Annotated in this window: 43 protein-coding genes (1 of these 43 running past the window's edge); 20 read left to right on the plus strand and 23 right to left on the minus strand. The window is 60.3% G+C overall.

Annotated features, from left to right (window positions below; translation table 11 throughout):
- Window positions 1-455: 455 nt before the first annotated feature.
- Window positions 456-2,108 (minus strand): AMP-binding protein, encoded by a 1,653-nt coding sequence (locus tag QVG21_RS03130; RefSeq protein WP_287922163.1) that lies wholly within the window; start codon window positions 2,106-2,108, stop codon window positions 456-458.
- A 97-nt stretch (window positions 2,109-2,205) separates the two neighbouring features.
- Between QVG21_RS03130 and queG the strand changes: the two genes are divergently transcribed.
- Window positions 2,206-3,126 carry a tRNA epoxyqueuosine(34) reductase QueG gene (queG, locus tag QVG21_RS03135; RefSeq protein ID WP_287922405.1) on the plus strand — a complete coding sequence of 307 codons (921 nt, stop codon included), beginning with the start codon at window positions 2,206-2,208 and terminating at the stop codon, window positions 3,124-3,126.
- 95 nt (window positions 3,127-3,221) lie between these two features.
- Here the strand turns inward: queG and QVG21_RS03140 are convergent, their stop codons facing one another.
- Window positions 3,222-4,163: a tetratricopeptide repeat protein gene (locus QVG21_RS03140; protein ID WP_287922164.1), complete on the minus strand. Its 942-nt coding sequence runs from the start codon at window positions 4,161-4,163 to the stop codon at window positions 3,222-3,224.
- 103 nt (window positions 4,164-4,266) lie between these two features.
- Window positions 4,267-4,716: a nucleoside deaminase gene (locus tag QVG21_RS03145; RefSeq protein ID WP_251214158.1), complete on the minus strand. Its 450-nt coding sequence runs from the start codon at window positions 4,714-4,716 to the stop codon at window positions 4,267-4,269.
- Between the two features lie 150 nt (window positions 4,717-4,866).
- On the opposite strand from QVG21_RS03145, the gene aspS reads away from it, so the two are divergent.
- The 5 genes from aspS (at window position 4,867) to QVG21_RS03170 (ending at window position 10,040) form a co-directional block, all read left to right on the plus strand.
- Window positions 4,867-6,627 (plus strand): aspartate--tRNA ligase, encoded by a 1,761-nt coding sequence (gene aspS, locus QVG21_RS03150; protein ID WP_287922165.1) that lies wholly within the window; start codon window positions 4,867-4,869, stop codon window positions 6,625-6,627.
- 90 nt (window positions 6,628-6,717) lie between these two features.
- Entirely contained in the window at window positions 6,718-7,599 is an 882-nt protein-coding gene (gene fabD, locus QVG21_RS03155; protein WP_251214160.1) for an ACP S-malonyltransferase, read from the plus strand.
- 160 nt (window positions 7,600-7,759) lie between these two features.
- The gene (locus QVG21_RS03160) at window positions 7,760-8,992 is read left to right on the plus strand and encodes an ROK family transcriptional regulator (RefSeq protein ID WP_251214161.1); all 1,233 of its coding nucleotides are present in this window, start codon (window positions 7,760-7,762) and stop codon (window positions 8,990-8,992) included.
- Window positions 8,993-9,020: 28 nt separating this feature from the next.
- Window positions 9,021-9,551 carry a GNAT family N-acetyltransferase gene (locus QVG21_RS03165; RefSeq protein ID WP_251214162.1) on the plus strand — a complete coding sequence of 177 codons (531 nt, stop codon included), beginning with the start codon at window positions 9,021-9,023 and terminating at the stop codon, window positions 9,549-9,551.
- A gap of 45 nt (window positions 9,552-9,596) precedes the next feature.
- Complete coding sequence (locus tag QVG21_RS03170) at window positions 9,597-10,040, plus strand: PepSY-like domain-containing protein (RefSeq protein WP_251214163.1); 444 nt, start codon at window positions 9,597-9,599, stop codon at window positions 10,038-10,040.
- Between the two features lie 7 nt (window positions 10,041-10,047).
- Here the strand turns inward: QVG21_RS03170 and QVG21_RS03175 are convergent, their stop codons facing one another.
- From QVG21_RS03175 to rpe, 5 genes are read right to left on the minus strand one after another with little or no spacing between them, the layout of a single operon-like run.
- Window positions 10,048-10,623 (minus strand): M48 family metallopeptidase, encoded by a 576-nt coding sequence (locus QVG21_RS03175; RefSeq protein ID WP_287922183.1) that lies wholly within the window; start codon window positions 10,621-10,623, stop codon window positions 10,048-10,050.
- The gene (locus QVG21_RS03180) at window positions 10,620-12,359 is read right to left on the minus strand and encodes a DUF4153 domain-containing protein (protein WP_287922185.1); all 1,740 of its coding nucleotides are present in this window, start codon (window positions 12,357-12,359) and stop codon (window positions 10,620-10,622) included. The genes QVG21_RS03175 and QVG21_RS03180 overlap by 4 nt, the downstream gene beginning before the upstream one ends.
- A 55-nt stretch (window positions 12,360-12,414) precedes the next feature.
- Window positions 12,415-13,152, minus strand: coding sequence for a 23S rRNA (guanosine(2251)-2'-O)-methyltransferase RlmB (gene rlmB / locus QVG21_RS03185; RefSeq protein ID WP_287922188.1), 738 nt, complete (start codon window positions 13,150-13,152; stop codon window positions 12,415-12,417).
- A gap of 1 nt (window position 13,153) precedes the next feature.
- On the minus strand, window positions 13,154-15,094 hold the full coding sequence (abc-f, locus tag QVG21_RS03190) for a ribosomal protection-like ABC-F family protein (protein ID WP_287922191.1): 1,941 nt from the start codon (window positions 15,092-15,094) through the stop codon (window positions 13,154-13,156).
- Between the two features lie 53 nt (window positions 15,095-15,147).
- Window positions 15,148-15,798, minus strand: a complete 651-nt coding sequence (rpe, locus tag QVG21_RS03195) for a ribulose-phosphate 3-epimerase (protein WP_287922194.1) — start codon at window positions 15,796-15,798, stop codon at window positions 15,148-15,150.
- Between the two features lie 112 nt (window positions 15,799-15,910).
- Between rpe and QVG21_RS03200 the strand changes: the two genes are divergently transcribed.
- Window positions 15,911-17,197 carry a DNA recombination protein RmuC gene (locus QVG21_RS03200; RefSeq protein ID WP_287922197.1) on the plus strand — a complete coding sequence of 429 codons (1,287 nt, stop codon included), beginning with the start codon at window positions 15,911-15,913 and terminating at the stop codon, window positions 17,195-17,197.
- Here QVG21_RS03200 and tsaB read toward each other — a convergent pair.
- The 5 genes from tsaB to QVG21_RS03225 all read right to left on the minus strand — a co-directional run bounded on the left by tsaB (window position 17,194) and on the right by QVG21_RS03225 (window position 23,950).
- The gene (tsaB, locus tag QVG21_RS03205) at window positions 17,194-17,901 is read right to left on the minus strand and encodes a tRNA (adenosine(37)-N6)-threonylcarbamoyltransferase complex dimerization subunit type 1 TsaB (protein ID WP_287922200.1); all 708 of its coding nucleotides are present in this window, start codon (window positions 17,899-17,901) and stop codon (window positions 17,194-17,196) included. The two genes, QVG21_RS03200 and tsaB, sit on opposite strands and share 4 nt — an antisense overlap.
- Window positions 17,902-18,161: 260 nt before the next feature.
- Window positions 18,162-18,950, minus strand: a complete 789-nt coding sequence (locus tag QVG21_RS03210; RefSeq protein ID WP_287922203.1) for a Cof-type HAD-IIB family hydrolase — start codon at window positions 18,948-18,950, stop codon at window positions 18,162-18,164.
- Window positions 18,947-19,411 (minus strand): SsrA-binding protein SmpB, encoded by a 465-nt coding sequence (smpB, locus tag QVG21_RS03215; protein WP_251214173.1) that lies wholly within the window; start codon window positions 19,409-19,411, stop codon window positions 18,947-18,949. Before smpB ends, QVG21_RS03210 begins: the two co-directional genes overlap by 4 nt.
- Before the next feature lie 230 nt (window positions 19,412-19,641).
- Complete coding sequence (gene dnaG, locus QVG21_RS03220; protein ID WP_251214174.1) at window positions 19,642-21,612, minus strand: DNA primase; 1,971 nt, start codon at window positions 21,610-21,612, stop codon at window positions 19,642-19,644.
- Window positions 21,613-21,772: 160 nt separating this feature from the next.
- On the minus strand, window positions 21,773-23,950 hold the full coding sequence (locus QVG21_RS03225; RefSeq protein WP_287922208.1) for a glutamine synthetase III family protein: 2,178 nt from the start codon (window positions 23,948-23,950) through the stop codon (window positions 21,773-21,775).
- A 455-nt stretch (window positions 23,951-24,405) separates the two neighbouring features.
- Between QVG21_RS03225 and QVG21_RS03230 the strand changes: the two genes are divergently transcribed.
- Entirely contained in the window at window positions 24,406-26,256 is a 1,851-nt protein-coding gene (locus QVG21_RS03230; RefSeq protein ID WP_287922211.1) for a methylmalonyl-CoA mutase family protein, read from the plus strand.
- A 2-nt stretch (window positions 26,257-26,258) separates the two neighbouring features.
- Entirely contained in the window at window positions 26,259-28,397 is a 2,139-nt protein-coding gene (scpA, locus tag QVG21_RS03235) for a methylmalonyl-CoA mutase (RefSeq protein ID WP_287922214.1), read from the plus strand.
- A gap of 286 nt (window positions 28,398-28,683) precedes the next feature.
- On the opposite strand, the gene QVG21_RS03240 is transcribed toward scpA, so the two are convergent.
- The 9 genes from QVG21_RS03240 to QVG21_RS03280 all read right to left on the minus strand — a co-directional run bounded on the left by QVG21_RS03240 (window position 28,684) and on the right by QVG21_RS03280 (window position 42,000).
- Window positions 28,684-30,717, minus strand: a complete 2,034-nt coding sequence (locus QVG21_RS03240; RefSeq protein ID WP_287922217.1) for a peptidylprolyl isomerase — start codon at window positions 30,715-30,717, stop codon at window positions 28,684-28,686.
- 75 nt (window positions 30,718-30,792) lie between these two features.
- Entirely contained in the window at window positions 30,793-32,058 is a 1,266-nt protein-coding gene (locus QVG21_RS03245; RefSeq protein ID WP_287922220.1) for a hemolysin family protein, read from the minus strand.
- A gap of 10 nt (window positions 32,059-32,068) precedes the next feature.
- Window positions 32,069-32,833 (minus strand): LPS export ABC transporter periplasmic protein LptC, encoded by a 765-nt coding sequence (locus tag QVG21_RS03250; RefSeq protein WP_287922222.1) that lies wholly within the window; start codon window positions 32,831-32,833, stop codon window positions 32,069-32,071.
- Between the two features lie 66 nt (window positions 32,834-32,899).
- Entirely contained in the window at window positions 32,900-34,231 is a 1,332-nt protein-coding gene (locus tag QVG21_RS03255) for a tetratricopeptide repeat protein (protein WP_287922225.1), read from the minus strand.
- A 26-nt stretch (window positions 34,232-34,257) separates the two neighbouring features.
- Window positions 34,258-35,628: a BamG family beta-barrel-assembly machinery protein gene (gene bamG, locus QVG21_RS03260; RefSeq protein ID WP_288894084.1), complete on the minus strand. Its 1,371-nt coding sequence runs from the start codon at window positions 35,626-35,628 to the stop codon at window positions 34,258-34,260.
- Window positions 35,603-36,343 carry a type III pantothenate kinase gene (locus tag QVG21_RS03265; RefSeq protein WP_287922228.1) on the minus strand — a complete coding sequence of 247 codons (741 nt, stop codon included), beginning with the start codon at window positions 36,341-36,343 and terminating at the stop codon, window positions 35,603-35,605. Before QVG21_RS03265 ends, bamG begins: the two co-directional genes overlap by 26 nt.
- Complete coding sequence (mfd, locus tag QVG21_RS03270; protein WP_287922231.1) at window positions 36,340-39,669, minus strand: transcription-repair coupling factor; 3,330 nt, start codon at window positions 39,667-39,669, stop codon at window positions 36,340-36,342. Before mfd ends, QVG21_RS03265 begins: the two co-directional genes overlap by 4 nt.
- A gap of 162 nt (window positions 39,670-39,831) precedes the next feature.
- On the minus strand, window positions 39,832-41,382 hold the full coding sequence (locus QVG21_RS03275; RefSeq protein ID WP_287922234.1) for an Rne/Rng family ribonuclease: 1,551 nt from the start codon (window positions 41,380-41,382) through the stop codon (window positions 39,832-39,834).
- A gap of 345 nt (window positions 41,383-41,727) precedes the next feature.
- Entirely contained in the window at window positions 41,728-42,000 is a 273-nt protein-coding gene (locus QVG21_RS03280) for an HU family DNA-binding protein (protein ID WP_251214185.1), read from the minus strand.
- A 573-nt stretch (window positions 42,001-42,573) separates the two neighbouring features.
- Between QVG21_RS03280 and porX the strand changes: the two genes are divergently transcribed.
- From porX to QVG21_RS03295, 3 genes are all read left to right on the plus strand, one after another.
- Window positions 42,574-44,124 (plus strand): T9SS response regulator signal transducer PorX, encoded by a 1,551-nt coding sequence (gene porX / locus QVG21_RS03285; RefSeq protein ID WP_287922240.1) that lies wholly within the window; start codon window positions 42,574-42,576, stop codon window positions 44,122-44,124.
- Window positions 44,121-44,537 carry a tRNA (adenosine(37)-N6)-threonylcarbamoyltransferase complex ATPase subunit type 1 TsaE gene (gene tsaE, locus QVG21_RS03290; RefSeq protein ID WP_251214187.1) on the plus strand — a complete coding sequence of 139 codons (417 nt, stop codon included), beginning with the start codon at window positions 44,121-44,123 and terminating at the stop codon, window positions 44,535-44,537. The genes porX and tsaE overlap by 4 nt, the downstream gene beginning before the upstream one ends.
- 87 nt (window positions 44,538-44,624) lie before the next feature.
- The gene (locus QVG21_RS03295) at window positions 44,625-45,035 is read left to right on the plus strand and encodes an SRPBCC domain-containing protein (protein ID WP_251214188.1); all 411 of its coding nucleotides are present in this window, start codon (window positions 44,625-44,627) and stop codon (window positions 45,033-45,035) included.
- Between the two features lie 118 nt (window positions 45,036-45,153).
- Here QVG21_RS03295 and QVG21_RS03300 read toward each other — a convergent pair whose 3' ends face one another.
- Window positions 45,154-45,765 (minus strand): NUDIX hydrolase, encoded by a 612-nt coding sequence (locus QVG21_RS03300; protein ID WP_287922244.1) that lies wholly within the window; start codon window positions 45,763-45,765, stop codon window positions 45,154-45,156.
- A gap of 251 nt (window positions 45,766-46,016) precedes the next feature.
- Between QVG21_RS03300 and dpp5 the strand changes: the two genes are divergently transcribed.
- The 8 genes from dpp5 to QVG21_RS03340 form a co-directional block, all read left to right on the plus strand.
- Window positions 46,017-48,188 (plus strand): dipeptidyl-peptidase Dpp5, encoded by a 2,172-nt coding sequence (gene dpp5 / locus QVG21_RS03305; protein ID WP_287922247.1) that lies wholly within the window; start codon window positions 46,017-46,019, stop codon window positions 48,186-48,188.
- Between the two features lie 152 nt (window positions 48,189-48,340).
- The gene (locus QVG21_RS03310) at window positions 48,341-50,071 is read left to right on the plus strand and encodes a fimbrillin family protein (protein ID WP_287922250.1); all 1,731 of its coding nucleotides are present in this window, start codon (window positions 48,341-48,343) and stop codon (window positions 50,069-50,071) included.
- 14 nt (window positions 50,072-50,085) lie between these two features.
- Window positions 50,086-50,952, plus strand: coding sequence for a DUF4493 domain-containing protein (locus tag QVG21_RS03315; protein ID WP_287922253.1), 867 nt, complete (start codon window positions 50,086-50,088; stop codon window positions 50,950-50,952).
- Between the two features lie 22 nt (window positions 50,953-50,974).
- A complete protein-coding gene (locus QVG21_RS03320) occupies window positions 50,975-52,702 on the plus strand; it encodes a DUF4493 domain-containing protein (protein ID WP_287922255.1) in 1,728 nt (575 codons plus the stop codon).
- 6 nt (window positions 52,703-52,708) lie between these two features.
- Window positions 52,709-54,877, plus strand: a complete 2,169-nt coding sequence (locus tag QVG21_RS03325) for a PCMD domain-containing protein (protein WP_287922258.1) — start codon at window positions 52,709-52,711, stop codon at window positions 54,875-54,877.
- Between the two features lie 18 nt (window positions 54,878-54,895).
- Window positions 54,896-55,693, plus strand: a complete 798-nt coding sequence (locus QVG21_RS03330; protein ID WP_287922261.1) for a hypothetical protein — start codon at window positions 54,896-54,898, stop codon at window positions 55,691-55,693.
- Window positions 55,694-55,705: 12 nt separating this feature from the next.
- A complete protein-coding gene (locus tag QVG21_RS03335) occupies window positions 55,706-56,626 on the plus strand; it encodes a hypothetical protein (RefSeq protein ID WP_287922264.1) in 921 nt (306 codons plus the stop codon).
- 81 nt (window positions 56,627-56,707) lie between these two features.
- Window positions 56,708-57,671 carry the 5' portion of a PCMD domain-containing protein gene (locus QVG21_RS03340; protein ID WP_287922267.1) on the plus strand. 683 nt of this gene lie beyond the right edge of the window, so 964 of the gene's 1,647 nt are visible here — the first part of the coding sequence; the start codon lies at window positions 56,708-56,710; the stop codon falls past the right edge of the window.

Below are 57,671 nucleotides of genomic sequence, written 5' to 3' on the forward strand. Positions count from 1 at the left end.
CGACGCCGATGCCGCCCAAGGCTCCCGTCTCACGGTTGCGGAAGCCCGCAGCAGGCGGTCGAAGCAGTCGCTGGAATGAATGACAGAAAAATGAATAATGAATAGTTAATAAGGAATAATTGGGAAAGACAGGCGAAAATTATTCACTATTCATTGTTAATTATTCATTAACCCAAGTTTTCTGTCAGACTGGGATGTACAACTGGCAGCGCATCCGGAACGTTTTCGATGAGCCGAGGGCAAAGCCAAGTTTACCTGAGCTATGCCGAAGCGAGAAAACCTGCCTGAAAAGGAACGTTTCAACTGTTTGCTAAAACGTTTTAACATCCGGTAGTCGCCGCCAGCGGACTGCTGAATCTACGGGCCGCGCTGACGAAAACCGTGGCCTTCGTCATTCCGGGCCGAAGCTGCCCCCTTTATTGAGGTGAAAATCCGGCTTTTTTTTCAGAAACGCCCTATTCGGTTTTGGGCGTTTCGTCGCCTTTCTTGCGGTTGTAGAGGAAGCGGCGGATTTTCTGCGTGGGGGTCTTGACAAACTCTTCTTTCTCCTCGACGACCTCGGAAATGCGCGAAAAACGGCTGACCTTGGCGTTCACGAAGTCCATGATTTCCTTCTTGAGCTGTTCGGTCTTGGCTTCCCAGGCTTCTTTCTTGGTGTTCCATTCCTCGCGCCAGTCGTCGATCATCGCTTCGATTTCGTCGCGGTTGAAGTGGACGAGGGCCACCAAGCGCCCTTCCTGTTCGGTGACAATCGAATCGGCGATGCAGACGTGCGAATTCAGCACGCTTTCGATGTCCTCGGGATAGATGTTTTCGCCGCCCGGGCCGACAATCATGTTCTTCAGACGGCCTTTGATATAGAGCCAGCCGTCCTTGTCGAATTCGCCCAGGTCGCCCGTGCGGAACCAGCCGTCGGGGGTGAACACCTCGGCCGTGGCTTCGGGATTCTTGTAGTAACCCAACATGATGCTCGGGGTCTTGGCCACGATTTCGCCCTGCCGGGTTTCGGGGTTGACGTTTTCCAGCCGCAGCGTCACGCCCGGCGCCTGCGGACCCGTCGAACCGAGCCGCACCTGCGAAGGGGCGGCACCCGCCAACAGCGGCGCCGTCTCGGTCAGCCCGTAGCCGATGGCGTAGGGCACGCCCGATTCGAGCAGGAACTTCTCGGCCTCGCCGTCCAGCTTCGAGCCGCCGATGCCCAGGAACCGGAGCCGACGCCCGAAGAGCTTCATCAGCTTCTTGCCGGCGACCCGATGCAGGTAGCGGCGCGTGAAGCCGATGCGGTAGAGCATCCGCCAGAAGCGCGTGGAGTTGAATTTGGCCAGCACCTGGTGGCGGTAGATTTTCTCGATGATAAGCGGCACTATCAACATGACGGTCGGCCGCACCGCGCGCAGGGCGGGCATCAGGGCCGAAGCCGTGGGCGGACGGTCCATGTAGACGACCCGCGCCCCCATCGAAAAGGGATAAATCAGGCCGATAGAACATTCGTAGGTATGCGACAGCGGCAGCACCGAGAGGAAGACATCGTCGGCCTGCACCGGGAAAATCGACGAAGACAAGGTAACCTGCGCGCAGAGCGCCGCGTGGGTGAGCATGACGCCCTTGGGCTTCGAGGTGGTGCCCGAAGTGTAGATGATAGCGGCCAGGTCCTCGGGCTTGGGCTCGCCGACCGACCCGGCGCCGCAGACGCGCTGGGCGATGATGCCCAGATTCTTCGTGCGCACGACGACGTTGAGCCGCCCGATGGTCTCCTTGGAGAGCTTGGTGAAAAGTTTGTCCGACACGAGCAGCGCCTTGGCTTCGGAGTGCTCGATAATCATGTCGAGCTCCTCGCCCGAGAAGTCGGGCAGGATGGGCACGACGACCATGCCGGCGGCCGTGACGGCAAAATAACAGACGCCCCAGTTGGGCATGCTGCTGCTCAGCAGCGCCACCTTGTCGCCGGCCGAAAGGCCCGCTTCGGTGAGTATCCGCTGGACTTTTTCGATGCGGCGGCCCGCCTCGGCGTAGGTCACGTCGTCGCCCTCGAACATCGAAAAGGCCACGCGCGAAGCGAAACGGTCGACGCTGTGGCGCACCAGCTCGCAAAGTGTATTGAATGCCATATAAAATTCGGTTTAACAGCCTTTCGGTCAGGCAGAATTCGGTACAAACTTACGAATTTCCGGCCGAAAATCCCTATTTTTGGGGCAAAATATCGCCATGCTCGACCGTTCGACCATCAAAAAACTTGCCGCCGAAGCGGGGTTCGACCTCTGCGGAGTGGCCCCGTGCCGCCATCTGGACGACGGCGAACGGCGTTTCCGCGAGTGGCTGGCCCAAGGCCGGCAGGCTTCGCTGAGCTACCTGGAACGCAACGCCGAGAAGCGGTTCGACCCGCGGCTGCTGGTCGAGGGGGCCCGCACAGCGGTGGTCTGTGCCGTGAGCTACAAGAACCTCACGAGCGAGGGCTACCCCGCCGACCACCGCGCCAAAATTGCGTCGTACGCCTGCACCCGCGACTACCACGCCACCATCAAGGAGATGCTGGCCCGGCTGTTCGGGGCACTGAAAGCCGACCGCCCCACCCTCGGCGGACGCATGTTCGTCGACACGGCGCCGCTGGCCGAGAAGCAGCTGGCCGTCGATGCGGGGCTCGGCTGGCTCGGGCGGCAGTCGCTGCTGGTCACGCCCCGGCACGGCACCTATATATTATTGGGCGAACTGATTCTGTGCGACGAGACGGAGAGCTACGACACGCCGTTCGGCGGCCCGCGCTGCGGCGAGTGCCGCAACTGCATCGACGCCTGCCCCACGGGCGCCGTAGCGGAGAACCGCACCATCGACGCCCGCCGCTGCATCTCGTGCCGCACCATCGAACGCGAAACGTCCGGAACCCTGGACCTCGACGGCTGGATTTTCGGCTGCGACGGCTGCCAGAGCTGCTGCCCCTACAACCGCCGGGCACCCCTGCACGCCAATCCGGCTTTCGGACCGCTGTTCGACCCGGCCGCCATGACGCCCGCCGACTGGCTCGCGATGACCGAAGAACAATTCACCGCCCGATTCGGCCATACGCCCCTCACTCGCAGCGGGCTGCAGCGCATACAGCGGAACATCGGGCAAAACGGACGACTAAAATAAAAAGCAGCTTCGGCTGCTTTTTATTTCAACGACGGCACGAAAAAAGCCGTTCCGGGTTTGTCCGGAACGGCAAGGAACAGCGAACGGAACCGCCCCTACTTGGAGAGCTCGGCCAATGCGGCGGCGGCGTTCTGAGCGGCGGGACCTGCGGTCACCTGCTTGAACGCCTCGATAGCCTGGGGCTTCATGTCGCGGGCATTGTAAGCGGCACCCAACAGGTAGTACATCAGCGACTTGTCGGCTTCGTCGGTCTGAGCGGCCGCAGCGGCTTCGCCCAGCTCGATCACTTTGGCGTAGTCCTTCTTGTTGGCGTAAGCCTGCAAACGCACGTTCTGGAACAGCGCGCTTTCGGGATTCTTCTCCAACTGCGCGTCGGCCATGGCGATGATACCGTCGAAATCACCGGCCTGCTGCATCGCGGCCACCTTGTTGTTGGTATAGAGGGCCATCATTTCCTTGGCCTTGGCGACGTCCTCGGCATACTTGGGATGGGTCTTGGCGGCGATGGCCTCGTAAATCTCCATGCCCTCGGCGTAGTTGCCCATCTCGCAGTAGCTCATGGCAAGGTTGAGCGCCATGCCCGTGTTGTCGGGGTCGGCCTTGTAGCCCTTGGCGAAGATCTCGGCCGCCGTAGCGTAGTCCTTGTTGTTGAAGGCTTCGCCGCCCTGGATATGGTACATCTTGGCCACCCAGCCGTTGGCCCTGGCCAAATACTGCATGTCACCGTAGAGCTCGGCCAACTCGGCCGCCTTGATGAAATGGGTCAGCGCCGTAGCGTAGTCCTTGTTGCGCATGGCAGCGGCACCGCCCAGCTGGAAGTAGCACTTGGGAAGCGCCGACTTGGCCGTGGCGACCATCGAAGCGGCTTCGTCGAGGTCCATGCCCTGGTCGATGACCTGCTCGAACTTGGCGGCGGCCGTGGCGAAATCCTTGGCGCTGTAGGCGGCCGCAGCTTCGTTGTAGATGGGAGTTACATCCTGCGCCGAGAGCGATACCGTCGCCAGCAGCGCGATTGCCGAAACAAACAACTTTTTCATCTTATACGTAATTTTTTAGAATTGCGGTTTTTCGTGCCTTTCGCAGCAACGATGGAGACAAAAGTATAAAATAATTTCCTTTTTTTCAAAACGCGGCGCCCGCTTATTGGCGCAGCGACGCAAAAAACGCGCCCATCAACTCCTCGCACTCCTCGCGCAGGACACCCCGGGCGACGGTGGTCTTGGGGTGGAAGACCTGGTCGGAATAACACCGATACCCCTTTTTGGGGTCGTCGGCGCCCCACACCACGCGCCCGACCTGCGCCCAACCGATGGCCCCGGCGCACATGATGCACGGCTCGACCGTCACGTACAACGTACACTGCTGCAAGTATTTGCCGCCCAAAGTCGACGCCGCGGCCGTGAGGGCCTGCATCTCGGCATGGGCCGTCGGGTCGGCCAGCGTCTCGACGAGGTTGTGGCCCCGCCCGATGACACGCCCCTCGCCGACGACCACCGCCCCGACAGGCACCTCCTGCTGGTCGAACGCTTTGCGGGCCTCGCTTAGTGCCTGCCGCATGAATTTTTCGTCGGTCTGCTGCTGGTTCTCCATCGTCAATGAATCGTAATGTGCGCCCAAAATTAACGAAAATCGCCCGACCGGCCTATGCCTGCGCGAAAAAATTGCGAATTGTGAATTATGAATTATGAATTTTATCTACCTTTGTAAATTGCAAGAAGCAAACAAAAACACCTTTTATATATGTACAGAACCCATACGTGCGGCGCCCTCAGGGCCGACAACGTCAACCAGACCGTCACCCTGGCGGGATGGGTGCAGAAAGTAAGAAACCTCGGAGCCATGACCTTCATCGACCTGCGCGACCGCTACGGTCTGACGCAGATTGTCGTCGAAGAACACAGCCCCGCCGAGGCGCGCGAGACGGCGGCCCGCGTGGGACGCGAATGGGTGCTGCAAGTCACGGGCCGTGTCATCGAACGCGAATCGAAGAACCCCAAGATGCCGACGGGCGACATCGAAGTGACGGCCGAGCGCATCGAAGTGCTCAACGAAGCGCAGACCCCGCCTTTCACCATCGAGGAGAATTCCGACGGCGGCGACGACCTGCGCATGAAATACCGCTACCTCGACCTGCGGCGCGCGCCGCTTCAGCGCAACATGATTCTGCGGCACAAGATGGCGCAGGAAATCCGCCGTTTTCTGGACAGCGAGGGATTCCTCGAAATCGAAACGCCCTACCTGGTAGGTTCCACACCCGAGGGGGCGCGCGACTTCGTGGTGCCCAGCCGCATGAACCCCAACCAGTTCTACGCCCTGCCCCAGTCGCCGCAGACGCTCAAGCAACTTCTGATGGTGGCCGGCTACGACCGCTATTTCCAGATCGTGCGCTGCTTCCGCGACGAGGACCTGCGCGCCGACCGCCAGCCCGAGTTCACGCAGATCGACTGCGAAATGGCGTTCGTCGAACAGGAAGACATCCTCGAAGTATTCGAGCGCTGGGCCAAGCACATGTTCCGCACGGTCATGAACGTCGAATTCACAGAACCGCTGCGCCGCATGCCGTGGATCGAGGCGATGGAGAAATACGGTTCGGACAAGCCCGACCTGCGCTTCGGCATGGAATTCACCGACCTGACCGACCTGGCCCAAGGCCACGGTTTCAGCGTCTTCGACGATGCGGAGTACGTCACCGGATTCGCCGCCCCGGGCTGCGCGGCCTACACCCGCAAACAAATCGACGCCCTCACCGAATTCGTCAAGCGCCCGCAGGTCGGCGCCAAGGGCCTTGTCTGGATCCGCATGGAGGAGGGCGGTGTGAAGTCCTCCGTCGACAAATTCTACTCGCCCGACGAGGTGCGCGCGATGGCCGAACGCTGCGGCGCCAAGGCGGGCGACATGGTTTTCATCCTCTGCGGCAAGAAATTCAAGGCGCTGACGCAGCTCTGCGCCCTGCGTCTGGAGGTGGCCCAGCAGCTGGGCTTGCGCGACCCCAAGAAATTCGCGCCGCTGTGGGTCGTCGACTTCCCGATGTTCGAGTGGGACGACGAGACGCAGCGCTTCTACGCCATGCACCACCCGTTCACCTCGCCCAAACCCGAAGACATCCAGTATCTTGAGAGCGACCCCGGCCGCGTGCGCGCCAACGCCTACGACTTCGTGTGCAACGGCACCGAAATCGGCGGCGGCTCCATCCGAATCCACGACGCCAAGCTCCAGGCCACGATTTTCAAATGCCTGGGCTTCACGCCAGAGAAAGCGCAGGAACAGTTCGGCTTCCTGATGAACGCCTTCAAATTCGGCGCCCCGCCCCACGGCGGACTGGCGTTCGGCTTCGACCGCCTGTGCTCGCTCTTCGGCGGCAGCGAGTCGATCCGCGACTACATCGCTTTCCCGAAGAACAACGCGGGCCGCGACGTCATGCTCGACGCTCCGTCGCAGATAGACCCGGCGCAGCTGGACGAACTTTTCCTGGAACTGCGCCCCGTCAAGGAGAATGAATAGGGCGAACAAGCACCTTTGACCTTTCACTTTTCAAATTTCACCTTATTTTCCGTATCTTTGCCTCCGCAAACGAATAAAAACCGCAAACTTATGAAACACGCATACGTATTTCCGGGTCAGGGCGCCCAGGCCGTCGGCATGGGCAAGGACCTCTACGACAACGTACCCGCAGCCAAGGAGCTGTTCGAGAAAGCCAACGAAATCCTCGGCTTCCGCATCACCGACATCATGTTCGCCGGGACGGACGAGGAACTGAAACAGACCAAGGTCACGCAGCCTGCCGTCTTCCTCCACTCGGTCATCATGGCCAAGGCACTGGGCGTGAAGCCCGACGCCGTAGCCGGACACTCGCTGGGCGAATTCTCGGCCCTGGTAGTCAGCGGCGCCCTCTCGTTCGAGGACGGTCTGCGGCTTGTGTCGAAGCGTGCGCAGGCCATGCAGGCCGCATGCGAGGCACAGCCCGGCACGATGGCCGCCGTACTGGGTCTGGACGACAAGACGGTCGAGGAAATCTGCGCGTCGGTCGACGGCGTCGTGGTGGCGGCCAACTACAACTGCCCGGGCCAGCTTGTCATCTCGGGTGCCGTGGAAGCTGTGGACGCCGCCTGCGAGAAAGCCAAGGCCGCCGGAGCACGCCGCGCCCTGCGTCTGCCTGTGGGCGGAGCGTTCCACTCGCCGCTCATGGAACCCGCCAAGCAGGAACTCGAAAAGGCCATTGCCGAAGCACCGTTCCAGACCCCGACGTGCCCCATCTACCAGAACGTGGACGCCAAACCCTACACCGACCCTGCACAAATCAAGGCCAATCTGATTGCGCAGCTGACAGCTCCGGTCCGCTGGACCTACATCGTCAAGGAGATGCTTTCCGACGGAGTGACCGAATTCACCGAACTGGGCCCCGGCACCGTACTGCAAGGACTCATCCGCAAAGTCGACGCCGAAGCGGCCGTCGAATCGAAATCGACGCTGTAGGCAACCGCCTCACACACACCGAAAGGAAGACTTCGCAACCGAAGTCTTCCTTTTTATATGCGGTCGGGTCGGGCGAAGATTATTAAAATTGATTAAAAACAATCGCCGTTTCTAAAATAATTCGTTATATTTGCACCGTTCGCAACAAAACATACAGAGAATGACATCGCTGACCGAATTTTTCAACAAGCACGAAGACGAAACCCTCAAAGGCATCTCCCACAAGAACAGCCTTATCAAGCGCAACATCATCGCGCACATGGCCATCAACGGCGAGTGCACGCTCTCGGAGCTGACCAAGGAACTGCACATCAGCGTCCCGACCATCACCAAACTGGTGCAGGAACTGGTCGACGAAAACATCGTTTCCGACCTGGGCAAGGTCGAAACCCCGGGCGGACGCCGCCCCAACGTCTTCGGACTGGCCAATTCGGCCATCTACTTCGCAGGCGTCAACGTGGGCCGCGACAACATGCGGTTTCTGATTACCGACCTGCAGAACAACATCATCAAAGAGGAAAACGACTTCACGTTCGAGCTGCAGGACCGCCCGCAGTGCATGGAACGCATCTGCACCAGCATCGAAGAATTCATAGCCAACTGCGGCATCGACCGCGGCAAGATTCTGGGCCTGGGCGTCTGCATGACGGGCCGCGTCAACCCCGAAACGGGCCGCAGCTACAAATACTTCACCTCGTCGGAACAGTCGCTGCGCGACCTGCTCGAAGAACGCGTCGGCATCCGGGTGCTGCTTGAAAACGACACCCGCGCGCGCTGCTATGCGGAATACACCTGCGGCAAATCCAAGGACGACCGCAACGTACTCTACCTCCACATGGGCCGCGGCGTAGCCATCGGCATCGTGGTCGACGGCCAACTCTACCGCGGCAAGAGCGGCTTTGCGGGCGAATTCGGCCATATCCCGTTCTTCGACAACGAAATTATCTGCTCGTGCGGCAAGAAAGGCTGCCTGGAAACCGAAGTGTCGGGCATAGCCATCGAAGACAAGATGTGCCGGATGATCGAAAAAGGGGTCAACACCATCCTGCGGGAACAATACGACCAACAGAAAACCATCCACATCGACGACATCATCGCCGCGGCGAAGAACGACGACAATCTCTCCATCGAACTTATCGAGGAAGCGGGCGAAAAAGTGGGCAAGGCCGTGGCGTTCCTGATCAACACGTTCAACCCCGAGACGGTCATCGTGGGCGGCAACCTGGCGGCCGCGGGCGACTACATCATGCTGCCGCTCAAGTCGGCGACCAACAAATATTCGCTCAATCTTGTATATAAGGACACCAAGTTCCGCGTCTCGAAGATGAGCGAAAACGCCAACGCCTGGGGCGTGGCGATGCTTATCCGCAACAAGGTAATCGGCCTGGTGTAACCCTCCGGAACGGAAAATCGCAGAACGGATGGCTCGGACGGCATTGCAGGGCCCCACGGTGCGGCTGCGGGCCGTGGAACCGGACGACGTGGAAATCATGTACCTTTGGGAAAACGACCCGGAGGTATGGCGCGTGAGCGGGACTTTGGCACCATTTTCGCGGCATGCGCTCATGAAATTCGTCGAGGAGCAGCACTCCGACGTCTATCTGACGCGGCAGCTGCGACTGATTATCGAGAACCCCGAGGGAAAGGCCGCGGGCACGCTCGACCTCTTCGAGCTCGACCCCCTCAACCGCCGGGCGGGCGTGGGCATACTGGTCTACGACAAGTCCGAACGGTGCCGGGGCTACGCTTCCGAAGCGCTCGGCCTGCTCGAAGGCTATGCCCGCCGCACGCTTGGGCTTCATCAGCTCTGGTGCGAGGTGGACGCCGCCAACGCAGCGAGCCTGCGCCTGTTCGGCCGGGCCGGATACGTCCGCACCGGCTGCAAACGCGACTGGACCCTCACCCCGGAAGGCTTCCGCGACCTGCTGACCCTGCAACTGATAATGGATTGAGAAACCTCGCAAGGAGTATTTCACCAATTTATTATCTTTTTCGCTATGAAAAAAACATTCGCCACACTGGCAGTCGCTCTGTTCGCTACGGCAGGCGTCTTCGCAGGCAACATCAAGGAATCGTCGGTTCCGGCCGTCGTGAAAAGCTACGTGTTGAAGAGCTACCCGCGCGTTTCGCCCGTGGAGTGGAACTACGAGGAGAAAGGCAACTACTACAACGCCGAGTTCAAGATCGACGGCGCCAACTACAGCCTTGACATCTCGCCCGAAGGCACACTCATCAACTCGACCAACGAAATCGCCGCCGTGCAGCTGCCCGCAGCCGCCAACGCCTACATCGCCAAGCAGTTCCCCGGTTTCCAGGTCAAGGAAGCCCGCAAGCTCGTGCGCCGCGGTTCGACCTACTACGAAGCCGACATCCACGGACAGAACAGCAACCAGATGCTGACTTTCTCCGAGAGCGGCAAACTGCTCGACAAGAAGTTGTAATCGCTTTTCAGCGAATCGAAAAAGCCCTCAGCTCACGCGAGAGGGCTTTTTCATGCCCGCCCGTGAGCCGGTCGACCAGCGCGTGGAACCGCGGCGAATGGTCGTGGTGGACGGTATGGCAGAGCTCGTGGATGATGACGAAATCGCGCAGGTGCTCGGGCAGGGTCATCAGAAAGAGGCTCAGCGAGATGCTGCCCTTTGCCGAGCAACTCCCCCACTTGGTGCGGGCCGCACGGACGGTGAGCTTTTCGTACCTCAGTCCCGTCTGCCGCGAGAGCCGGGCCGCGCGTTCCGGCAGGTCGGCCTTGGCCGCCCGGCGCAGCTCCTCGATACGGGCCTTTTCTTCCTCGGGCGGAAGCGCAGGAGCCAGCGCTGCCCGGCGGGCCGCAAGGCGCTGACGGGCCGTTTCGACCCAACCGGCCTTTTCGTCCAGGAAAGCCAGGGCCCGGCGCTGCGACACCCCGCGCGGATACGAGACCCGCACGGCACCCGACGGCCGCACCCGAATCGAGACGCGCCGGGCCCGCGGCGACTGCGACAGCACGACCTCGCCCAGCCGCGGATGGTCGAAGACGGAAATCATCGGGTCAGCACGACGTCGACCGAGACCTTATCGACCCGCAGCGCCGAATCGCTCCGCTCGAACCACACTTCGGAAAAGACGACGGCCAGTTCCTTGCTTCTGTAAACCAGCAGCTCGTCGTTTTTCTCCCGAATCGCCGCTTCGTCCGGCACGCTCCCCGGAGCGAGGCCCGCCTGCCGCAGCAGATTGCCGAGAAGCTCCTCCGCCGGAACGGCGACATCGGGATGCAACCCGGCAAAATGGAGGTTCAACGTGCTGTCGGTCAATTCATAATAAGGATATTGCCCCGAATTCCAACTCCGCCACTCCGTATAAAGCGCCGAATAGCCGCCGATTCCGTCCACACGGAATCCCCGTTGCGTCTCCGCACTCCAGAACGTCTCGACCACCTCCACTGTGTCGGCCGCCGAATTCCAGCCGTAGAGCACATAATTGGAATATTCTGCCGGAACCGCGTTCCGGATTTCGCGCATCGGCACGCCGAAGCGACGGAAAGCCACCGTATCGCGGTCGGCCACGTAGTCCGCCGCTTCGTAAAAATTGCGGAACCGGGGTTTGCTCGCGCTGTCGATCTGCCGGAAAGCATCCAGCTGCAAAGCTCCCTCCCCGTCGAGCAGCTCCAGCTCCCCGGCAATCCTCACGGCACGATGCAACTGCGAACGCACGGCCACGCGCTCGGGTTCGAGCGCAGGCACATAGGCCAGCGCCGCAAAGAGCACGAAACCAGCGGCGCAGACCCAGTGGTAACGAGCCGTCCGCCGCATAAGGAACAACAGCACGCAAAGGGTCATCAACCCTCCGCAGGCCACCAACCACACGCGCGGCTCGGTCAGTCCGTATTCGCCCACGCGGCGCCCCACGCCGACCCAGAAAAGCACCAGCAGCGGTAGCGACACCAGGCTGAAACGGTCGAAAAACCAGTCGTAACGGCGCTCCGCCAACACTAACTGCAACGCCTTGACGACCAACGCCGTGATAGTGAATCCGAAAACCAGGTAGGCCACGCCGCCCGCGGGCAGCGACCACGCGACCACGATTTTGACCGCATAGAGGTAGAGGATGGCCGTATAGACCAGCAGCGCCGGGGTCACGATGTAGTCGAGCAGAACCGCCAGAATCCGGTTGGCCTTGACCTGAGCGTCGCGCCACCGCTCGGCCATCATCAGAAACAGGCACGGCGCAGCCAACGATTCGGAGAGAATCGCCGCATAGGTCCAAACGTGGTCGATCCACCTGCCGTGCAGGCCGAAGATGTAGGTCGTCGAAAAGAGAATAGCGGCGAAAAGCCCCAGCGCCACATTGGCGAACAATTCAGCCAGCAGCAGTGACCGCAGCCACACGATGGCGTCGCTCACGAAACATTCGTTGCGGGCTTCGCGGCGACACATCAGCAGGGCCAGCGGCGCAAGAATCAGCAGGCTGACAAGATACTGCGTCTCGCCGACCCAGTCGTTCAGCCCGCTCCACAGCGACAGCGGAACCAAGGGCATCCACACCACCCAATAAACCTTGCGCCACGGCCCGCGGCCCGCTAACCGGCTGACGGCCAACGCCAACACGAAGAAGAGCGGCACGACCGCCGCCCGACAGAAGCCCTGCGACCAATCGGCCTCGTAGGCCACCAGCCACACCACGCACGCATACACGGCCAACAGCAACTCGACCGGATAATTCCGCGCCACCTGCACCATCCCCTCGCGGAAGATGCGCCAATAATGTTTCGGATTGAATTTCATAGGATTTTATCGAATAGAGGCGAGCACCCGGCCAAAACTATTCATTATTAATTATTCACGATTCATTGATTCGTTGCCGCACGACCTCGAACAGCATCACCGCAGCCGCGGCCGAGACGTTCAGCGATTCGATATGGCCGATAAGCGGAATGGCCAGCTGCTCGTCGCACATCTTCAGCACTTCTTTCGAGATGCCCGTATCCTCGGCTCCCATGACAAGGACCGTCGGTTTGCGGAAATCGGCGTCGTAGAGTAGCTTGCGGCTCTTTTCGGTCGCGGCGACCACTTGGAATCCTTCGGCTTGCAGCGCCTTGAGTGTGTTGCGCACCGAACCCACGCGGCACACCGGAATCGTCGTCAGCGCCCCGGCCGACGAGCGGATCGCTTCGGCGTTGACCGGAGCGGAGTTCTTGAGCGGCGCAATCAAACCGTGGGCCCCGGCGCATTCGGCCGAACGGGCGATGGCGCCGAAGTTACGGACGTCGGTCACCCCGTCGAAAAGCACCACGAGGGGCGTTTCGTCTTCGGGCACCCGTTCCAGAATGTCGGCCAACTCCACGTACTCGATAGCGGCAATCTGCGCCACAGCACCCTGGTGGTTGCCGCGCGTCAGGCGGTTCAGCTTCTCGACAGGCACCTCCTGATAACGCAGGCGGTGCCGCGCGCAGAGGTCCTTCAACTCCTGCATCAATTGCCCCTCGGCCCCCTTGCGCAGGTAGAGACGTTCGATTTGCTTGCCCGCCTCGATGGCTTCGGCCACGGGGCGGATACCGAAAATAAGATTATTGTTCATATTATTGTTCTTCCGTTATTTCCAATTCGTAGGAAGCCTTCTCCCACTCGTGCATCTGGTGGTCGTAACGGGCCTTGAGCTCGTTGTAAGCCTTGTAATCGGCTTCGTTGTACTCGGTCGCCGCGGCGAATTTCGTGTCGTAATCGGCAATCTGCCGCTCGATGTCGGCCAGCCCGGCTTCGATGGTCTCGACCGCCTTGCGGAGCTTGCGCACCAACTTCTCCTGCTCCTTTTTCTGCTCGTAGGAGAGTTTGCCGGAAGCGGCGCCGGATTTCTCGGGGACGCCTTTGGACCTCTCGGGAGCGTCGTGCCGCTCGATTTCCTGCAACGATTCGAGTTTGCGCTTTTCCAGGAAATAGTAGATGCCGCCCAAATACTCCTTGACCGCGCCGTCGCGGAACTCGTAGACCTTGTCGACCATGCCGTCGAGGAATTCGCGGTCGTGCGACACGACCACCACCGTGCCGTCGTACTTCATGATGGCGCTCTTGAGAATGTCTTTCGAGCGCATGTCCATATGGTTGGTGGGCTCGTCGAGCACCAGCAGGTTGCGCGGTTCGAGCATCATGCGGGCCATCGCCAGCCGGGCCCGTTCACCGCCCGAGAGCACCTTCACCTTCTTGTCGATCTCCTCGCCGCGGAACAGGAACGCCCCCAGGATGTCGCGCAGGCGCGTGCGGATGTCGCCCACAGCCACGCGGTCGAGCGTATCGTAGACCGTGAATTCGCCGTCCATCAGGTCGTCCTGGTTCTGCGCATAGTAACCTATGTTGACGTTGGCCCCCAGCCGGACCGACCCCTCGGTGGGGGTCAGCTGGCCGATGAGCATCCGTGCAAGGGTCGTCTTGCCCTCGCCGTTGCGGCCCACCAGCGCGATGCGGTCGCCCTTGCCGATGGTGAAGTTCGCGCCGCCGAACACGCGTTTCGCGCCGAACGACATCCCGGCGTCCTTGATTTCGGCCACCACCTGCCCCGAACGCGGCGCGGGCGGGAACTTGATGTTGAGCGTCGCCAGGTCTTCCTCCTCGACCTCCAGCCGGTCGAGGCGTTCGAGCTGCTTGATGCGCGACTGCACCTGGTTGGACTTCGTAGGCTTGTAGCGGAACTTCTCGATGAACTCCTCGGTCTTCTCGATCATCCGCTGCTGGTTCTCGTAGGCAGCCAGCTGCTGCGCCCGCCGTTCGGCCCGCAGGACCACATATTTGGAGTAGGAAACCTTGTAGTCGGTCACCTTGCCCAACGACAGCTCGACGGTGCGGTTGGTCACGTTGTCCAGAAAAGCCCGGTCGTGCGAAATCAGCAGCACGGCGCCGCTGTAATTGCGCAGGTACTCCTCCAGCCACTGGATGGATTCGATGTCGAGGTGGTTGGTCGGCTCGTCGAGCAGAAAAATCGAGGGACGGCGCAACAGCAGCTTGGCCAGCTCGATGCGCATGCGCCAGCCGCCCGAAAACTCGCTCGTCGCACGGCCGAAGTCCTCGCGCTTGAAACCCAGCCCCAAGAGCGTCTTCTCGATGTCGGCGTCGCGCGTCTCGCCGCCAAGAATATGGTAGTGGTCCTGCGCGTCGTTGAGCCGATGAAGCAACTGCTCGTAGTCGGCGCTCTCGTAGTCGGTGCGCTCGGCGATCTCGCGCGTCAGCCGCTCGATTTCGGCCTCTATGCGCAACACCTCCTCGAACGCCTTGGCCGTCTCGTCGGCCAGGGTCGTGGTATCGGCCACGCGCATGGTCTGCGGCAGGTAACCGATGGTACACTCGCCGTTGACCGTCACGGCGCCCGACGTGGGCTGCTGCTCGCCGGTGATGATGCGCAGCAGCGTAGTCTTGCCCGCGCCGTTCTTGCCCACGAGCCCGATGCGGTCCTTGGGGTTTATCAGAAACGAGATATTGTCGAAAAGGGTCCAGCCGCCGTAGCTGACCGTCAGGTTGTCCAATGAAATCATAGCGACAAAGGTAGCGATTTATCGCGACAATCGCCCCATTGCCGGCCGGGAATTCAAGCTTCGAGCATCCGGACGATTTCGGCTTGGGGGTCGGCGGCGCCGAACACGCTGCTGCCCGCCACCAAGACGTCGGCCCCGGCGGCGTAGATTTCGCCTGCATTGCGGGCCGAAATACCGCCGTCGACCTCGATAAGGGTGTCGAGCCCCTGCTGGCGGGTCATCGCCCGCAAGTCGGCGATTTTCTGCAACGCTTCGGGGATGAACGCCTGCCCGCCGAAACCGGGCTCGACGCTCATTATCAGCACCATGTCGACCAACGGCAGGATGTCGCGCAGCACCTCGACCGGAGTGGCGGGCTTGACGGAAATACCCACCCGCGCCCCGGCCTTGCGAATCAAACCGATGCACGCCCTCACGTCGGCCGTGGCTTCGTAGTGGAACGTAAGAATGTCAGCCCCGGCTTCGGCGAAACGCCCGACGTAGCGTTCCGGCCCGACAATCATCAGATGGACGTCCAGACATTTGTCCGACGCCTTGCGGATGGCTTTCAGCACCGGGAATCCGAACGAGATGTTGGGCACGAACACGCCGTCCATCACGTCGATATGAATCCATTCGGCGGCACTGCGGTGGACCATGCGGGTGTCGCGGTCGAGGTGGCCGAAGTCGGCCGAAAGCATCGAGGGGGCTACTATACGGGGCATAGGCGGGATTTTTCACAAAAATACAAAACAAATCGCAGGCCGCAACGCCCCCGCCCCATAAATTCGGTGCGCAGACCTGCACAGCTCGAAATTATTTACTACCTTCGTGCGTATGAATACGACCCTTATCATCGCCCTGGTCCTCCTCGGGGCGCTTGCCGCAGCCCTTGCAGCCCTCTGCATCCTGCAACGGCGCGAAGCCCGGCGGCTTGCGGCAGAGAAAACCGCCGCTCAGGAAGATTTGCGCATCCTCGCGGCGGCCCGCGCCGAGAGCGACGCCCTGCGCACACGCGCCGAAGCCGAACTTGCGGCCCTGCAACGCCGCACGGCCGAGGAACGCGAAGCGGAGAAACAGCGCCGCGAAAAGGAGGAGGAGACCCTGCGGCTCCAATTCCGCAACTTAGCGACCGAAATCCTCGGCGAGCAGTCGCAGCGCTTCCGGCAAACGAGCCAGGAATCCATCGACCTGCTGCTCAAGCCTTTCAAGGACAACATCGCCGACTTCCGCAAACGCGTCGAAGAAATCTACACCACGCAGACTTCGCAGCGCGGCGAACTGAAAAACGAACTGCAACGGCTCATGGAGCTCAACCGTTCGATTTCGGCCGAGGCGCAGAACCTTACCAACGCCCTCAAAGGCAACTCCAAGGTGCAGGGCGACTGGGGCGAGATGCTCCTGGAAACCATCCTCGACAACTCGTCGCTGCTGAAAGGCATCCATTACGAAACGCAGTACAACATCAAAGATGCCGAGGGACGCAACCTGCGGCCCGACGTGGTGCTGCACCTGCCGGAGAAGAAGCACATCGTCATCGACTCGAAAGTTTCGCTGACGGCCTTTCTGGGCTACACGGCGGCCGAAGACGAGGAGGAACGGCGCCGCCAGCTGGCCGCCCACGTGGCGTCGGTGCGCCAGCACGTCAGCGAACTGGGACGCAAGGAGTACCAGCGGCTTTTGGATTCGCCCGACTTCGTCATCATGTTCGTCCCCAACGAACCGGCCTTTCTCGCGGCCTTGCAGAACGACCCGGCCATCTGGGCCGACGCCTACGAAAAGAAAGTCATCGTCTCGTCGCCGACCAACCTGTTCGCGCTGCTGAAGCTGGTGGCCGACCTCTGGAAATACAACGACCAGGACAAGAACACCAAGGAGATAGCCGCCTGCGGACTGAAACTCTACGAACAGCTGGTGGCTTTTACCTCCTCGCTCGAAAGCGTCGGCACGGCGCTGGGCAAGGCCCGCGACGCCTACGACGACGCCCACAAACGCCTCTGCACCGGCAACGACAACATCATCCGCGTGGGCGAACGCCTGCGCAAAACCGCCCGGCTCCAAGCCAGGCGGCAGCACGATCCCCGCACGCTCGAACTCGCCGGCAGCGAGGAGGAGAACGATTAGAAGAGTTTTTTCTTCGCCGTCGTGACGACGAAATCCTTGAGATAGAACGGCTCGAAGTACGCGACGTCTTCCGTGCGGCCCTCGTCGAGCGCCTGCTGAGCCAGCCGCGCCAGCCCGCGGGCCGACGGCGCCACCTCGACCAACTGCGCGTCGGGCAGCACCCCGGCGCACTTGCGGGCACCGTTGCCGAAGATGACGAACGGACGGCCCTCCGCCCGGAACGCCGCGAAACTCTCCGCGCCGACCACCTCGGCCACCACCTCCGACTGCGCCGCGCCTGCGCTGTCGAACACCTGCGCATAGACTTCCATACGCCGGGCATCGACCATCGGGCACAACAGCGCCCGGTCCCAGTCGCCGACCGCGAGAATCCCGGCCTCGTGGTCCTCGCGCGCCACTTCGGCCAGCGCGTCGAGCGACCCGACCGCCAACAGCGGTTTGCCCAAGCCGTAGCAGAGCCCTTTGGCGAACGACACGCCGATGCGCAGCCCCGTGTAGGAACCGGGCCCCTTGCCCACGGCCACCGCGTCGAGCTCGTCGGGCGCAATGCCCGTTTCGCGCAGCAGCTCGTCGACGAAAAGCCCCACCTTGCGGGCGTGGTCGCGGCCCTCGTCGCTTTCGCGCAGAGAGACCAGCTCGCCGTCGCGGGCAATCCCCACCGAACAGATGTCGGTGCCGGTTTCGATACAAAGAATCAGAGACATGTTTTTCAGAGGTGAAAAGTGAAAGGTGAATTTTACGAGTAAGCGAGGGCAGAGAGTGCTTGCAGGCTATGCCGAGCGCAAGCAAAATCAAACATTTTGCGAATAAGCGAAGGCAGAGAGTGCTTTTTGTCATTCAACCGCTCGCGGGCCCGGCTGGGGCGGTCGCGCTGTAAGCGCGAGCCGGGCCCCGCGCAAAGTCATTGCCCCGTAAGCATAAACAGAGACCGTCGGATCAATTTTTAATTCTTAATTTTTCATTTTTAATTTTCGCTACCGATTACGCCGAAACGAATCAGCGCCTTGCGGATTCCGTCGTCGTCGACCGAAGCCGTGACATAATCCGCCGCGGCCTGCACCTCCGGCCCCGCCTCGCCCATCGCCACGCCGACGCCTGCGGCCCGCAGCATGGGTATGTCGTTGCCACCGTCGCCGAACGCCATGATTTCGTCGGCCGCCAATCCGAACCGGGCCGCCATTGCCGCCACGCCTTTGGCCTTGTCGGTCCCGCAGGCGTTGATGTCGGTGAAAATCGGGCACCAACGGTTGGCTGCCAGTCCGGGCAGCTGCGGCATGATGCGCCGCTGGGTTTCCTCGTTGCAGAAAAAGCACATCTGGCAACAGGTGCGTCGGGCGAACAGCGCCCGCAGGTCCACGGCTTCCGGCACGGGGTGGGCTATCGAGTACGCCATCCGCACCACTTCGGGGGTCACGCGGTCCACGAAAATCCCGTCGTCGAACTCCAGCGCCACGGCGAATCCCAGCTCCTCGGCCAACTCCATGCTGCGCTCGAAATCGGCCTGCGGAATCGGGCGGCAGGCGATGCACTCGCCGTCGGAGAGCCGGCATTCGGCCCCGTTGAGCGCCACCACCCCATCGCGCGGAATCCCGGCTATGAGCCCCAGGTCTCCCGCGGCCCGGCCCGTGGCGATGAAAATCCGCACGCCGCGCCCGTGGGCCGCCGCCAACGCTTCGCGCGTAGAGTCGGGCACCCGGTGGGTCGCGAAACTCACGAGCGTACCGTCGACGTCGAAAAAGAGCGCCCGAATCATCGCCTGAAGTTTTTCAGTGCCTTGTCCATCTCGCGCTTCGCGTCGTTCTCCTTGAGGTACTCGCGCTTGTCGTAGGACTTGCGGCCGCGGGCCAGCCCGATGACGACCTTGGCCAAACCGCGGTCGTTGAGAAAGAGCCGCAGCCCCACGACGGTCAGCCCCTTGTCCTGCGCAAGGCGCTGGAGCTTGGCGATTTCGCGGGCCGTCAGCAGGAGTTTGCGGTCGCGGCGCGGCGCGTGGTTGTTACAAGTACCCCAATCGTATTCGGCGATGTTGACCCCGCGTATCCACACCTCGCCCTTGTCGAAATAGCAGTAGGAATCGGTCATCGAAGCCTTTCCGGCACGCACCGACTTGATTTCGGTGCCGACCAGCACGATGCCTGCGGTCCACTCCTCGAGAATTTCGTAATCGAAGGTGGCCCGCTTGTTCCGGATATTGATTTTTTTCTGTTCGCTCATTGCCTTGTCTGCGGTTTTCCGGCCGATGTCCCGTCCGTGCCCCCGCATCGGCCAAAACGGCACGCGAATTGCAACGTATGGTCGCAGAGGGCGGGAATCGGTTTAAGGTAACCAATTTCTTTATCTTTTCAGATATGTTTTACACATCTTTCTGTTTATTTTCTGTTTGCACACGGTATGCGCAGCGATGCGTGTACGACCCGAAGCCCGCCCTCTTTTTAATTTCCACCTTATAATATAAGTCTTTGCAGTTTCCGGGCCATGGTCACCTTGGCGCGGTTCAGGGCGGCGAGCCGCTGCATGATTTCGGTCACCTGTTCGTCGGTGAGTTCGTCGCCGAGCTTGGCCTGGCACTCCTTTATCAACCCCTCGATGACCTTGGTCTTGTAGAGCGCCACGGCCTTGGGCACCCCCACGGCCAACATCTCGGCGTCGCTCTCCACATGCACGTCCTTGCGCTTCCAGAGCTCGCTGGGCACATAGTTGTCGTCCGAAAAAAGCAAGTCGACCGACACGTTGCACACCTCGGGGTCGCTGTGGTTGGTGAACAGATGCGCCGGAACCTCGACCCCGACGCCCGACTGCTGCCATTGCTCGCAGTAGGCCGCGCGTATCTTGTCGTACTGGGGATTGCGGAACGTCAGCCCGCCGTCGGCCAGCTCGTCGAAGATGACCTCGGCCACGTTGCACGCCACCATGGTGCGCCCCTCCTTGAAGTCGAACGAACAATGCCCGTACTTGAGCAGGTATTTGCACAGCTCGCGTTCCAGCGCATCGGTGCTGCTACCGGCCTCGACCTCGCGCACGTACTCCACCTCGGGTTCGCGCGGCGTCTCGCGGCGCAGGGTCGTCTGCCGCCGCACAAATTCGTCGGTCTCGCGGTCGCCCGTGGTCGAAAGCCGCTTGCGCGCCACCTCGGAGATGAGAATCTGTTCGTCGATCTCCATGATGCGGGCGCACTCCTTGATGTAGACGGCCCGCTGGATGGAATCGGGAATCTGCGCGACGGACTGCACCATGTCGCCGATAAGCGACGCCTTCTTGATGGGGTCGCCCTGCGCGTCCTCCAACAGCAGCTTGGCCTTGAACGCCAGGAAATCCTGTTCGTTGGTGCGGATATACTCCTGCAGTTCGGCCGCCGTGTGGCTCCGGGCGAACGAATCGGGGTCCTCGGGCTCGGGCAGCAGCACGACGCGCACGTTCATGCCCTCCTTGAGGATCATGTCGATACCGCGCAGCGACGCATGGATACCCGCCGAATCGCCGTCGTAGATGACCGTGATGTTCTTCGTAAAGCGGTTCAGCAGGCGTATCTGCTCCGTCGTGAGCGACGTACCGGACGACGCGACGACGTTCTCGACCCCGGCCTGGTGCATCGAAATGACGTCGGTGTAGCCCTCCACCATGATGGCGAAGTCCTGCTGCTGGATGGCTTTCTTGGCGAAATAGAGACCGTAGAGTTCGCGCTTCTTGCTGTATATCTCGCTCTCGGGCGAATTCTGGTACTTGGCGACTTTCTTGTCGGTGCGGAGCGTACGGCCGCCGAACGCCACGATACGGCCCGAAATATTGTGGACCGGGAACATCACCCGGTCGTGGAAACGGTCGAAGAGCGAACCGTCGCTCTCGCGCTTGAGCGACAGACCCGTCGAGAGGAGGAATTCCTCCTTGTACCCGGCGGCCAGCGCGTCCTTGGACATCTTGTCGCCCTTGGCCGGGCAGAAACCGAGACCGAATTTCTGAATCGTGGCGTCGGTCATGCCGCGCGTCTGGCGGAAATAGGCCATGCCGACGCTCATCCCCTCGCTCTCGTGGTGCAGATAGTCGGCGAAGTAGTCGGCCGCCCAACCATTGAGCGCAAACATGGATTCGCGGTCGTTGTTGCGCCGCTCCTCCTCGGGGGTGAGCTCCTTCTCCTTGACCTCGATGCCGTAGCGCTTGGCCACCATCTTGAGCGCTTCGGGATAGGTGACGTTCTCGTGTTCCATCAGGAACGTCACGGCGTTGCCGCCCTTGCCGCAGCCGAAACACTTGTAGACGCCCTTGGAGGGCGAAACGACGAACGACGGGGTCTTCTCGTTGTGGAACGGACAGCACGCCTGGTAGTTCACGCCTTTGCGCTTGAGCGTGACGAAGTCGCCGACAATATCCACGATATTGGCGGCGGCATAGATGCGGTCTACTGTCTCCCGGTCGATCATACGTGCAAAGATAGGGAAAACCGAATTAAGAATTAAACATTAGGAATTAAAAATGTCATTGCGGCCCGTCGCGGCTCCGGGACCACAGAGCGGAGCGCACAAAAAGCTCCCTGCCGAAACAACTGCGACAGGGAGCGGAAAATGCGGACCGTTGGCGCGCCTACCGGATAAAGAGCAGCTCGCGGTACTTGGGCAGGGGCCATATCTGGTCGTCGACGATCTCTTCGAGCTTGTCGATATGGTGGCGGATTTCGTCGAAGAAGACCGCCACGGTGTCGTGGTAGGCGACGGCCTTTTCGCGCTGGTCCTCGATGCGGTTGGCCTTCTTGCGCGCTTCGGTCATCTCGTCGGTCAGTCTCTGAATCGCCGTCGTGTGGTCCTGTATCTTCTTGATAAGGGCGATGTCGGCCGTCGACTTCAGTTCGGGAATCTGCTGGAGCTTGTAGACCTTGTCCAACAACAGCGCTTCGTACTTCGACGCGATAGGAACGATGTGGTTCATCGCCAGGTCGCCCAGCACACGGCCCTCGATCTGAATCTTCTTGGTGTAGGTCTCCCACTTCACCTCGGTGCGGGCTTCGAGTTCGACCCGGGTGTAAACCCCCATCTGGCCGAACATCCGCAGCGACTCCTTGTCGAGGTAGCGGTCGAAAACCAGCGGCGTGGAAGTCTCGCAGTCGAGCCCGCGCTTCGCGGCTTCGGCCTTCCATTCGTCCGAATAGCCGTTGCCGTCGAAGCGGACGGCGCGGCACTCCTTGATCATCTTCTTCAAGACTTCGTAGATGGCCTTTTCTTTCTTGGCCCCGGCTTCGATTTTGGCGTCGACGGCCTGCTTGAAGTGCGTGAGTTCGTCGGCCACGGCCGTGTTGAGCGTAATCATCGCCTCGGCGCAGTTGTCCGACGAACCCACGGCGCGGAACTCGAAGCGGTTGCCCGTGAAGGCGAACGGCGAGGTGCGGTTGCGGTCGGTGTTGTCCAAGAGCAGCGTCGGGATATGCGAAATGCCGCTCATCTTGAAGACGTTCTTGGCATCGAAGCGGATGGCGTCGTCGCCCTTGGACGCGGCCAATTTGTCTAAAACGGCCGAGACCTGCGACCCGAGGAACGTCGAAATGATGGCCGGGGGCGCTTCGTTGGCGCCCAGACGGTGGGCGTTCGTCGCACTCATGATGGAGGCTTTCAGCAGGCCGTTATGCTTGTAGACCGCCGAGACGACGTTGACCAGGAACGTAATGAACTGCAGATTCTCCGACGCCGTTTTGCCCGGGCCGAGCAGGTTCACCCCCGTGTCGGTGCCCAGCGACCAGTTGTTGTGCTTGCCCGAACCGTTGATGCCCTTGAACGGCTTTTCGTGCAGCAGCACACGGAACCGATGGCGGCGGGCTATCTTGTCCATGATGGTCATCAGCAGCTGGTTGTGGTCGTTGGCAAGGTTGGCTTCCTCGTAGACGGGGGCCAGTTCGAACTGGTTGGGCGCCACCTCGTTATGACGTGTCTTGACGGGGATGCCCAGCAACAGACATTCGTATTCCAACTCTTTCATGAACGACATGACGCGCGTGGGGATGGCCCCGAAATAGTGGTCTTCGAGCTGCTGGTTCTTGGCCGATTCGTGACCCATGAGCGTGCGGCCCGTCAGCACCAGGTCGGGGCGGATGGCCCACAAACTTTCGTCGACCAGGAAATACTCCTGCTCCCAGCCCAAATACGACACGACCTTTTCGACGTTCTTGTCGAAGTAATGGCATACCTCCGTAGCGGCCTTGTCGACGGCGGTCAGCGAACGCAGCAGGGGCACCTTGTAGTCGAGCGCCTCGCCCGTATAGGCGATGAAGACGGTCGGGACGCAGAGCGTCGTGTCGACGATGAAAGCGGGCGACGCAGGGTCCCACGCCGAATAACCGCGCGCCTCGAAGGTATTGCGGATACCGCCGTTGGGGAACGACGAGGCGTCGGGCTCCTGCTGCACGAGCAGCTTGCCCGAAAACGCCTCCAGCACCCCGCCGCAGTTGTCCGGCTCGGCGAACGCGTCGTGCTTCTCGGCCGTACCGCCCGTCAGCGGCTGGAACCAGTGGGTATAGTGGTCGGCGCCGTGCTCCAACGCCCACTGGCGCATGCCGGCAGCCACGCTGTCGGCGATGTCGAAGGGCAGCGGCGTGCCGTTCTCCATGGTGTTGACAAGCGCGTTGAACGTGCTTTTGTCCAAGTACTTGCGCATGGCATCGCGGCCGAAGACCTTGGCGCCGAAATAGTCCGAGGGCCGGCCGGCGGGAATCTTCACCTCGGCGGCCGTGTGGTTGATGGCCGCATCGACCATCTTGAACCTGAGTAACGACATGATTTTCCGATTTTGGGATTTGCAGTTTTCGCCCGGCGTTCGCTCGCCGCCGGATCTGCGGACAAAGGTAAAAACTTTTCGTTTTCGTTGTTTTCCGAAAATCGCACTTTTTCGCAAAAACGCGTAATTTTTCATCATTTTTCCGAAAAATAGGTATGATTTTTCGCATATGCGCCGATTTTTCGGGTCATTTTTCCGAAAACATGGTGAATTTTCAAGCGATTCTTCCGAAAACTCCGATTTTCGATTTTCCGGAATTTTGAAGTATTATAGGATAATTTTGGAATAAATAACGCATAATACACACGAATAGCGATGCCGAAGATTTTTCGTCGCGCCGCTCCTCAAAATGACAATGAACATCAATTATTAATTATTCCTTATTTATTATTCACCAATTATTTTATACCTTTACGTGCAATTTGAAAGCACATTCAACTAATCTCAAAATAGTTATGGCAAATACCAAACAAGAAAAGCTGTTCGCCGAATTCCCGGCCGTGCCGACCGCACAGTGGGAAGAGGCGATTACGGCCGACCTGAAAGGTGCTGACTACGAACGCAAACTGGTATGGCGCACGGGCGAAGGATTCAACGTGCGGCCCTACTACCGCGCCGAGAACCTCGAAGGTCTGCGCTTCCTGGGCTCGCAGGCGGGCGAGTTCCCCTACGTGCGCGGCACGCACGCCCACAACCGCTGGCGCGTACACCAGACGGTGACCGTCGCCGACGCTTCGACAGCCAACGCCGAAGCGTTGCAGCTCTTGGGTTCGGGCGTCGACTCGCTGGGCTTCCACATCGCCAAGGCCGACTTCTCGGCAGCCGAGCTCGACACGCTCCTGCGCGACATCCACCTGCCTGCCGTCGACCTCGTATTCTGCGGCGAGAAGATGGGGCGCTTCGCCGACCTGGTGCTGGCCAAACTCGAAAAGGAGGGCATAGCCAAGGAAGACGCCCGCATCATGTTCGTCATCGACCCGCTGGTCAAGAACCTTTCGTCCAAGGGCGACTTCTGCTCGCCCGACGGCAAGGAGTGCTTCGACCGTATCGCCGAACTGCTCCGCAAGACCAAGGACTACAAGCACATCCGCGTCATCAACGTCTCGGCGCAGATTTTCGGCAACTCGGGTTCGACCATCGTCGAGGAACTGGCGTTCGCCCTCTCGGCCGGTCATGACTACTTAGTGCGGCTGACGGAGGCCGGGCTGACCGTCGACGAAGTAGCGCGCAAGATGCGCTTTTCGTTCAGCGTTTCGTCCAACTATTTCCTCGAAATCGCCAAACTGCGCGCCGCCCGCATGCTGTGGGCCAACATCGTCAAGGGTTACAACCCCGAGAAGAACTGCGCAGGCAAGATGCTGATCCACGCCGAGACCTCGCGCTGGAACCAGACCGTCTACGACCCCTATGTCAACATGCTGCGCGGCACGACGGAAGCCATGTCGGCGGCCATCGGCGGGGTGCACTCGCTGGAAGTGACGCCGTTCGACCGTGCGTTCGAGGCGCCGACCGAATTCGCCAAGCGCATTGCCCGCAACGTGGAACTGCTGCTCAAGCACGAATCGCACTTCGACCAGGTAGTCGACCCGGCGGGCGGCTCGTACTACATCGAGAACCTCACGCAGTCCATCGCCGACGAAGCGTGGAAACTCTTCCTTGAAATCGAGGAAAAGGGCGGCTACACAGCGGCCTACAAAGCCGGCGTCATCGTCGAGAAAGTCAAGGCTTCGGCCGCCAACAAGGACAAGAACATCGCTACGCGCCGTCAGATTCTCTTAGGCGCCAACCAATTCCCCAACTTCACGGAAGTGGCGCCCGCCGAAATCACGGCCGACACGGTAACGCGTGCCGCCGCCGAAGGCAACGTACTGACCCCCTACCGAGGTGCGATGGCGTTCGAGGAGATGCGTCTGCATGTGGACCGCTCGGGCAAGCAGCCCAAGGCGTTCATGCTCACGTGCGGCAACCTGGCGATGGCCCGTGCCCGTGCGCAGTTCTCGTGCAACTTCTTTGCATGCGCCGGAATCCGGGTACAGGACAACACGTTCTTCAAATCGCTCGAAGACGGCGTTGCCGCGGCCCTCGAATCGAAAGCCGAAATCGTGGTAGTCTGCGCCTCGGACGACGACTACGCCGAAGCAACGCCGAAAATCAAGGAACTGCTTGGCGGCAAGGCCATCCTGGTGGTGGCCGGAGCTCCGGCCTGCGCACCCGAACTGGAAGCGCAGGGCATCACGAACTTCATCAACGTGAAGTCGAACGTGCTCGAAACACTGAAGTTCTACCTTAAAGAAATGGGAATCTGACTATGAGAGCTAAATTTTCGGAACTGAAATACGACGCGGCCGCACAGAAAAACTGCTGCGCCACGAAGAAATGCGGCCAGGTGGAACCGTGGCTGACCTCCGAACGCATCCCGGTCAAAGGCACCTACACGGCCGAGGACCTGGAGGGCATGGAACACCTGAACTACGCGGCGGGCATCGCCCCGTTCCTGCGCGGCCCCTACTCGACGATGTACGTGATGCGCCCGTGGACGATCCGCCAGTACGCCGGATTCTCGACGGCCGAAGAATCGAACGCCTTCTACCGCCGCAACCTGGCGGCCGGACAGAAAGGCCTGTCGGTAGCGTTCGACCTGGCGACGCACCGCGGCTATGATGCCGACCACCCGCGCGTGGTGGGCGACGTAGGCAAAGCGGGCGTGTCGATCTGCTCGGTAGAAGACATGAAGGTGCTGTTCAACGGCATTCCGCTGGACCGCATGTCGGTGTCGATGACGATGAACGGCGCCGTGCTTCCGGTGCTGGCGTTCTACATCGTGACGGGTCTGGAACAGGGCTGCACGCTCGACCAGCTGTCGGGAACGATTCAGAACGACATTCTGAAAGAATTCATGGTGCGCAACACCTATATCTATCCGCCCGAATTCTCGATGCGCATCATCGCCGACATCTTCGAGTACACCTCGAAGCACATGCCCAAGTTCAACTCCATCTCGATTTCGGGCTACCACATGCAGGAAGCCGGAGCGACGGCCGACATCGAACTGGCCTACACGCTGGCCGACGGTCTGGAATACCTGCGCGCGGGCGTCAACGCCGGCATGTCGATCGACGCGTTCGCACCGCGCCTGTCGTTCTTCTGGGCCATCGGCATGAACCACTTCATGGAAATCGCCAAGATGCGCGCGGCCCGCATGCTGTGGGCCAAAATCGTGAAGCAATTCGACCCGAAGAACCCCAAGTCGCTGGCGCTGCGCACCCACTCGCAGACCTCGGGCTGGTCGCTGACGGAACAAGACCCGTTCAACAACGTAGCCCGCACGGCCATCGAAGCGATGGGCGCCGCGCTGGGCCACACCCAGTCGCTGCACACCAACGCACTGGACGAAGCCATCGCCCTGCCGACGGACTTCTCGGCCCGAATCGCGCGCAACACGCAAATCTACATCCAGGAGGAGACCTCGGTATGCCGTGAGGTGGACCCGTGGGCAGGCTCCTACTATGTGGAGACGCTGACCAACGAAATCGCCCGCAAGGCGTGGGAACACATCGAGGAAATCGAGAAACTGGGCGGCATGGCCAAAGCCATCGAGACGGGCATCCCGAAGATGCGCATCGAAGAATCGTCGGCCCGCACCCAGGCCCGCATCGACTCGGGCGAACAGAAGATCATCGGTGTGAACGAATACCGCCTGGAGAAGGAAGCGCCGATAGACATTCTTGCGGTGGACAACACGGCGGTACGCGAAAGCCAGGTGAAACGCCTGCAAGAACTGCGCGCGAACCGCGACGAAGCGGCCGTGAAGAAAGCGCTGGCGGCCATCACGGAATGCGTGAAGACCAAGCAGGGCAACCTGCTGGAACTGGCCGTAGAAGCGGCCAAGGTCCGCGCGACGCTGGGCGAAATATCGGACGCCTGCGAAGAAGTCGTAGGCCGCTACAAAGCAGTAATCCGCTCCATATCGGGAGTTTACAGTTCGGAAGTGAAAAAAGACCAGTCGTTCGAGCGCGCGAAGGAACTGTGCGCCGAATTTGCCAAGAAAGAAGGCCGTCAACCCCGTGTGATGATAGCCAAGTTGGGCCAGGACGGCCATGACCGCGGAGCGAAAGTGGTAGCGACGGGCTATGCCGACATCGGATTCGACGTGGACATGGGCCCGCTGTTCCAGACGCCGGAAGAAGCGGCGCGCCAAGCCGTCGAAAACGACGTCCATGTAGTGGGCGTATCGTCGCTGGCCGCCGGACACCTGACGCTGGTACCGCAAATCATTGCGGAACTGAAGAAACTGGGCCGCGAAGACATCATTGTAATCGTGGGCGGAGTAATCCCGGCGCAAGACTACGATGAACTCTACCGCGACGGAGCGGCGGCCATCTTCGGCCCGGGCACTCCGATTGCGACGGCCGCCATCAAGATACTTGAAATCTTGCTGGAAGAATAAACGCGACCGAATCCAAACGCAGCGAGGGCCTTTCCCGAATCCGGGAAAGGCCCTTACTAATTGCATACGAACACACCCGCTGCACTCGCTCGCAAGGACGGGAGTATAATAGATTCTTCGCTGACGCTCAGAATGACAAAACAATGAATAATTAACCTATGCTGCAAAATATTGTCGCGAACTGATTATCCACTATTCCTTATTAACTCGGCAAATCGGGGAAGGGAGGAAAGAAAAGAGCCGGGTTCTTCCCGGCTCTTTTTTATAACCTATGACGAAAACGCGACTAAAAATACTTGCCGCGCAAATCCTTGATGTCGGCGAGCTGCTGGACGGCGGGGAAGACCAACTGAGCCACCCGGCTCTCGGCCAAAGCCTGAGCGCGGACCTTCTCGCCGTCGGCAGACTGGGCGTCGCCATGCTCGATATTATCGACCTGGAAGACGTAGAGCCCGCTGAAACCCTTGACGGGCTCGGAGATGGCCCCGGTCTCGGTGGCGGAAGCGATGGCCCCGATGAGCCGCGGCTCGGTACCTGCGCCGTCGAAGTAATAAACATTGTAAGCGACGTTGCTGAAATCCTGCACCTGCGCACCGAGACTGGCGGCCTGCTCGTCGAGCGAAGCGCCCGAAAGCTCCTTACGGATGGCGTCGAACTTCTTGTCGCGGAGCAACTGTGCGCGAATCTGCGGAGCCACCTCCTTGACGGGCATATACTCGTCGTTGTCGATGTCGGTCAGAAGCGCCACGACATAATCCTTGCCGACCTTGAAAATCTCGGACAAATCACCCTCGTCAGCGTCGTAAGCCCAACGTGCGACGTCACGCGAATCCTCCAACCCACGAACGGTACGCTCGCCCTGCGTGAGGGTAGCGACGCGCGGAGTGAGCGCGGCGGCAGAAGCGGCCTCGCTGAAAGCCTCGGCGGAACCCTTGGCGTTGACGGTGAACGAAAGGGCCTGGTTATGGGCGTCGCGCACGGTAGCGGCCGAAGCCTCGACGGGATAGACGATGGAAGCGACCTGCACGTGCTTGACGGGACGCCCGGCACGGTAAACCTGCAACAACTGGATGGCGTCGCCGGAAGCGACCTTGACGACGTCGCCCGTCTTGACACCGGAGAGCGCAGAAGCGAACTCACCCGTGAACGACGAGAAAGGCAGAACCCCGACCTCGCCGCCGTTGGCCGCGGTCTGATCGTAAACGGAATAACGGGCCGCGAGCTCGGCGAAGTTACCGCCGCGGCGGATGACGGTCAAAAGGCTGTCGGCCAGCTCCTCCTCGGAATACGGAAGGACGATGTGACGGATACCGAGCGAATCGGGCACGACCTTGGAATCGAGCACGCGCGCCATAGTCCACTCGTTGTTCTTGAGGACAGGCCCGTAAGTTTTGCCAGCCAAAAGCGCGGCAGCCTCCTCATCGGTGAGCTGAGCGGCCGAAACGTAATTCTCGGCGATATGGCCGTTGCGGTTGGCCCGCACGAAAGACTTCAACTCAGAAGTCCCGACGAACTGCGCCCCGACCTCCTGCACGTTCTGCTCCAAAGCGAGCAAGTCGTCGTCGGTAGGCTCGACCTCGAAGACGACGTACGAGAACGTACGCGACGGCAACTGCCTGAATGCGTTCTTATGCTTCTTATAATAAGCCTTGATGTCGCTGTTGGAAATATGGATGAGCGAATCGGGGACCGACGCATACTGCTTGCCGAACCACCTGCCGGAGAACTTGTCGTTGGCAGCCTTGACGCCGCTGGCGACCTCGAGCGAATTAGCGAAGGCACCGCCGCGCACCAAAGCGGCGAACTTGCGGGTAGCACGCTCGAGACGTGCCTGCTCGTTGAGCTGCTTCCAAGTAAGCATGGCCTGCGGATTGGCCTCGGCGTCGGCGAGGAAACGGCTGACGACGGCGACGTTATAAACCCCTGTACGAGGGTCGGCGAAAGCCTGGTAGAAGACGGGCGAATACTCCTTGCCGGCGATCATGGCCTGCCGCTCCTGCTCGGAAACCCACAGACCGGCCTTCTCGAAACCGGGCGCGAGGACCCGCCGGGCGACGAGGGTCTGCCAGGCGGTATTGGCGAGCAAAGCGGACTGCTGCTCGTCGCTCTCCTGGGCGCCGGACTGCTCGCGGACCTGCTCGTAGATGTCGTAATACTCGGAATAGGCGACCTTCGAGCCGTCGATTTCACCGACCTTGGGGTCGTTGCCCGAAAAACCCATGTCGTCCCTCAACGAGAGAATGAAAGCCAAGAGGGCGAGGGCGATGATGACCGAAAGCACGACGCCGAACTTGGTGCGTAAAGTATTCAAACTTGCCATATTGGAATGTAAATTATTGTTGTTTGCGGAAATAAACGAACAAATATAGGAAAATTAATCGGAAAAACCGCTGTATCAGGCCATTTTTTTCACCCGGGCCAACTCGATGCGCGAACGGGTGGTACGGAGCATCCGCAGCTGGAGATCGCCGACGAGGAGCGTTTCGCCCGCGGTGGGGATACCCTCGTAATGACAGATGATGAACCCGGCGAGCGTATCGTACTCCTTGCTCTCCTCGATACCGAGACCGTATTTCTCGTTGAGATACTTGACCTCGAGCCTGCAAGAGAAGACGAACTCGTCGGGAGCGACCTGCTTCTCGGTCAGATCGGGCACGTCGTGCTCGTCCTCGATCTCGCCGAAAATCTGCTCCAGCACGTCCTCCAAAGAAATGATACCTGCGGTCCCGCCGAACTCGTCGATGACGACGGCGACGTTGGAGCGGTGCTTGATGAAATTCTGGAGGACGAGCTGCAAAGGCATGGTCTCGGGAACGAAGCTGACCTCCATGATGACCTCGCCGATGGTGGCGGGCCGGGTGAAGAGACTTTTGGAATTGACGTAACCGATGATGTTGTCGATGTTGCCGCGCCAAACGAAAATCCGCGAATACATGGTATCGGCGAAACGGGCGGTGAGCTGTTCGACAGAGGTGGAATCGGCGTCGACGGCCTCGATGTCGACGCGGGGAACCATGCAGTCGCGCACGCGCAGGTCGGCGAAATCGAGGGCGTTCTGAAAGAGCTTGAGCTCGTTGTCGGGCTCGGGCCCGGGGTCGGAACCGTTGGAATCGAGCAAGGCGGCCAAATCGTCGCGGCTGAAAGTGGGCTGCGCGCTCTGCCGGACGACGGGCCGCCCGAACAGACGGAGAATACCGTGGGAGACGAGCGTAGTGAGCCGTGCGATGGGAAAGAGCAGGAGGTAGAAAAAGAAGATGACGGGAGCGAGGGCCCGGTAATAGAAATTGGGGTTGTTGCGGAAGACGGACTTGGGCAGGAACTCGGCGACGAAGATGATGATGAGCGTGGAAACGCCCGTCTCGATAGCGACAGACCCCTGGCTGGCGATACTCTCCCACCCCAACGCGAAGAACAACGTCCGCAGGAGAACGGACATGTAGAGCGAATAGATGACCAACGCGATGTTGTTGCCGACGAGAATGGTGGTGATGTACTGCCCGGGATGGCGGGCGAAAATCTCGGCGATGCGGTCGAACATGCGGCTCTGCTTGCGGTCGATCTCCAACTTGAGCCGGTTCTTGCTGGTGAAGGCGATCTCCATGCCCGAGAAAAAGGCGGAGAGCAGGAGCATCGAGAGAATCAGAATGACGGAAGTGAGCATGACGGAAAAATTAACGGTCGCGGAACTCGGAACTACGGGTGTCGGGCTCGGCGGAGAAGGGCCGTGCGTGCCGCTGCAAAGAAACGCTTCCGGAGGGCGCGACCTCGACGGGCTGCCGGAAACCGGACCCTTTCTTGTCCGGGCTGGCGGCGGGCGCTTTTTGAACGGGTGCTTTTTCGGCAGACACTTTTGGAGCGGGCTTTTTCTCGGCGGAAGCAACGGGCTTGGCAGCGGAATCGGCCTGCGAACCGGGCACGACATCGACCTCCATGCGCCCTTTCATACGCCGGAACCGCCAATCCTTGAACTCCTCGTCGGACTCGAAACCCTCGCCGATGAAGACGTCCGTACCGCCGGACTGGACGATTTTGGAATCGACGTTGGAATAAATCCGCTTGGTCCGCTCGTTCCAGAACAACTGCTGGGTGAAGAGCTTCTTGCCGTCGGACTTCTCGACGACGACATCGCCCTTGGCCTCCCACAACCGCCGCTTCTCGTAATAAATGGCGTAATTGGCGGTGAGAACGGCGTCGACCGTCGACAGCGAATCGTCCTTATAAGTAGTGATGCTGACCCCCTTGCGGAACTCGCGGTAAGGCTCGGCGGCCTGCGAATAACCCTCCATGAGGGGCGTGACGAAATGGTAGGAACGCCGCCCGTTCTGCGAATTGACGATGGAAAGGTTCTCGCTGTACTCGGTCATGCGGAGCTCCTCGGCCGGAGCGGCGGCGGGAACCCCGCGCTCGCACGAAAACAGCAAGATAGCACTTCCCACGAGGGGAAGTGCTACCGAAAAGTATCGGGTCATGCGCAGGGGCATAGCCGGAATTGCAGGAAACGTTTAACGGAAACGGACCGTAGTGGCCAAGCCTGCCGCCGTACCGCACGAAACGGTGTAACGCGAACCCTCCGTGGCCTCGTTGAAGAAACACTCCTCGGAAGTCGGGAAACGGTTGCGGAACAAAGAGAGCGAAGTACGCGCGTGGTCGAGGTACTCGGAATCGGAAGGCAGCAGCTCGATGGCGCGGGCCATGGTATCGTAAGCAACCCAAAAAGCGGCCTGCCCGGCGAACCCGCCGCACTGCCCGGCCGAAACGCCGTAGCACTGAGCCAGAACGAAGTAAGGCACGCCGTCCTCGGGGTTGAGGTCGCGGGCCGAACGGGCGGCCGCGGCGGCGCCGGGGATGTGGTTGGCGGCGAGCTCGACCAAGGCGATGCGCACGTAGAGCTTCTGCTGCTCGGCGGGGTCGGTCTCGACCTCCAACGCCTCGTTGAGATACTTGGAAGCCTTGGCGTAATCACCCTTGTTCTGGAAAGCCTGCGCGAGGAACATGGCGGTCTCGGACGACGGCTTCACCTCGTAATATTTCTCGGCGATGGCGAAGTAGAACTCGCTGTCGCACTTGGCGCGCGACATGAGCGCGACGGCCTGCGCGAGCACGGCCTCGTCCTCGGGAGCCGTCTCCAACTTAGCACGGAAGAGCTTTTCGAGGTTCTCGCAGCTGGCGGCGTTGCTCATACCGAACGCCATGTCGAACTGCGACCGGAACTCGGCGGCATCGGCGCCGAAGAAAGGAGTGAGACGCTCGTACTCGGAGATGACCTCGTCGGGCATGATCTCGTCGGTATCCTTGTAATCGGCGCAAAGGTTGCTGAAGTAAGCGACCAACGTAGAAGGATCGGTGGCGGCACCGCCCGCCTCGATGGCATCGCGGAACGCGCGGCGGATACCGGCGCGGTCGTTGGGCCTGTAAGTCAGATACTCGCGGGCCTTGCGGTCGAGGATATAAGCCCTGCCGCGGGTAGGATGCCCGCCGAAGTACTGGACGCGCAGATCGTAGGTCCACAACAAAGAATCGACAAGGGCCTCTTTCTCGGCCAGGCTTTTGGCGCGGTTGATCTTGTTCTTATAGAGCAGGGCACCGCGGACGTAGGTATTCTCCGAAGCGGAGGGAGCGTTCTGGACCAACTCCATAAAATGCTGGGCGGCAGCGTTGTAATCCTTGTTGTCGCAAGCCTCCTTGAGGAAGTTGCTGCTGAGGATGTTCTTCTGACGCTCCTCGACCGTATCGCCCCACTTGGCGTACTGCGGCCCGCTGAAATCCTGCTGGGCCCGGACTGCGCCGCAGAAGAGCAAAGCGGCGGCAACGAACAGATACTGAACCTTTTTCATGATACCTAATTATTTGATATTTTAAGTTAATCGTACTTGGGCCGGACGAACCAATACTCGCCGTTCTCGCTACCGGCGAAGAGCGAGAAGCCGACGGCGAACTTGAAATAACGCTGCCGGATGAGCCCTGTCTGCCTGGAGACGTTGAACCCGCGGGAACCGTACTCGACGCCGACGTCGATGGCGGAAGTGCCGAAGAACCGCACGGGAATGCCGAACCCGAGGGTGACGGCATACTGGTCGAGCCCGTGGCCGCCGAAAGTCTGGTTGTAATTGCCGTAACGAAGCCCGGCGCGATAGGACCAGCGCTTGAAGAAATTGCGCGCGTCGTACCGGCTGGGAGTGAACTCGACGCCGAACTTGACGGTATGGGTATCGGTGTAGGCGATGTCGAAACTACCGCCGTTGGCCACGGCCGTGCGGGCGATGCCCTTGTTGCGGCCGCCCCAATTCTGGTAGACGTAATCGAGCCCGACGGCCCACCGGGAAGTCTGGTAATAAGCCCCGACGGCCAACTGCCTTGGCAGGACGAGCTTGAGGTTGGTGGTATCGCCCTTGACGGGAGTGCTGCTGCTGTCGGAAGTATAGATGCGCTCCTCGCTGCGGGGCCGCAAATCACCGCCGAAATCGAACGTAGCACCGAAAGTCAACGCCCGGCGCGGCGAGAAGATGGCGTTCCACTGAAGGCCGACCTGCCCCTTGAACTGCGAAATGCTGTAACTGCCCGTACCGACGATGGAATTGAAATTGCCGTCGCCGACTACGGCGGCGGGAACGGCGACGTAGGTACGGTCGATTCTGCCCCAATAATACTGGGCGGCGATGCCGACGGAAAAATTCTTGAACGGCTCCCAGCCGACCCCCAACTTGACCTCGGAGAGGTCGCCCTCGCCCTGGTAAGTATACTGCATGGGCCCGATATTGCCCCACACGGGGTCGTTGGGCCTATACTCGCGGTAATATTGGGTTCTGTAACCGACGGAACTGTAAGGCGCGAGGCTGAAACCCAACCCGACCTTCTTGGCGATGGGAATCTGGAACGCGATGTCGTGGAAATTGAACGTATTGTACGCGGACTTCTTGGAAGTGTTGTCGACGGACTGCGAATTGTAATAATTCTGCCCCTCGATACCGAAACTGAAGAGGAACGTCTTCCGGGGAGCGGCGCTGAAAGCGGCGGGATTGAGCATGTTGGCCACGCCGGGATTGCGCACGGCGACCCCCACGCCGCCCATCGAACGCATCGAAAGCGTCCCGGGCGTCGAGAGCTCGCCGATACCGTACATGGTATAGGGCGAAAAGGCGTTGATACTGCTGGTCTGGGCCGCGGCACCCGCCGCGAGACACGACAGCACCGCCGCGCCGAACAGGCTACGGAAGGTCTTCTTCACTTGCATTGAACTCTAAAATTCGGTCCAGTCCGCAAAAGACCGGATTACGATCTGCAAATATCGCATTTTTAATTCGCTTCGTCAAATATTTTGCGTCGCCGCCGGTAAAAATTACGCACAAACCGTCGATTTGCCGCCGAAGCCGCCCGATGTAACCCTCGATCTCGAAGACGAGCGAATTCAGGACGCCGGCGCCGATGGCCCCGGAAGTGGAACGCCCGAACAACCCGTCGGAATCGGGAACGTCGCACAACGGCAACGCAGCGGTGAACTCGTGCAAGGCGCGGAACCGCATACGCAAGCCGGGCGAAATGGACCCGCCGCGGAAAGTACCGTCGGCCGTGACAAGGTCGATGGTGACGGCCGTGCCGCAATCGACGACCAGGACGTCGCGCCCGGGCCAAAGAACCGTGACCCCGACCGCGGCGGCGAGCCTGTCGCGCCCCAACGTATGGGGCGTGAGGTAATCGCTGGCGATGGGAACAGGCGTCTGCGGAGTGAACTCCAAGCAAGGAATCCCCTGGGCCCGAACGGCGGCGGCGACATCGGCGGCATCGCCCCGGGTAGAGGAGACGATGGCCCTGCGAACAGGAAAAGCCGCGGTCAGCTCCCCGAGAACAGCCGCCGAAAACCGTTCGGCAACCCGCTCAGCAACGCATCGCCCGCTTTCCATGACGGCCAGCTTGACCCGGGAATTACCAATATCGACTACGAGATTCACAATTCGCGCAAGGTTTTGTAAGCGGCCTCCACATCCTTGATATTCCTAACGGTCATGGCCAGACGATTATTGTGCTGCTTGAGCACGAAACGCTCGGGATGCTGCGTGACGCGCTTCAAGAGCTCCATGAAAGTATCGCTCTTGTAATAAGGCGAATCCTCCTCGCCGACGAAATGGACGATCATCAAACCGTTCTTGACCTTGACGCGCTCCATACCCAGGCGGATGGCCTCCCACCGCAGACGCACGACGTCGAGCAACTCCTGAGCGGGCCGCGGCAAAGGCCCGAAACGGTCGGCGAGCCGGGCGGCGAAAGCCTGCAAGGCCTCCTCGTCCTTGGCCGAATCGAGCTCGCGGTAGAGCTTGAGCCGCTCGGCCTGCTGCGAGACGTAGGAATCGGGCAAGGCGGCTTCGAGCTCGACGTCGATGTGGGCGTCGTCGATGAACCGCATCCCGTCGACGACCTGCTGCTCGCCCGCCGAGAGCCCGGCGACCTGCAACCCTTCGGCCCGCAGCTCGGCGATGGCCTCGTTCATGATTTTCTGGTAAGTCTCGAACCCGATGTCGGCGATGAACCCGCTCTGCTCGGCCCCCAGGAGGTTGCCGGCGCCGCGGATGTCGAGGTCCTGCATGGCGATGTTGAACCCGGACCCGAGGTCGGAAAACTCCTCGATAGCCCTCAGACGCCGCCGGGCGTCGGACGACAACAACTCGTCGGGCGGCGAAAGGAGGTAGCAATAAGCCTTGCGGTCGGAACGCCCGACGCGGCCGCGCAACTGGTGCAAATCGCTGAGCCCGAAGCACTCGGCGTGGTCGATGAGGATGGTGTTGGCGTTAGGGATGTCGATGCCGTTCTCGACGATGGTCGTAGAGAGCAGGACGTCGAACTCGCCGTAGATGAAATCCATGATGAGCTTTTCCAACTGCTCGGCGGGCATCTTGCCGTGGCCGACGCCGACCCGGGCCTTGGGACAAACCCGGGCTATCATCCCCTGGACGGCGGGCAAATCCTCGACGCGGTTGTGGACGAAATAGACCTGCCCGCCACGCGCGAGCTCGGCCTCGACAGCGTCGCGGACAATCTCCTCGGAGAAAGCGTGCGACTCGGTGACGATGGGCTGGCGGTTGGGCGGGGGCGTGGAGATGACGGAGAGGTCGCGCGACCCCATGAGCGAAAACTGAAGCGTACGCGGGATAGGAGTGGCGGTCAGGGTGAGCGTATCGACCGAAACGCTCAACTGGGTGAGCTTCTCCTTGGCGGCGACGCCGAACTTCTGCTCCTCGTCGATGATGAGCAGCCCGAGGTCGCGGAAGACGATCTGCTTGCCGAGCATCTTATGGGTGCCGATGAGGATGTCGATGCGCCCGGCGGCCAAATCGTCGCGAATCTGTGCGACCTCGCGCGCGGACTTGGTGCGGTTGAGGTACTCGATGCGGACGGGAAACTCGCGCAGACGCTCGGAAAACGACCGGAAATGCTGCAAGGCGAGGATGGTAGTAGGCACGAGGACCGCGACCTGCTTCCCGTCGGTCGCGGCCTTGAACGCGGCGCGGATGGCGACCTCGGTCTTGCCGAACCCGACGTCGCCGCACACGAGCCTGTCCATGGGCTGGTCGGACTCCATATCCTTCTTGACGGCGGCGATGGCGGCCTGCTGGTCGGGCGTATCCTCCCACCGGAACGACGCTTCGAGCTCGTGCTGAAGGTAACTGTCGGCCGAGAAAGCGAAGCCCTTGGAAGCCTTGCGCTTGGCGTAAAGGGCGATGAGCTCGCGCGAAATATCCTTGACGGCCTTTTTAGCAGCGCTCTTGAGCTTCTGCCAAGCCCCGCTACCGAGCTTGTAGACCTTGGGAGGCTCGCCGTCGCCGGCCTTGTAACGCGAAATACGGTGGAGCGAATGGACGTTGACGAACAACACGTCGCCGTCCTTATAGACGAGCTTGATGGCCTCGTGCTGCTTCCCGTTCTCGTTGATACGGACCAACCCGTCGAACCGCCCGACGCCGTGGTCGATGTGGACGACGTAATCGCCGGGCCGCAACTGGTTGAGCTCGGCGACGGTCATCTGCTCGTCGCGCTTGATTTCGCCGTTGATACGGTAACGCTGGTAACGGTCGAAAATCTGGTGGTCGGTATAAAGGCACAGCCTGAGCTCGCTGTCGACGAACCCTTCGTGGAGCGTGACGCCCAACGCCCGGACAACGGCCTGCCCGCGCCCGATCTGGTGGAAGATATTGACGAGCCGCTCGACCTGCACCTTGTTCTCGGAGAGGATGTAAGTCTCGAAACCCCGCAAGGCGTTGCGAATCATATCGTCGGCGAGCATCTCGAAATTCTTGTTGAACTTGGGCTGCGGAGCGGTGGCGAAACGCACCTCGACGGAAGCGGGCCGCTCGGGGAGGCTGTTGCGGAGCATGAAGAGCCTGCTCTGGGCGAGGTCGGCGAGCAACCCGCTGCGGCTGGTCATGAGCGTGTCGATACGCTCGGGCTGCTCCAAATCGGCGAGGGTTCGGCGCCGGACGTCGTTGACCTTGCGCAAGACGAAATCGGGGTCGTAGAACCAAAAAGCGGCATCGCGGCCGACGAACGCGGCCAACGAAACGCGCGCGGCATCGGCGGCGGCGTTCAAATCGGGGATGACGGCGATTTCGGAGAGCTTCTCGGACGAAAGCTGGCTCGAAATCTCGAAACGCCGGATGGAATCGACCTCGTCGCCGAAGAAATCGACGCGGTAGGGCTTGCTCTCGGAAAAGGAAAAGACGTCGACGATACCGCCGCGAACGGAATACTGCCCGGGCTCGTAGACGAAGTCGACGCGCGAGAAAGCGGCGTCGATGAGCGCCTGCTCGAAACTGCCGATGGACAGCCTGTCGCCGACACGGACCTGGATCAACCCCTGCTGCAACGCCTGTGCATCGGCGACCCGCTCGGCCAAAGCCTCGGGATAAGTACAGAGGACGCGGTAACCCGAACCGTCGAAATTCCGGAGGGCGTTCAACGCCGCGGTACGCTGGACAACGCCCTGCGCATCCTCGGCGCCATAAGCGGCGGACCGCTTCCAAGCAGAGGGGAAGAAGAAGACGTGCTTCTCGTCGAGCAACGCGTAGAAATCATTGAGGAGGTAAGCGGCGGCATCGCGGTCCTCGGCGACGAAGACATGCACGCCCCCGACCTTGGAGACGGCGGCGGCGGCGTAGAACGACAGAGCCCCGCCGACCAACTCCCCGAGGTGGACCGTGGCGCCGCACTCCCTGTATGCCCGGCACAACTGCCCGAAAGCCTTCGACCCGGCGGCGAACCGCCCCAACTGTTCGCGAGGAGACACTGCTGGAAATTAAAAATTAAGAATTAAAAATTAAAAATCGGCATCTGCTCCCACGAGACCGGAACGAGACCGGCCGGCATGAAATATCGGGCAAGAACGACGAAAAATCGGGAACCGGGAAAATACTCCGCGATTTTTAATTTTTCATTTTTAATTATGGATTTATTTCTTAATCAAATCGTTGCCCTGCCTGTCGTGGTAATGGACCTCGACGATGCCGACGGACTGGTCCTCGACGATGTCGATACGGACCTTGTACTTCCACTCCCACTGCCGCCTGAGCGACCAGAAACCCTTCTTGAGGAACAAGGCGACGTAAGGACTGACGACCAAACGGATGAACTTATGCCCGCGGTCCTCGGTGAGGAACGAAATCTGATTCTCGATTTTCTTATCCAAGATGACCGTAGGCTCGATTTTGCCGGACCCGCTGCAAGTGGGGCAAACGTCGGAGACGCTCTCGACGGCGACGGGCCGCACCCTCTGACGCGTAATCTGCATCAGACCGAACTTGGTGAGGGGCAGGACGGTATGCTTGGCCTTGTCGTTGGCCATGAACTTGACCATCTCGTCGAACAGGGCCTGCCTGTTCTGCGCCTTATGCAAGTCGATGAAGTCGATGATGACGATACCCCCGAGGTCGCGCAGACGCAACTGCCGGGCGATCTCCTTGGCGGCGGCGAGGTTGACATCCATGGCGGTCTGCTCCTGGTTGTCCTCGGCCTTGGTACGGTTGCCGGAATTGACGTCGATGACGTTCATGGCCTCGGTCCGCTCGATGATGAGGTAAGCCCCGCGCTTGAGCGAAACGTACTTGGCGAAGAGCGACTTGATCTGCTTGGAAATATCGAAATTGTCGAAGATGGGCACGCTGCCGCGGTAGAACTTGACGATCTTCTCCTTCTCGGGCTCGATTTGCCGGATGTAATTGCGAATCTCGTTGAACATGGCCTGGTCGTCGACGGCGATCTGCGAAAACGAACCGTTCAACGAATCGCGGATGATGGTATTGGCCCGGTTCATCTCGCTCATGATCTGAGCGGGCGCGGAATGCTTGCGGATGGCCGAAACGGTCTTGCGCCACCGCTCGACCTGGTTGCGGATGTCCTGCTCGATGTCCTCGTCGCGGGCCTCCATGGCGGCGGTGCGGATGATGACGCCGAAATTCTTGGGCAAGACCCCGGCGGCGATGCGCTTCAAACGCTTCTTCGCCTCGGCGGACCGGATCTTCTGCGAAAGGAAGACCTTGGACGAAAACGGCACGAGAACGACGTTGCGCCCGGCGAGCGAAATATCGGCCGTGAGCCGGGGCCCCTTGGTGGAAATGGCCTCCTTGGCAATCTGCACCATGATCTGCTGCCCGACCTGCAAATAATCGCCGATTTTACCTCCCTTCTCGATGGGCTCCTCCAACTTCATGGACTCGATGCGCAAGCCCCGCTTACCGGGAACGTACGACGAAATGAGCTTCTGCAAAGACGAAAAATGGCTCCCGAGGTCGAGGTAATGGATGAAGGCGTCCTTCTCGTGACCTATGTTGACGAATGCCGCGTTGAGCCCCGGCATGATTTTACGGACCTTGCCGAGGTAGATGTCGCCGACGGCGAACCCGGTCTGGCACTGCTCTTTGGAAAGCTCGACCAAGACCTTGTCCTCGCACAAGGCGATGGAAATCTCGGCCGGGCTGACGTTTACGATTAACTCTCTGTTCATTTATCTTATACGCGCCGCGAAGACGCGGAAGGTTGAAATTAGTAAGGGACCGCCTGTTGGAATGGAGGGGCGGCGAACTCCAAAATCTGAACGCGAACGGGCGCGAAACACCCTGCGAAAGGGCTCCGCCGGAGACGGCGGAACGTGAATCAAAAAAACAGGTAAAGCTAAAAGGACCCGGGGCCCCTTTAGCTTTAACCGTTCATAGACGTCGCTACCCTACTTCTTCTTGTGACGATTCTTGCGAAGACGCTTCTTGCGCTTGTGGGTAGCCATCTTGTGACGCTTATGCTTCTTTCCGTTTGGCATAGTTTGAAATATTTAGAGGTTCTTGATTCGACGAAGCTATTTAACCTTGGCAGCGAAACTCTTGGCCGGCTTGAAAGCGGGAATGTTGTGCGCGGGAATGGTGATGGTGGTGTTCTTGGAGATATTACGGGCCACCTTCTTGGCGCGCTTCTTCACGATGAAACTGCCGAAGCCGCGAAGATAGACGTTGTTCTTATGGGTCAACGACGTCTTGATGCTCTCCATGAAAGCCTCGACGATAGCCTGCACCTGCACCTTTTCGGCACCGGTATTCCTGGCGATTTCGCTCACGATGTCTGCTTTTGTCATAATGGTTTATGATGTTAAAAATTAAGTTCTTCAAAGGGAATCCGGACCGCAAATATACGCTTTATTTGCATAACCGCCAACAAACCGCCGAAAAAAAACGGACTTTTTGGAAGCAGCGTCCTACCTGCCACTGACACAAGCCGATAAACAAATATCGGGCAAAACTGCGGAAAACGAAGACAAAAAATGAAAAAAACGAAAAATTCATGGCCGAGGAAGAGGAATGGGGAGGGTAATCAGGACGGGGTTAGATTCTTCGCTACGCTCAAAATGACAGAGGAAAACACTCAGAATAGCCGGACAATTCTTCTGCGCGGGACCCGGCTCGCGCATACAGCGCGACCGCCCCAGCCGGGCCCGCGAGACCGCAGAAATAGATTCCTCGTCGCCTTACGGCTCGCTCGGAATGACATTGATTTAGATTCTTCGCTACGCTCAGAAAGACATAGAGGAGCTCAGGATGACAGAATGACAAACCGGAGATTAGCGGCAGACATTCTTAATTGCCCAATAATTCCCCGCTTTTTGCGTTTAGGAGTAAAAAACACTAATTTTGCAAAACGAAACGACGCTATGGTAAAGATACTCTGGGTCGACGATGAAGTCGAACTGCTCAAGCCCCATGTGCTGTTCCTGCGAGGGAAAGGCTACGAAGTGGAGACCTGCAACAACGGCTACGACGCCATCGACATGGCGGCGGAAGGCGCCTACGACCTGATCATCCTGGACGAAATGATGCCGGGAATGACGGGGCTGGAGACGCTTCCGAAAATCAAGGAGGTGCGCCCGACGACCCCGGTCATCATGGTGACCAAGAGCGAAGAAGAGAACATCATGGACAAGGCCGTGGGCTCGAAGATAGCCGACTACCTGATAAAACCCGTGAACCCCAACCAGGTACTGCTCTCGATCAAGAAACACGTCCACTCGCAGCAGCTCGTCACCGAACAGACCACGGCCGACTACCGCTCGGAATTCGGCCGCATCACCCAATCGCTCCAGATGGCCGACACCTTTACAGACTGGTGCTCGCTCTACCGACGGCTCACGTCGTGGGAAATCGAACTGGAAGATTCGACCGACCGCAGCATCAAAGAAGTGCTGACCTACCAAAAGGGCGAAGCCAACCAGGCGTTCTCGAAATTCGTGCGCCGCAACTACTACGACTGGATCAACAAACGCACGGACGACAGCCCGGTGATGTCGCACACGCTGATGCGCTCGAAGATTTTCCCGGTAGCCGACGAAAACGCAAAGACGACCCTGCTGCTCATCGACAACTTCCGCTACGACCAATGGCGGGCCATCTCGTCGCTGCTGAGGGGCTACTACGACGTGGCGACGGAAGACTTCTACTGCGCGATTCTGCCGACGGCGACGCAATATGCCCGCAACGCCATTTTTGCAGGTCTGATGCCGCTGGCCATCGACCGTCTGATGCCCGACAAATGGCTCAACGACAACGAGGAGGGCGGCAAGAACCAATACGAAGAAGAATTCCTGCGCCGGCTGATGGCCCAGAACGGCAAGCAATGGAAATTCTCGTTCGACAAACTGGTGCGGCCCGAACAAGGACGGCGCCTGGTGGACAACATCCAAAAAGTCTACGACGCCGACTTCTCGGTAATCGTCTACAACTTCCTGGACATCCTTTCGCATGCGCGGACCGAGACGGACATCATCCGCGAACTGACCGAAGACGAAGCGGCGTTCCGCTCGCTGACCCGCTCGTGGTTCGAGCACTCGGACCTCTACACCATCCTGCGGCTGCTCTCGGAGAAAGGCCACACGGTCATCATCACCTCGGACCACGGAACCATCCGTGTAGACAATCCGGTGAAGGTGACGGGCGACCGCGAAACCTCGGCGAACCTGCGCTACAAGACGGGCCGCAACCTTTCGTACAACTCGCGCGAAGTCTACGAAGTACACCGCCCGGAAGACATCCAGCTGCCCTCGGGCAACCTGACGTCGAGCTACATATTCGCCTACAACACCGACTTCCTGATTTACAACAACGACGCCAACCGCCACATCCGCTACTACCGCAACACGTTCCAACACGGCGGAATCTCGATGGAAGAGATGCTAGTACCTTATTTAATACTCAAACCCAAACGATGAAGACCATTCGTATCGCCTCGCAGGAAGAACTGCCCGAAGTGGCCGAAGCGATCGTCGGACTGCTGGGCCCCCGCACGGTGGTGGCGCTGCGCGGCGAAATGGGCGCGGGCAAGACGACCCTCATCCGCGAAATAGCGGCGCAGCTGGGCGCCGCGGACACGGTGACGAGCCCGACGTTCGCCATAGTGAACCAATACGAAGGGCGGGACGGCCGCCGCATCTGCCATTTCGACTTCTACCGCATCGAAGATGTCCGCGAAGCCTACGACTTCGGCTACGAAGAATACTTCTACTCGGGCGACATCTGCTTGGTGGAATGGCCCGAAAAAATCGAACCCCTGCTGCCCGACGACACCGTCGAAGTACGCATAACGGTCGACAGCCCCACGGCCCGGACCTTTGAAATCGAATGACGTTTCAAATTAAAAATCGAGAATGAAAAATTAAAAATCGCCGTTCTGCGACAAACACGGGACTGCGGCTGCGAACTACTCCGAATTATGCAAGAATACATCTCCAAACAACAACAGATTCTGCGCCCTGCGGAACAAATCTATGCGGCCATCAGCCGCTTCGACAACCTGACGCCGGCGCTGGCGGACCGGGTGGAAGAGTGGCAGGCCGACGAGGAACGCTGCTCGTTCAAGGCGAAAGGCTTCACCGTAAAACTCCGGATGGAAGAACGCGTGGAAGCCAAGCACGTGAAAATCGTGGGCGACGAAGGGGGCGTACCGGTCGACTTTGCATTCTGGATTCAGCTGCACGAAGTATCGGCCGCAGACACGCGCCTGCGGATTGTCCTGCACGCCGAACTGAACATGATGATGAAGATGATGATAGGCAGCAAACTCCAAGGAGCCGTCGACCAGATAGCCGAGGGAATCGCCAAGGCGATGAACGGGCAGTTCTAAATTAAAAATGAAAAATTAAGAATTAAAAATCCTGTTCGGCGAAAAGAGGCGACGGGATACCATTCGCCAAACCCCGGCTTCCGGGCGGACCGAAGTTTCGATTTTTAATTTTTCATTCTTAATTCTTCATTGCGGCCAGCGCTTCCGCGACGCGGCGGATAGTAGGGAAGGCATCTTGCAGACGGGCGGCGAACGCGGCGGGCGAACACCAGGCGACCTGCTCGATTCCCTCCTCGGTCTGCGGAACCAAAGATGCGGCGGCGGAAGTGCGGAGCAGAAACCAATGGGTCCGCTTGAGCTCCCACCGCTCCGTCTTAGGGAACCAATAGGCGTGCCACGTTGCGCAGAGCGGCGCCACGACCTCGGCCCGGACGCCCGTCTCCTCCAGAATCTCGCGCGCGGCGCAAACTTCGACCGATTCGCCCGGCTCGACATGCCCCTTGGGCAAGTCCCAACGGCCGTTGCGACGAATCATCAACCGCTCGCCCTGCGGATTCTCAACGACACCGCCCGCGGCTTCGACCCCGACGAAATCTTGGGCAAAACGCGCAAAAGCGGCTTCGGGGTCGGGTGTCAGAACCGCCACGGAATTGTGCGTTCGGAGAAAATTCACTATCTTGTCACGGCCGACCTCGCCGCAATCGGCGGGCCGGAAGCAAAACGCCCCCTCGCGGGGAAGCTCCCGGGCGAAAACCACCGACTTGTCGGCGAAGAAAACGGTAAGATCCATAACGGATGCAAAGATACGCAACGAAACTGTCATCTGCAACCCGGCATCCGGAGACGGCAAAGAATGATGTAATAACTACACAATGGGGCAAAGGGAAGATTCTTCGCTGCGCTCGGAATGACAGAAAAGGGGCTCGTTCGGAATGGCAAGGGAGGGAGCTCGCCAGGAACGGCAAGGGACTTTATACGAAATAACGGGAATCAAAGATGACGGGGACGGCCCGAAACAGATATTGGAAAACCTCAACCGAAATGAAAAAAATCATCCTCCTTATGGCTATGGCAGCTGCGGGACTGAGCGGGTGCGACAGGCGGCCCGCACCGCTGAAAATCGACAACGCCCTGACGGCCGACGAAATCGCCGCCGGACGGCTCACGCCCGAAGTGATGTGGAAGATGCGCCGCGCAGGCTCGTCGTCGCTCTCGCCCGACGGCACGCGGCTGCTCTACACGCTGACGGACTACAACATGGCCGAAAACCGCGGCGTGACGACCGTGTGGACGGAAGAAATCGCCACGGGGAAATGCCGGCAGCTGACCGACGGCACATCGAACAGCGCGGCGCCGCAATGGTCGGCCGACGGGCAGTCGGTATGGTTCCTCTCGGACCGCAGCGGCTCGATGCAGGTATGGCGGATGGCGACCGACGGGACGCACGCGCGGCAGATTACGGGCGCAGGCGGCGGCGAGGGAATCCCCGACGTGGAGGGATTCGGCGTGGCGCCCGACGAAAAACACATCTGGTGGGTGCAGACCGTCCATGTGGCGGCACGCAAATCGTCGGACGTCCACAACGACCTGCCCGAATCGAAAGCCCGCATCTACGACGATCTGATGGTCCGCCACTGGGACTACTGGGATGAGGGCGACTACCGCCACATCTTCGTAGCCGAACTGGGCGACGGCCTGGTGACGGGCGGCAAGGACATCATCGGCGCCGAGGCGGCGTGGGACGCCCCGCTGGCCCCCTATTTCGACATGGCCGAGATAGCGTGGAACCCTGCCGGGACCAAACTGGCCTACACGTGCAAACCGCTGACGGGCACCGCATACGCCGTCTCGACGGATTCGGACATATTCGTGTACGACGTAGCGACGGGCGCGACCGAAAACATCTGCAAACCGCGGACGGCCCCCAAAGGCGAATGCGCGGGCGAAGCAGGCGAGGTGCGCGACCTGCCGGACGAAATGCCGGGCTACGACAAATATCCGGTCTGGTCGCCCGACGGAGAGAAGATAGCGTTCCGCTCGATGCGCCGTGCGGGCAACGAATCGGACAAAGAACGCCTGCTGGTCTATGACTGCACGACGGGCGCGACGGAAGACCTGACGGAAGATTTCGACTACAACGCGATGAACGTAGTGTGGGACGGCAACGGCGAACTCTACTTCATAGCTCCCATCGAAGCCACGCACCAGCTCTGCCGGACAGCGCTGACCGACGGCGAAGCCGAAGTGCTGACGCGCGGCGACCACGACATCAACGCCTTCACGATGGCGGGCGGACGCATCGTGGCGGAAGTGTGCACGATTTCGATGGCGACCGAATTCTACGAAATAAACCCGGCCGACGGCGCGATGAAACGCATATCGGAAATCAACCGCCCGGTCTACGACGCGGTGAAGATGGGCGAAGTGCAAAAACGCTGGGTCCGCACCACCGACGGCAAACAAATGCTGACGTGGGTGATTCTGCCGCCCGACTTCGACGCGACGAAGAAATACCCGGTGCTGCTCTACTGCCAGGGCGGCCCGCAGAGCGTGGTGTCGCAGTTCTGGAGCTACCGCTGGAACTTCCAGCTGATGGCGGCCCAAGGCTACGTGGTGGTAGCGCCCAACCGCCGCGGCCTGCCCTCGTTCGGGCAGGAGTGGCTCGACCAGATTTCGGGCGACTACTCGGGCCAGAACATCCGCGACTACCTGTCGGCCATCGACGACGTGGCGCGCGAACCGTGGGCCGATGCGGACCGAATGGGCTGTGCGGGCGCGTCGTACGGCGGCTACTCGGTCTACTACCTGGCGGGCTGCCACGAAAAGAGGTTCAAGGCGTTCATCGCCCACTGCGGCATCTACGACTTCGACTCGATGTACGGCGAGACGGAGGAACTGTGGTTCGTGAACAACGACTACGGAGGCCCCTACTGGGACCCGAAAAACGCGACGGCGCAACGCTCCTACGCCAATTCGCCCCACAAATCGGCGGCCAAGTGGGACACGCCGATACTTATCGTCACGGGCGAAAAGGACTACCGCATCCCCTACACCCAATCGCTGGAAGCATTCACGGCGGCGCGCGTACGCGGCATTCCGGCGCGGCTGGTGGAATTCGAGGACGAAGCGCACCAGGTGTTCAAACCGCAGAACTCGCTGGTGTGGAACCGCGAATTCTTCGGCTGGCTGGACAAGTATGTGAAACAAGAATAAGACAGCGGGAAGCGGCGGGGAAACCTGCCGCTTTCTTCTTGGCGTTTGCCCCGAAAACCGGGATTTCATGATGAAAATCACCGATTTCGTTGAAAATATTTCTTTTCGGAGGATTTGTTACGTATTTTTGCCGTGTCTTCAAAGAGGAATATATGAGGATTATCAAACAGTTAGCCATCCTGCCGACGCTCGCGGCCCTCGCGGCGGCGGCCGTTTCGTGCCACGACGGCGCCGACTGGCTGACGCCCGATACCGGACGCCGGATCGAAGTTTCGATCAACGCCCCCTCCACCCGCACGGCGCTGTGCGAAGACGGACTGACGGCCCGCTGGATACGCGGCGACCGGATCGCCCTGTGGGCCTATGCCGGCGGGACGGCCGCGTTCGCCAACGTCCCGTTCACGCTGTGGTACCCGCGCGAAGACCCCGAACAGGGACTTTTCACGGGCGAAATCGACGGCATGAACGCCGGGACCTACGACTACTATGCCTCCTACCCCACACCCGAAGCGGCCGAAGGAACGAAAGTGAGCTACACGATTCCGACCGTGCAGGACGGCACGTGGAACGGCGACTTGGACATCATGCTTGCGGCGACGCAGGGTGCTGAACTCAAAGAGGAGATACTCAACGAAATAACCCTGCGGTTCCACCACAAGGTCCACGCGCTGAAGATAACCATCCCCGAGGGGCGCAACCTGCTGGGACGGCCCATCGAGAAACTCCGCATCGAATTCCCGCAGCCCGTTGCGGGCCGCATGACGTGGGACCTCGCGCACCCCGAAGCGGCCCCCGAGACGGCGGCGACGGCCCGAGCCGTGACGCTCGACTTCGCGACGCCCGTCGACGAGGGCGACACGTTCTGGGTCTTCATCGCCCCGGCCGACCTGACGGGCGGACAAGTGCGCTTCACGGCGACCGACGGCACGGAATACTCATGGCCGCTGTCGGCGTGGAACTTCCGCGACTGCGCCGCAGGCCGCATGACGCCGGTGAGGCTGACCATCGACCAACCGCGGCCGCAACAAGCATACAAACTGACGGTCGACCCGACGAACCTGGGCGAACCGGTGACCGAGATCGACTCGCTGACGATGCCCGCGGGCTATGAATTCCCGACCCTCGAACTGAGCGCCACGACCCGGACCATCACGCCGAACGGCGACGGGACCTTCTCGACCCGCATATTCAGCGACCAGGCAAATGCCCTGGGCGCCGGAATGCAGGTGGCCATAGGCGTCGGCTCGGAAAACACCGAGGGCGTCTACGGCCGGAAATGCGAAGTAACGAACGCCACGGCCGAGGGCTGCACGGTCATGGCCCCCTATCTGTTCTTCGAGGATTTCAGCGAAATAACATCGTTCAACGCCGATGCCGACAAAGGCATAGGCGGAGCCTATGCTCAGTCGCTGGCCGACTACAACCTGGAACAATGGTATGCCGCACGGGCGCAGGGAGAAGCCGGGCAGGCCATCCGCATCTGCTGCAACAGCAACGGCATGGTCTACTACCCGGCCCGAATCGACACCCGCCCGCTGTCGTACATCAAACCGGGACGGCAAATAAGCGTCCGGGTGCTTTTTAACGCCAATGCCAACGGCGCGAAAGCAGGCGACTGCCGCTGCAACGTAGGCACGAGCCAGGGCGGCGGCGGATTCAAAGGCAGCGACAACCTGCCTAACAGCATTGCGACGCTTACCATTGCGGAGCGCTCGAACGCCTCGTTCACGGAAGGCATTGTCGACGAATACACGTTCACGGTCACCGACTGCGCGGCCACGACCTGCCTGTCGTGGCAATATGCCAAGAAAAGTTCTACCGCCTGGATTTCGGGCTACACGAGCATGTGGATGGACAACATCCGCGTAACGATTGCGCACTAAAAAGGCTGACGGCAATGAAGAGATATGCGATACTGACCCTAATGGCGCTGGCGGCCGCGGGATGTGCGAAAGAAGAAAACGGCGCACTGGCGGAAGGCTACGGCACGCTGGCCCTGACGGCCGAATGCACGAACGCTGTGGCAGCTGCGACCCGAGCGCAGGCCGAACTGCCTGCGGAACTGATTCCCACGGCGAACGAACTGGGCCTGCTGGTGGAAAGCGCCGACCCGGAATACGAATTCACGCAAGTGTGGCCCTCGCTGGATGACTACGACAGCGAAAACGACTTTCTGTGGGCGACGCACTACAAGATTACGCTTTTCTCCGGAACGGAATACGTAGGAGCCGGGCAGTCGCCCGAGGGAATCGGCCAGCCCTACTTCGAGGGCTCGCAGACGACGCTGGTCTCGGTAGGCCGCGGAACGACGAAAATCCGCATAACGGCCCGGCTGGCCAACACGGCTGTGCGCATCCGCTTCACCGAACGCTTCCGGGGCTACTTCGGCAACGGAGCGAAATTCAAGCTGACGACCGAAGCGGGCAACGAATTCGAGGCGGGCTATGACCCCGGCGAAACCCCGGAAAAAGCGGAAAAAGCGGAAAAATGGTACTTCGTCCGCCCGGCCGAATTCTCCATAACGGGCGAAGCGACCAAGCAAAAACCCTCGGCGACCCAACCCGCGCAGACTATCCGCTTTGCGGAGACGGTGAACGCCGCGCCGAAAGCCGGCACGCTCTACACCTACACGTTCGACGTGGCGGGAGCGGGCGACACGGACAACACGGGCGAAGAGACCTTCATACTGAACGACAACCCGATCCGCACCGAAACCGTCGACGAAGAACTCAACGATGACGCCAAACCCGACCCGGCAAACTAAACGACAACGAAGAAACGAAGCCATGAAAAGACGTTTCCCCCAATATCTGACCGTACTGCTCTCCGGACTGCTGCTGGCGGTCTCCTGCATCAAGGAGACCTCGCGCTTCGAGGGCGGCCCGGAGAAACCCGACAACCGCAACGTAGGCTATCTGACGTTCGAGGCGCTGGAAATGAACGTAGTGGACCGCACCGAAGACATCGACCACCACCCCGAATCCTATGCCGCGACCCGGGCGGCGGGCAACACCGACGTTGAAACCTACACGGTCGAAATCCTCGATGCGAACGGCCAGCCGATAACGGTGACCGACAAAAACGGCACGACGGACACGCACTTCCTTTACGGCAACCGCCCGGAACAGATCGAACTGCCCGTGGGTGTCTACACGCTGTCGGTCTACTCGGCCCCGACGCCCGATGCAGGCGAAACCCCGACCTACGGAGCCACGCAGACGGTGACCATCACCAAGGGAGGCACGACCTCGCTGCAAGACATGACCTGCCGCCTGCTGTCGGTCAAGGTGACGGTGGCTTACAAGGATACGCTCATTGCGACGATGAGCACCGACACCCATGCCGAAGTGGTGCTGGGCGAAAAGAACATGCTGCTGTTCGAGGGCAAGGAACCCACGCTGGTGGGCTATCTGAAACCCACGGCCGACCAGAGCAACCCGCTGGTACTCTATCTGACGACGACGTTCAACGAAAAGAAAATCGAACGCCAGCCGCTGACCGTGGCCCGCGACGCCAAGGCCGGACAATACCGCAACATTACGGTAGGACTTCAGAACGCCGAAGACGGCACGATTATCATCAGCGCCGAAATCGAGACGTGGCTGGAGAACGACGAAATCGTGGTCGACTGCAAGGAGACTGCGGTGACGGCCCTCTGCGAAGAACGCATCCCGGACGAAAACAGCCCCGACGCCCCGAAACTCGAATGGCCCGGCCACTCGTTCGACGAGGTCTACACGCTCGACGCGTCGAAATTCGACGAAAACGGCTACTTCAACGAACCGTGCGACTTCACCATCACGACCAAGACACCGATGGCGTCGCTGCTGGTGGGTACGACGACCGACAACGCCGCGTTCCAGAACCTGCTCAACGCCGCGGAACTGACCGAACCGAAAGACATGTTCACCGTGGAGGGAGTGGCCCGCACGGCCCTGCGCTCGTGGGGATTCCCGGCCATCAATCTGAATGTGACGCAACGCACGTTCCCGCTGTCGGATCTGATGAAGGTGCTCTACGACTACGAAGGCAGCCACGTCTTCACGATGACCATTACCGACGAAGCGGGGCTGAAAAGCACGTTCGAGCTGAAAATCGCCGTGAAGCACGGGACGGGCGACCAACCGCGCATCGTATGGCCCGACCACGACCTCGGGACCCGCTACGAAACGTTCAACGGCATGGAAGTCAACCTGCTTGTAAGCGTTCCCCAGGGCGTGCGCTCGCTGTGGGTGGAAATCCATGGAGCCCTCGAAACCGGGCTCGGAGACATGATGCCGTCGCAGTTCGAGCTGACCGACCCGGGAGAGATCGCCTCGGCACTCAACGGATTCGGGTTCCCGACGGGCGACGCGGTGAAGAACCAGACCTCTCTGACGTTCTCCATATCGGCCCAGCTTATTGACATGCTGAGCCTGTTCCCGGGCGACACGGATTTCAGACTGGTAGCCACCGACAATGCCGGACAGACGACCGAAGCGACGATCATGCTTCACGTACCGGAGCAAAACTGACGAACGATGGGACGCCAATTCCTACATACGGTCATCCTGCTGGGGGCCCTGCTGCTGGGCGGAGCCTGCACCGAAAACCCGGCGGAACTGCCGGGCAAACCGGGCGAAGGGGCGGTTGCGTTCAGCCTGGCGATGCCCAAAAGCCGTGCGACCACGGCCGACGAAAGCCAATATCCGTGGAACCGCTGTGCCATACGTGTCTATAAATATGTAACCGACGAAACGGGCCAGCGCAGCCGGGAACTGATTCGCCGCTACAACGCGCCGACGGAAATGCCGGCCTCGCTGTGGCTGCTGGCCGGGGAATACGCCATTGCGGTGGAAGCGGGCAGCAAGACCGAAGCGACGTTCGACGAACCGACCTACCGGGGCGAGCAGGACTTCAAGATAGTCGAGGGGGCGACCACCTCGGTGAGGGTCAACTGCCGGCTGGTCAACACCATCGTCAAAGTCATTTATGATCGAACGATTGCGGCGACTTTCAAGGAATCGTTCCGCACGACCGTAGCGGCGGGCGACACCTACGACCAAAAACGCGTGGACAAAGGCGAAGTGCCGCACCTGGTCTACGAAGAGACGAAGAAAGGCTACTTCATCCTGCCGGCAGATGCGCCGGCGTTCTGCTGGCAGTTCGAGGGCAGGGGCGAGAAAAACGGCGAACCGCTGGAACTGACCAAAACGGGCTCGAAAACCGCGACCGCCGAAGAGGGCGTCTGCTACGAACTGCGGCTCAAGTACTCGCCGGACCTCGGCGGCGCACTCGAATTCACGCTGCTGCTGGACGAAACGGTCGACGAAATCTACGACCCGATCATCTTCCGGCCCAATCCGCAGATTGCGGGCGACGGCTTCGACATCGACGAAGTACAACCCTACCTGACGGGGAAAATCGCCTACCGCATCAGCTCCATCGCCGACATGCAAGAAATACAGGTCGGCATCGGCGAAGAGACTTTCGCGATTCCGGCCACGGCCGACTATCCGGAAGACACGAACGGGATAACGCTCGAAGTCGAGAACCCGACCGCCCTGCGACTGCTGTTGGGCGAACGGTTCATGAACCGTCTAAGCGGCGGCGACCACGTTCTGACCCTCACGGCCACCGACAAGGACGGCGGCGAGGAGACGAAAGAAACGACCGTCCGCACGCAGGGCGCCCTGCCGACCTCGGCCAACCCGTGGTTCAACGACCGGATATGGCGCGGCTGTGTCCTGCAAGAAGCATCGGAGGTGAAGATGGAATACCGCCGGCAAGGCGACACCGACTGGCAAAGCATTGCGCTGACGCCGGACGGAGCGCAAACCTATGCGGCGGCGAGCCCTGCGGAATTCGGCTCCGCATACGAATACCGGCTCTCGGTCGACGGCACGACAATCGGAGCCGCCCAGACCGCAACCTATCCCCAGGCGCCGCAAGTCTACAACGCGGGATTCGAGGTGTGGTCGGGCGACACCCCGCTGCTGCCCTACACCTCCGACGCCGACCAATGGTGGGACACGGGCAACCACGGCTCGGCAAACGCCAGTATCAACATAACGACCTACGAAAACACGTCGCGGCCGGGCTCCGCAGGCACGACGTCGGCCAAACTCGCATCGCAGAAGGCTTCGGTCTGGGGCATCGGCAAATTTGCGGCAGGCAACATCTTCGTCGGCAAATACTTAGGCACCAACATCCCCAACGGCGTAATCGGATTCGGCAAGCCGTTCCCGTTCACCTATCGGCCCAAAGCACTCCGGTTCTGGTACAAAGGAACCGTAGGCACGGTGGACAACGCGGGCGGAAGCGTAAGCAACGGAGATGCCGACGTGGCGCAGGTCTACATCTGCCTGTGCAAGATGGACGGCCCGCATGTGGTCGACACCCGCTACTCGGACACGTTCCTCAACTTCGCGGCCAACAGCAAGACCATGGCCTACTGCACGGCGCTGAACGGCAAGAACAGCAAGAACGACCGCACCGACGGCCATATCATTGCATGGGGAGAGTGGACCAACCGGGAATCCGTAGCCGAATGGACAGCGATGACGGTCGACCTGCACTACAACGAAGAATACGAAGGCGAAGTGCCGACCTATCTGCTGCTGACCGCCTCGGCCAGCAAGTACGGCGACTATTTCGCCGGCTCGACGGGGAGCGTCATGTACCTCGACGACGTAGAACTGCTCTACTAAACCCGGGGACCCGAACGAATGACTTTCCTACGCAAAGTACTGACTGCCGCCGCCGTGCTGTGTGCGGCCCTGCGGACCGAAGCGCGGGCCGAAGCGCCCGCCGGAGCCGACACGACGGCCCGGCCGACCATCAACGAAATACGCGCGAAACGCGGTCTGGTCGACGTGAAACACGTGTTCGTCCCGGCCGGACAATGGATCTTCGGCGGCTCGGCCTCCTACTCGACCCACACGAACAGCAACTACACGTTCCTCATCGTCGAGGGAATCGACAGCGACGGCTACACGTTCAAAATCACGCCGATGATCGGCTACGCCCTGCGCGACAACATGGCTGTGGGCCTGCGGCTGATTTACTCGCGCACGCTGCTGCGCATCGACGGGGGCGAACTGAACTTCGGCGACGAAGAATCGGGCACCCACATCCGGGCCGACTACTACTACTCGCTCAAGCACACCTATTCGGCCGCCGTCTTCTGGCGCCAGTACATCCCGCTGGGACGCAACAAACGCTTCGCGCTGTTCAACGAAATGACGCTGCGATTAGGAGGCCACCAGACCAAATTCGCCGCCGACACCCCGATCCGGGGCACCTACGAGACGGGCACATCCATCGCCTTGGGCGTCTCGCCGGGGCTGATCGCCTTTGCGACCAACACGATGGCCATCGAACTCAACATCGGTGTGATGGGTATCAGCTACACCCACTCCCACCAGGTGCAGAACCAGGTCAGCACGGCCGACATCCGCACGAGCAACATGAACTTCCGCATCAACCCCCTCTCCATCGGACTGGGCGTTTCGTTCCACCTCTGACCCGCGCGCACGATGAAAAACCGAACGCTACATATCCTATGGCTCGCAGGGCTGCTGCTGGCAACTCCGTCTCTCACCGCCGCCGAGAAACCGGCCGGGCAGGAGAAAACCGCTAAGGCCGAGACACCGAAAGCCGGAACCCCTGCGGCCGAAGAAACCGCCGCCGCGGAGAACTCCCGGCCGGGCGGCATGCGGCTGAAACACCGCTTCCTGCCGACGAGCCGCCGCATCGACCGCGAAATCAACAAGAACCGCTTTGTCTTCAAGGGCGAAACACTCTGCGGACTGACCATCTCCTACGGCACGCTCTCGACCGAAGACGCCGACATGTTCCCCATCTTCGAGAACATCGGTCTGCGCGGCAACATCACGACGGTCAACCCCTTTGCGGGCTACTTCTACCGCGACAACAACTGCGTGGGCGTGCGCTTCGGCTACACCCGCATCTCGGGCAAGCTGGATTCGTTCGGCATCAATCTGGGCGAACAGAACGGGCTCTCGTTCGACGTGCCGTGGCTCAATCTGACGAGCAACCGCTACTCGATAGGGCTGTTCCACCGCTCCTACGTACCGCTCGACGAAAAAGGACGCTTCGGAGCCTTCGGCGAATTCGAGCTGGCGTTCACCATGGGCGACAACCTCTTCGCCTACCAATCGGGCGACCACGGCAAACAAACCAAATCGGAAAATGCCACCCTCAAGGTGGGCTTCAGCCCGGGCATAGCGGTCTACGCGTTCCCGAACGTCTGCGCGACCCTCTCGTTCGGACTGGGCGGCTTCAAATACACGCATATCCGCCAACTCGACGAACAAGGCAACGAAGTAGGCACGCGCCGCTACTCGAAGATGGACTTCCGGCTCAACATCGCCGACATCAAAATCGGCATGACGGTCCACCTGTGGAACAAGAAAAAAGGCAACCGGAGGACGTAGACCAACAATTCAAAATTAAGAATCGAAATAAGTTCGCCCGCATTTACGTTAAGACTCCAATAGACGAACTTGCAAAAAACTATGAAACGACTTGGTTTCTGCATATTGGCGCTGGTGCTGGCAGGGTGTATCGAAAACGACATACCCTATCCGCTGGTAGAGTGCACCATCGAGGAAATCGCGGCCGAAGGGCTGTCGGGCGCCCCGGCCATCGACCTGGCGGCGCGGCGCGTCGTGCTGCCGCTGGAAGAGACGACCGACATCCAGGCCGTGGAAATCACATCGTGCAAGATAACCGAAAACGCCACGGTCACGAAAGAAATCGTCGGAGTGCACGACATGCGGACCCCGATCTATACGACCCTTGCGATATATCAGGAATATCCGTGGACCATCGAAGCGCAGCAGACCATCGAGCGCTCGTTCACCGTGGCCGGACAGGTCGGCAGCACGGAATGGGACCCGGCCAACCTGCGGGCCAAAGCCTACGTAGGATTCGAGGACCTGTCGCACGTCGAAGTCACCTCGCTGAAACTGGGGCCGCGCGGCATCACCCACATGTCGTGTGTATTCACGGACGACCTCAACGACACGAACCTCCACCTGCTGACCGATTTCGCCGAAAGAGGCGGCTTCCGCGAAGTCTATGCGACCTACCACGGCCGTGAGGAACGCTGGATGCTTGTGGTGGAATACACCGAAATCAAGGTATCGTTCACGAAAGCAGCCCCGTGGACCCACTCGGCTTGGCTCTATGCCGACGGTCTGAGCGGCACGAAACTGGGCTTCCGCTACCGGCCCGAGGGGGAGGCAGAGTGGATCGAAGTGCCGCAGGAACAGATCGTCTTCGACGGCGGCTCGTTCTCGACCCAAATCAAGGGACTGGTGCCCGAAACCGCCTACGAAGCGGTGGCATACTCGAACGACGATCTTTCGGAAGTGCAAAAGTTCACCACCGAACCGGCACTGGCGCTGCCCAACGCCGGATTTGAAGAGTGGAGCACGCCGAAGAAAGCGCTGTGCCCCTATCTGTCGGAGGACCAAG

The organism is Alistipes sp. UBA6068 (genome assembly GCF_949428155.1).
In the GTDB taxonomy this organism is placed as follows: domain Bacteria; phylum Bacteroidota; class Bacteroidia; order Bacteroidales; family Rikenellaceae; genus Alistipes; species Alistipes muris.

Excerpts from the sequence above, each read along its gene's own strand:
- QVG21_RS03130 (WP_287922163.1), bottom strand. The coding sequence starts at position 2,108 with ATGGCATTCAATACACTTTGCGAGCTGGTGCGCCACAGCGTCGACCGT.
- queG (WP_287922405.1), top strand. The coding sequence starts at position 2,206 with ATGCTCGACCGTTCGACCATCAAAAAACTTGCCGCCGAAGCGGGGTTC.
- QVG21_RS03140 (WP_287922164.1), bottom strand. The coding sequence starts at position 4,163 with ATGAAAAAGTTGTTTGTTTCGGCAATCGCGCTGCTGGCGACGGTATCG.
- QVG21_RS03145 (WP_251214158.1), bottom strand. The coding sequence starts at position 4,716 with ATGGAGAACCAGCAGCAGACCGACGAAAAATTCATGCGGCAGGCACTA.
- aspS (WP_287922165.1), top strand. The coding sequence starts at position 4,867 with ATGTACAGAACCCATACGTGCGGCGCCCTCAGGGCCGACAACGTCAAC.
- fabD (WP_251214160.1), top strand. The coding sequence starts at position 6,718 with ATGAAACACGCATACGTATTTCCGGGTCAGGGCGCCCAGGCCGTCGGC.
- QVG21_RS03160 (WP_251214161.1), top strand. The coding sequence starts at position 7,760 with ATGACATCGCTGACCGAATTTTTCAACAAGCACGAAGACGAAACCCTC.
- QVG21_RS03165 (WP_251214162.1), top strand. The coding sequence starts at position 9,021 with ATGGCTCGGACGGCATTGCAGGGCCCCACGGTGCGGCTGCGGGCCGTG.
- QVG21_RS03170 (WP_251214163.1), top strand. The coding sequence starts at position 9,597 with ATGAAAAAAACATTCGCCACACTGGCAGTCGCTCTGTTCGCTACGGCA.
- QVG21_RS03175 (WP_287922183.1), bottom strand. The coding sequence starts at position 10,623 with ATGATTTCCGTCTTCGACCATCCGCGGCTGGGCGAGGTCGTGCTGTCG.
- QVG21_RS03180 (WP_287922185.1), bottom strand. The coding sequence starts at position 12,359 with ATGAAATTCAATCCGAAACATTATTGGCGCATCTTCCGCGAGGGGATG.
- rlmB (WP_287922188.1), bottom strand. The coding sequence starts at position 13,152 with ATGAACAATAATCTTATTTTCGGTATCCGCCCCGTGGCCGAAGCCATC.
- abc-f (WP_287922191.1), bottom strand. The coding sequence starts at position 15,094 with ATGATTTCATTGGACAACCTGACGGTCAGCTACGGCGGCTGGACCCTT.
- rpe (WP_287922194.1), bottom strand. The coding sequence starts at position 15,798 with ATGCCCCGTATAGTAGCCCCCTCGATGCTTTCGGCCGACTTCGGCCAC.
- QVG21_RS03200 (WP_287922197.1), top strand. The coding sequence starts at position 15,911 with ATGAATACGACCCTTATCATCGCCCTGGTCCTCCTCGGGGCGCTTGCC.
- tsaB (WP_287922200.1), bottom strand. The coding sequence starts at position 17,901 with ATGTCTCTGATTCTTTGTATCGAAACCGGCACCGACATCTGTTCGGTG.
- QVG21_RS03210 (WP_287922203.1), bottom strand. The coding sequence starts at position 18,950 with ATGATTCGGGCGCTCTTTTTCGACGTCGACGGTACGCTCGTGAGTTTC.
- smpB (WP_251214173.1), bottom strand. The coding sequence starts at position 19,411 with ATGAGCGAACAGAAAAAAATCAATATCCGGAACAAGCGGGCCACCTTC.
- dnaG (WP_251214174.1), bottom strand. The coding sequence starts at position 21,612 with ATGATCGACCGGGAGACAGTAGACCGCATCTATGCCGCCGCCAATATC.
- QVG21_RS03225 (WP_287922208.1), bottom strand. The coding sequence starts at position 23,950 with ATGTCGTTACTCAGGTTCAAGATGGTCGATGCGGCCATCAACCACACG.
- QVG21_RS03230 (WP_287922211.1), top strand. The coding sequence starts at position 24,406 with ATGGCAAATACCAAACAAGAAAAGCTGTTCGCCGAATTCCCGGCCGTG.
- scpA (WP_287922214.1), top strand. The coding sequence starts at position 26,259 with ATGAGAGCTAAATTTTCGGAACTGAAATACGACGCGGCCGCACAGAAA.
- QVG21_RS03240 (WP_287922217.1), bottom strand. The coding sequence starts at position 30,717 with ATGGCAAGTTTGAATACTTTACGCACCAAGTTCGGCGTCGTGCTTTCG.
- QVG21_RS03245 (WP_287922220.1), bottom strand. The coding sequence starts at position 32,058 with ATGCTCACTTCCGTCATTCTGATTCTCTCGATGCTCCTGCTCTCCGCC.
- QVG21_RS03255 (WP_287922225.1), bottom strand. The coding sequence starts at position 34,231 with ATGAAAAAGGTTCAGTATCTGTTCGTTGCCGCCGCTTTGCTCTTCTGC.
- bamG (WP_288894084.1), bottom strand. The coding sequence starts at position 35,628 with ATGCAAGTGAAGAAGACCTTCCGTAGCCTGTTCGGCGCGGCGGTGCTG.
- QVG21_RS03275 (WP_287922234.1), bottom strand. The coding sequence starts at position 41,382 with ATGAACAGAGAGTTAATCGTAAACGTCAGCCCGGCCGAGATTTCCATC.
- QVG21_RS03280 (WP_251214185.1), bottom strand. The coding sequence starts at position 42,000 with ATGACAAAAGCAGACATCGTGAGCGAAATCGCCAGGAATACCGGTGCC.
- porX (WP_287922240.1), top strand. The coding sequence starts at position 42,574 with ATGGTAAAGATACTCTGGGTCGACGATGAAGTCGAACTGCTCAAGCCC.
- tsaE (WP_251214187.1), top strand. The coding sequence starts at position 44,121 with ATGAAGACCATTCGTATCGCCTCGCAGGAAGAACTGCCCGAAGTGGCC.
- QVG21_RS03295 (WP_251214188.1), top strand. The coding sequence starts at position 44,625 with ATGCAAGAATACATCTCCAAACAACAACAGATTCTGCGCCCTGCGGAA.
- QVG21_RS03300 (WP_287922244.1), bottom strand. The coding sequence starts at position 45,765 with ATGGATCTTACCGTTTTCTTCGCCGACAAGTCGGTGGTTTTCGCCCGG.
- dpp5 (WP_287922247.1), top strand. The coding sequence starts at position 46,017 with ATGAAAAAAATCATCCTCCTTATGGCTATGGCAGCTGCGGGACTGAGC.
- QVG21_RS03310 (WP_287922250.1), top strand. The coding sequence starts at position 48,341 with ATGAGGATTATCAAACAGTTAGCCATCCTGCCGACGCTCGCGGCCCTC.
- QVG21_RS03315 (WP_287922253.1), top strand. The coding sequence starts at position 50,086 with ATGAAGAGATATGCGATACTGACCCTAATGGCGCTGGCGGCCGCGGGA.
- QVG21_RS03320 (WP_287922255.1), top strand. The coding sequence starts at position 50,975 with ATGAAAAGACGTTTCCCCCAATATCTGACCGTACTGCTCTCCGGACTG.
- QVG21_RS03325 (WP_287922258.1), top strand. The coding sequence starts at position 52,709 with ATGGGACGCCAATTCCTACATACGGTCATCCTGCTGGGGGCCCTGCTG.
- QVG21_RS03330 (WP_287922261.1), top strand. The coding sequence starts at position 54,896 with ATGACTTTCCTACGCAAAGTACTGACTGCCGCCGCCGTGCTGTGTGCG.
- QVG21_RS03335 (WP_287922264.1), top strand. The coding sequence starts at position 55,706 with ATGAAAAACCGAACGCTACATATCCTATGGCTCGCAGGGCTGCTGCTG.